At 33.5% G+C, this 41,383-nt stretch carries 35 protein-coding genes and 4 tRNA genes (1 of these 39 cut by a window edge); 14 read left to right on the forward strand and 25 right to left on the reverse strand.

Translation table 11 applies throughout. The annotated features are described in order from the left end of the window. A protein-coding gene (locus ABEG63_RS07445; RefSeq protein ID WP_346583990.1) for a hypothetical protein crosses the window boundary here: on the reverse strand, positions 1–674 show its 5' portion. 31 nt of this gene lie to the left of the window's left edge; only the first 674 of its 705 coding nucleotides appear in the window; it begins with the start codon at positions 672–674; the stop codon falls past the left edge of the window. A gap of 299 nt (positions 675–973) precedes the next feature. Then, a complete protein-coding gene (locus tag ABEG63_RS07450; protein ID WP_346583991.1) occupies positions 974–2,506 on the reverse strand; it encodes a M20/M25/M40 family metallo-hydrolase in 1,533 nt (510 codons plus the stop codon). Positions 2,507–2,682: 176 nt separating this feature from the next. Here ABEG63_RS07450 and ABEG63_RS07455 point away from each other — a divergent pair, with 176 nt between their 5' ends. After that, positions 2,683–5,556, forward strand: a complete 2,874-nt coding sequence (locus tag ABEG63_RS07455; protein ID WP_346583992.1) for a T9SS type A sorting domain-containing protein — start codon at positions 2,683–2,685, stop codon at positions 5,554–5,556. A gap of 38 nt (positions 5,557–5,594) precedes the next feature. Here the strand turns inward: ABEG63_RS07455 and ABEG63_RS07460 are convergent, their stop codons facing one another. Beyond that, entirely contained in the window at positions 5,595–7,316 is a 1,722-nt protein-coding gene (locus tag ABEG63_RS07460) for an AraC family transcriptional regulator (protein ID WP_346583993.1), read from the reverse strand. 284 nt (positions 7,317–7,600) lie between these two features. On the opposite strand from ABEG63_RS07460, the gene ABEG63_RS07465 reads away from it, so the two are divergent. From ABEG63_RS07465 to ABEG63_RS07485, 5 genes are all read left to right on the forward strand, one after another. Then, positions 7,601–7,858 (forward strand): hypothetical protein, encoded by a 258-nt coding sequence (locus ABEG63_RS07465; RefSeq protein ID WP_346583994.1) that lies wholly within the window; start codon positions 7,601–7,603, stop codon positions 7,856–7,858. 92 nt (positions 7,859–7,950) lie between these two features. Beyond that, positions 7,951–8,244, forward strand: a complete 294-nt coding sequence (locus ABEG63_RS07470; protein WP_267403936.1) for a hypothetical protein — start codon at positions 7,951–7,953, stop codon at positions 8,242–8,244. A 56-nt stretch (positions 8,245–8,300) separates the two neighbouring features. Continuing rightward, on the forward strand, positions 8,301–8,816 hold the full coding sequence (locus tag ABEG63_RS07475; protein ID WP_267403938.1) for a hypothetical protein: 516 nt from the start codon (positions 8,301–8,303) through the stop codon (positions 8,814–8,816). Continuing rightward, positions 8,813–9,739, forward strand: a complete 927-nt coding sequence (locus ABEG63_RS07480; RefSeq protein ID WP_346583995.1) for a hypothetical protein — start codon at positions 8,813–8,815, stop codon at positions 9,737–9,739. The genes ABEG63_RS07475 and ABEG63_RS07480 overlap by 4 nt, the downstream gene beginning before the upstream one ends. Continuing rightward, a complete protein-coding gene (locus ABEG63_RS07485) occupies positions 9,699–10,550 on the forward strand; it encodes a GLPGLI family protein (protein ID WP_346583996.1) in 852 nt (283 codons plus the stop codon). The genes ABEG63_RS07480 and ABEG63_RS07485 overlap by 41 nt, the downstream gene beginning before the upstream one ends. A 251-nt stretch (positions 10,551–10,801) precedes the next feature. Here ABEG63_RS07485 and ABEG63_RS07490 read toward each other — a convergent pair whose 3' ends face one another. The 4 genes from ABEG63_RS07490 to ABEG63_RS07505 all read right to left on the reverse strand — a co-directional run bounded on the left by ABEG63_RS07490 (position 10,802) and on the right by ABEG63_RS07505 (position 17,143). Then, positions 10,802–12,247 (reverse strand): TolC family protein, encoded by a 1,446-nt coding sequence (locus tag ABEG63_RS07490; RefSeq protein WP_346583997.1) that lies wholly within the window; start codon positions 12,245–12,247, stop codon positions 10,802–10,804. Continuing rightward, positions 12,234–15,428 carry an efflux RND transporter permease subunit gene (locus ABEG63_RS07495; protein WP_346583998.1) on the reverse strand — a complete coding sequence of 1,065 codons (3,195 nt, stop codon included), beginning with the start codon at positions 15,426–15,428 and terminating at the stop codon, positions 12,234–12,236. Before ABEG63_RS07495 ends, ABEG63_RS07490 begins: the two co-directional genes overlap by 14 nt. Before the next feature lie 91 nt (positions 15,429–15,519). Continuing rightward, a complete protein-coding gene (locus tag ABEG63_RS07500) occupies positions 15,520–16,602 on the reverse strand; it encodes an efflux RND transporter periplasmic adaptor subunit (protein ID WP_346584074.1) in 1,083 nt (360 codons plus the stop codon). Positions 16,603–16,753: 151 nt separating this feature from the next. Beyond that, positions 16,754–17,143: a hypothetical protein gene (locus ABEG63_RS07505; RefSeq protein ID WP_267403946.1), complete on the reverse strand. Its 390-nt coding sequence runs from the start codon at positions 17,141–17,143 to the stop codon at positions 16,754–16,756. 344 nt (positions 17,144–17,487) lie between these two features. Between ABEG63_RS07505 and ABEG63_RS07510 the strand changes: the two genes are divergently transcribed. The 3 genes from ABEG63_RS07510 to ABEG63_RS07520 all read left to right on the forward strand — a co-directional run bounded on the left by ABEG63_RS07510 (position 17,488) and on the right by ABEG63_RS07520 (position 19,453). Then, the gene (locus ABEG63_RS07510; RefSeq protein ID WP_346583999.1) at positions 17,488–18,363 is read left to right on the forward strand and encodes a hypothetical protein; all 876 of its coding nucleotides are present in this window, start codon (positions 17,488–17,490) and stop codon (positions 18,361–18,363) included. 219 nt (positions 18,364–18,582) lie between these two features. After that, positions 18,583–18,978 carry a hypothetical protein gene (locus tag ABEG63_RS07515; protein WP_346584000.1) on the forward strand — a complete coding sequence of 132 codons (396 nt, stop codon included), beginning with the start codon at positions 18,583–18,585 and terminating at the stop codon, positions 18,976–18,978. Positions 18,979–19,003: 25 nt separating this feature from the next. After that, complete coding sequence (locus ABEG63_RS07520) at positions 19,004–19,453, forward strand: META domain-containing protein (protein ID WP_346584001.1); 450 nt, start codon at positions 19,004–19,006, stop codon at positions 19,451–19,453. 64 nt (positions 19,454–19,517) lie between these two features. Here the strand turns inward: ABEG63_RS07520 and ABEG63_RS07525 are convergent, their stop codons facing one another. Both ABEG63_RS07525 and ABEG63_RS07530 read right to left on the reverse strand, forming a co-directional pair. Continuing rightward, positions 19,518–19,775, reverse strand: coding sequence for a SemiSWEET transporter (locus tag ABEG63_RS07525; protein WP_267403954.1), 258 nt, complete (start codon positions 19,773–19,775; stop codon positions 19,518–19,520). A 56-nt stretch (positions 19,776–19,831) separates the two neighbouring features. Beyond that, the gene (locus ABEG63_RS07530; RefSeq protein WP_346584002.1) at positions 19,832–21,517 is read right to left on the reverse strand and encodes a hypothetical protein; all 1,686 of its coding nucleotides are present in this window, start codon (positions 21,515–21,517) and stop codon (positions 19,832–19,834) included. A 702-nt stretch (positions 21,518–22,219) separates the two neighbouring features. Between ABEG63_RS07530 and ABEG63_RS07535 the strand changes: the two genes are divergently transcribed. After that, on the forward strand, positions 22,220–22,558 hold the full coding sequence (locus ABEG63_RS07535) for a hypothetical protein (protein ID WP_312398434.1): 339 nt from the start codon (positions 22,220–22,222) through the stop codon (positions 22,556–22,558). A gap of 14 nt (positions 22,559–22,572) precedes the next feature. Then, entirely contained in the window at positions 22,573–22,923 is a 351-nt protein-coding gene (locus tag ABEG63_RS07540) for a helix-turn-helix domain-containing protein (protein WP_267403958.1), read from the forward strand. Positions 22,924–23,142: 219 nt separating this feature from the next. Here ABEG63_RS07540 and ABEG63_RS07545 read toward each other — a convergent pair whose 3' ends face one another. From ABEG63_RS07545 to ABEG63_RS07580, 8 genes are all read right to left on the reverse strand, one after another. Next, positions 23,143–24,177, reverse strand: a complete 1,035-nt coding sequence (locus ABEG63_RS07545; protein WP_346584003.1) for an FAD-dependent oxidoreductase — start codon at positions 24,175–24,177, stop codon at positions 23,143–23,145. Positions 24,178–24,232: 55 nt separating this feature from the next. Next, positions 24,233–25,171, reverse strand: a complete 939-nt coding sequence (gldN, locus tag ABEG63_RS07550; protein WP_346584004.1) for a gliding motility protein GldN — start codon at positions 25,169–25,171, stop codon at positions 24,233–24,235. Positions 25,172–25,195: 24 nt separating this feature from the next. After that, positions 25,196–26,788: a GldM family protein gene (locus ABEG63_RS07555; RefSeq protein ID WP_346584005.1), complete on the reverse strand. Its 1,593-nt coding sequence runs from the start codon at positions 26,786–26,788 to the stop codon at positions 25,196–25,198. A gap of 52 nt (positions 26,789–26,840) precedes the next feature. Beyond that, positions 26,841–27,542 carry a gliding motility protein GldL gene (gldL, locus tag ABEG63_RS07560; protein WP_312398450.1) on the reverse strand — a complete coding sequence of 234 codons (702 nt, stop codon included), beginning with the start codon at positions 27,540–27,542 and terminating at the stop codon, positions 26,841–26,843. A gap of 60 nt (positions 27,543–27,602) precedes the next feature. Further along, complete coding sequence (gene gldK, locus ABEG63_RS07565) at positions 27,603–29,021, reverse strand: gliding motility lipoprotein GldK (RefSeq protein WP_267403968.1); 1,419 nt, start codon at positions 29,019–29,021, stop codon at positions 27,603–27,605. Positions 29,022–29,129: 108 nt separating this feature from the next. Next, positions 29,130–30,983, reverse strand: coding sequence for a glutamine--fructose-6-phosphate transaminase (isomerizing) (gene glmS / locus ABEG63_RS07570; protein ID WP_346584006.1), 1,854 nt, complete (start codon positions 30,981–30,983; stop codon positions 29,130–29,132). Positions 30,984–31,014: 31 nt separating this feature from the next. Further along, a complete protein-coding gene (locus ABEG63_RS07575; protein ID WP_346584007.1) occupies positions 31,015–32,583 on the reverse strand; it encodes a DUF4270 family protein in 1,569 nt (522 codons plus the stop codon). 15 nt (positions 32,584–32,598) lie between these two features. After that, entirely contained in the window at positions 32,599–33,369 is a 771-nt protein-coding gene (locus ABEG63_RS07580; RefSeq protein WP_346584008.1) for a glycogen/starch synthase, read from the reverse strand. A 171-nt stretch (positions 33,370–33,540) separates the two neighbouring features. Between ABEG63_RS07580 and panC the strand changes: the two genes are divergently transcribed. Further along, positions 33,541–34,389: a pantoate--beta-alanine ligase gene (panC, locus tag ABEG63_RS07585; protein WP_346584009.1), complete on the forward strand. Its 849-nt coding sequence runs from the start codon at positions 33,541–33,543 to the stop codon at positions 34,387–34,389. A 718-nt stretch (positions 34,390–35,107) separates the two neighbouring features. On the opposite strand, the gene ABEG63_RS07590 is transcribed toward panC, so the two are convergent. From ABEG63_RS07590 to ABEG63_RS07605, 4 genes are all read right to left on the reverse strand, one after another. Beyond that, positions 35,108–35,180 (reverse strand) — tRNA-Lys (locus ABEG63_RS07590). A gap of 144 nt (positions 35,181–35,324) precedes the next feature. Further along, a tRNA-Lys gene (locus tag ABEG63_RS07595) sits at positions 35,325–35,397 on the reverse strand. 74 nt (positions 35,398–35,471) lie between these two features. Next, positions 35,472–35,554, reverse strand: a tRNA-Leu gene (locus ABEG63_RS07600). A 35-nt stretch (positions 35,555–35,589) separates the two neighbouring features. Beyond that, a tRNA-Lys gene (locus ABEG63_RS07605) sits at positions 35,590–35,662 on the reverse strand. A gap of 114 nt (positions 35,663–35,776) precedes the next feature. On the opposite strand from ABEG63_RS07605, the gene ABEG63_RS07610 reads away from it, so the two are divergent. Beyond that, positions 35,777–36,292 (forward strand): shikimate kinase, encoded by a 516-nt coding sequence (locus ABEG63_RS07610; RefSeq protein WP_346584010.1) that lies wholly within the window; start codon positions 35,777–35,779, stop codon positions 36,290–36,292. 18 nt (positions 36,293–36,310) lie between these two features. Here ABEG63_RS07610 and ABEG63_RS07615 read toward each other — a convergent pair whose 3' ends face one another. Beyond that, on the reverse strand, positions 36,311–36,748 hold the full coding sequence (locus tag ABEG63_RS07615; protein ID WP_267403980.1) for an RNA-binding S4 domain-containing protein: 438 nt from the start codon (positions 36,746–36,748) through the stop codon (positions 36,311–36,313). 55 nt (positions 36,749–36,803) lie between these two features. Between ABEG63_RS07615 and ABEG63_RS07620 the strand changes: the two genes are divergently transcribed. Next, on the forward strand, positions 36,804–37,574 hold the full coding sequence (locus ABEG63_RS07620; protein WP_346584011.1) for a hypothetical protein: 771 nt from the start codon (positions 36,804–36,806) through the stop codon (positions 37,572–37,574). An 86-nt stretch (positions 37,575–37,660) separates the two neighbouring features. On the opposite strand, the gene ABEG63_RS07625 is transcribed toward ABEG63_RS07620, so the two are convergent. The 3 genes from ABEG63_RS07625 to ABEG63_RS07635 form a co-directional block, all read right to left on the reverse strand. Further along, entirely contained in the window at positions 37,661–39,178 is a 1,518-nt protein-coding gene (locus ABEG63_RS07625) for an FMN-binding glutamate synthase family protein (protein WP_346584012.1), read from the reverse strand. Positions 39,179–39,230: 52 nt separating this feature from the next. Then, a complete protein-coding gene (mtaB, locus tag ABEG63_RS07630; protein ID WP_346584013.1) occupies positions 39,231–40,577 on the reverse strand; it encodes a tRNA (N(6)-L-threonylcarbamoyladenosine(37)-C(2))-methylthiotransferase MtaB in 1,347 nt (448 codons plus the stop codon). A 67-nt stretch (positions 40,578–40,644) separates the two neighbouring features. Then, entirely contained in the window at positions 40,645–41,235 is a 591-nt protein-coding gene (locus tag ABEG63_RS07635; RefSeq protein ID WP_346584014.1) for a DUF1572 domain-containing protein, read from the reverse strand. Positions 41,236–41,383 lie beyond the last annotated feature (148 nt).

Below are 41,383 nucleotides of genomic sequence, written 5' to 3' on the forward strand. Positions count from 1 at the left end.
TTCATGTGTAATTTAATTTTTGTTTCAGATTTTAAAGTACTGAATATGCTGTTTTCAAAAGCTTGAACAGCTTTCAACTTTTGATCGATGAAATCTGCAATTTTTACCACAGAAAAATGAAAGTTTCTATATAAAGATATATCTACCGTACAGCCATAACAAGGCAAAAAGGCTTTCAGGAAAGGAATTGTCTTTTGATGTTCGTCATAGTTTAAACAATATCCTGTTTGTTCTTTTGTCGTAATAATTTCATAGTGATTGATATAATCCTGCACATTTTCTTTTGATTTATCTAAACCTTTTTTCTGAAAATAGGCGTTAATTTTGTCCAAAACATGCTGCGCATATTCCATCATAGTGATTGTTTTCAATTCTGAAATATTATTGATACCTGGCTTTAGCGCTTTGGTTTGCTTTCCGTTTTCATAATCTACACAAAAGGAGATTCCAAAATTATCGAAGTAAGGAAAAAAACAATTTTTAACCTTGATCACGGCATCAGTCTGCAGCTTATTTTCTGAAAAGTTATAGCAAAGATAAGGTCGGTACAGCTCTGCCTGATTTTTCAGGAAGTCGATTTCACTGGCGTTATCGTAATGTTCAAACCACTTTTCAAGATTATCATAATAGTCTTTTTCAAATTTCCTGAAACTGATATAAAATGGTAATTCCATAGCTTTGATGTTTTAATATGACAAAGCTAATTGGGTGATGCGACAAAACTTGACGTGTTTAAATTATTTTCTTTTGACTTGAATCAAAAGAAACAAAAATTGAAGACCTGGATTTAAAAGCTAAAAATAAATTTTGTTCTCTAAAAATTCTAAAACTTGCGCGAATTCTCGATTAGTACTTCGGTTCAGATATTCTCTCGCGCTTCAAACACTAGAATTTTTTTTAAGCTCACAAAGTTTATTTTCTTCACGCTATTATCTCCGAAGTCGGGATTAAGAAATTTCAAAATCTTCTCTTACTATTTATCATAATTTTTCATGATATATTCAAAATAGTGAATCATTTTCATATAGTTTTCGATACTAATATATTCGTTGGTGCTGTGAATGCTTTGTTTCTCTGCATCATTGATTTTAATTGGCATAAATCTATAAATATTCTTACTCACAATTTGATATTTGTAGGCATCTGTAGCTGCAATGGTGAGATATGGAGTAACGATGGCCGAAGGATAAATCTCTTTGATGGCCTTTTCCATAATATGGAAAGAATTTGTATCGGAAGGAGAAACTAAAGAGGCTTCGCGGGTGTTGTCTATTTCTTCAACCTCAACATCAAAACCTTCGCACGCTTTTGCTATATGGTCTTTGACTTCTTTTATGCTATTGCCGGGAATTAATCTGAAATTGACCAAGAATTCTACTTCGGGAGAGAGTACATTTGGACCATCGCTGCCTTTCATCATAGTAAGTGCCGTTGTTGTTCTTACTAATGCGTTTGTAGAATTGTTTTTGGTGAGTTGTGATAATAAGACAGGCTTAAGCAACCATTGATTGGCGATTGCTAATCTGTTTGCAAACGGCATAGATACACCAATGTTATCAAAAAAGTCATGAATAAGCGGAGTAATTACGGGTTTCATCTGATGATCTTCAAGTCTTTGCATAATGATTGCTGCTTTGCCAATAGCACTTTCCATTGGGGGCATCGAAGAATGACCACCCAAACCTTTTACTTTTATTCTTGCGGAAAGAAATCCTTTTTCGGCGCAACCTATAACAGCAACATCAGAATCTATTCCTTTGACACTGCCTTTTTCTAATACTAAACCGCCTTCGTCATAAACAGCGTCGAAAATCAATCCTTTTTCTTTGAAATGTTTTGCAATTTGCAGGGCTCCTTTTTGTCCGCCCACCTCTTCATCAAATCCGAATGCGAGATACATATCTCTTTTGGGAACATGTTTAGATTGAATAAGATTGTTAAAAGACTCTAATAGCGAGAAAAACATGCCTTTCATGTCTATCGTTCCGCGACCGTAGATTCTTCCATTAGCAACTGCCCCTGAAAATGGAGAAAAATCCCAATTCTCGGCAACTTTTGTTACAGCAGGTAATGCTTTATCGTCTGGTCTAAAAATATTTTGGTCATTATTTATAACATTTGCTTCTCCCGGAGGAACAACATCCATATGAGATAAAAATAAAATGGGATGTAATGCAGATTCACTTCCTTTTAGTTTAAAAATTAATCCATAGGTATTAATTTCTACGACTTCCGTATTTTGATAAACAAGAGGATATGTTGTTTTAAGATAATCTTTAAATTGATCGAAAGTAGAATAATCAAACTCTCCCAGTTCACCTGTAGAAACAGTGGGAATTTTTATACCTTCTGCTAATCTTTGAATAGCATCATCGTTTCTGATAAATTTATATCCTACTGAATTTTCAGTATTTACTTTTTTAAATGGATAAGTAAAGGTTCTTATCAGTAAAAATATGATGAGAAGAATAATTATACCTGCGAGAATAAATAAAATCTTTTTCATAATAATAGTATTTGTGATACTGATTGGGTTTATAACAAATATATAGAAGAAATTTGGGTTTTGGTTCTTGTATGAAAATTTTCAGAAAATGTATGACCTTTTTAATTATTAATATTCATTAAAATAGATAAAACATTTCTCTATTAAAAACTATATTTGCAGCTTAAACTAAAACTATGAAAAAACTTTTCTTATTTCTTCTTTTTTTACCAGTTTTTCACTTTTGTCAGATTAATATTAATGCTAATCTACTCGAAACGAATTTCGGAGGAGACAGCGACCCAAAAGAAATAATAAAAGTGGGCAACAAGATCTTTTTTACAGCATTAGGAATCAACCAGAATATATCCAGTAATAGAAGAATCTACGTAAAAGAAAACCTCACCACTGAAGCAAAATATATTGAAATAAATAATAGCCAATACAATTCTATTTCTATTATCGGAAAACTGGGCTCTATTGTAATTTTCACCTTAGAGACAAATGGTTTTGCCAATAAACAAATATGGCGCACGGATGGTACCAATTCTGGAACCTATCTAGTAAAAACTATTGAAAATTCATCAAATTACTCTTTAAATAACATCAAATTTACTAACGATAAATTCTTTTTTACCATTCCTGATGGAAATCTTACCGCATTGTGGGCTTCCGACGGAACGGCTGCCAATACTTTACAGGTAAACAGTTTTTCTTTTCCTTCAAATTTTGTAATTCTGAATGGAAATCTTTTATTCTCCTTACAGAATTCTACATTAGGAGCTACCCAGATTTATAAATCGGACGGAACAACTTCCGGAACATCTGCTATCGTAACGTTTCCTACAACCGTAAATTCGGTAAATGGTTTTATAACTTCCGATAGCTTTTGTTATTTTTTACAAACCGAAAACTTTTCAGATTATAAATTATGCAAGGTTGATGTGGCCGGAAATGTGAATGTTATAAAACAGCTTACCCAATATCAATACACAATAAGAGGAGGCTATATTAACGGGAAATTTATATTTTTCAATAGAGAAAATAATACCACGAACGGTTTTGTAATGAATATTTATGATGAAAGTAACAATACTCTTTCTATTTTAAATAATAATGACCAGAATGTTTACGATGTAATTGCATTTAAGAATAAAATATACTATCTATCAATTGATTACAATAACAATAATGAATGGATGATATCTGATGGTACATCGGTAGGTACCAAAACATTAAGCAGCGTATTTAATGAAACAGGTTTATACCCCATAAAAAAAACAGAAGATTCCCAATATTTGGTTCTAACTAATAATAGCGATCTTTTTTTAGCCGACGGAACCTCTGTGTTAAAGAAAATAGTAAAAGAATCATCCACTTTTTCATTTACTAATCAGGCAGATTTTACATTTTATGATAATTCTAATGTAATTTTTAGTGGTAATAATGATGAAAACGGAACCGAATTATTTTTCTTCAATAATTCTGAAACGAAACTGCTTGAAGATATTAACCATACTCTAAATGGAACTATTACAAATCCTATTGAGCTGAATAATAAATTAGTTTATTTTGGAAGCAGTTATAAAAGCGGTATGGAGCCTTTTGTTTCAGACGGAACAATAGCTGGAACAAAAATACTAAAAGATATAAACCCTAGTAGCTATAGTGGCAGTGTATTTTACGGCGACAATCCTACATTTTTTAAAAATGGGAATAAGCTTTTCTTCAGATGCTCTAATGGAAATGCTCCTAATGAACCTTGCGTTACAGACGGAACAGAATCCGGAACCAGACTTATAAAAAAACTAGGAATTTATACCCAAGGTTCTTTGCCAGAAGATCCATACTTCATGAGTTTAAATGATAATGAAGTCTTATTTTCGGCAGATGGCAATGGTAATAACTCGTGGGGCGATTATAATCTTTGGAAGACAGATGGTACAGAATCCGGAACAGTTCTTATTCATTCCGTATATCCTGCCAAAGGAAGTTTTGACCAAAAGATAAGCAGTGCAAATATCAACGGTTGGGTATACTTTACAGGGCAGGCAACTTTAAACGATGACCTTGGAATTTGGAAAACTGATGGAACAACTGCCGGAACTCAACCTGTAAAAACGTTTGTAGGCCCCAATAATGTGGTATTATTCCCCAAAATTATTGCGCAATACAACAACAAGATCTTCATTATGACTACTCATTGGAGTACTACTCAAGATCTATATGTATATGATGTAAGTACCAATACTTCTACATTTCTTCAGACACGTCCTCTAGGAGAATTAGATATTCATGCCAATAAAATGAATTTCATAGGTTTTGAAAAAATCATCACATTGGATATGAACACCTTACAGTTTACAGAAAATATTTATAATCCCGGTGCCGCAAGCTGGAATAGCTCTTTACAATATAAACAATGTGAAGACAATTTATTTTTATACAATTATACAACAAACGGTGGAAAACTATTCACAATCAATAATCAAGTAAATCAGCCAATACAATTAAGCCATCTCAAAATTACAGCCAATACCTGTATCGACAACAAAATGTTGTACACCGCATATGCTTCTAATTTTACCTCAGAAAATGTAATGAAAATTACAGATGGAACAAGTACTACAGATGTAAATATGTTTCTAAATAACCAACCTGTGGATTTATCTTATTCTTTAAATAATATATTTGGCTTTTACAAAATTCAGGATAAATTATTTTTCCATGGACAGCTTTTTCAGCTTAATATGGCAGGTCATGAACTATATTCAATAAGTGATTGGAATCAGTTTCTAAATACTAGCGATACTAAATTTTCATCTAAAAATGCTGTAGATTTAATTACATTATTTCCTAATCCGGCAAGTCATTTTATTAAAATAAAAACGGCAGACAAGATAAAGATTATGAATGTTTCTGCTTATGATATAAATGGACGCAAAATCATTTTAACTTCTCAGAACAATACATTTACTGATTTTAATATCAGTAATTTACCTACTGGTATTTATATTATGAAAATTGAAACAAATGAAGGAGTGGTAAGTAAAAAGTTTGTAAAAAAATAATTACAGAGGTTTCCAAAGAACTAAAAATGCTGAGTATACTAATTGGTACTCAGCATTTTTTCTAATTCTTGTTTTCTTTTTCTAATAAAATCTGTAGGGCGAATATTATTAATCTCTGTGAAAAGATCTGAAAAGTTTTGTCTTGAAGCAATACCACATTCTTTTGCTAATGTTTCTATATTGTATTTCAGATATTCTTTATTTTCAAAAAGAAGTTTTGTGATATAATTGATTCTTAATTCACTGAGGTATTTATTGAAATTAGAACCTTTACAATCATTAATTACCTGTGACAGATATTTGGAATTGGTGCCTAATTGACTGGCTAATTTATTAATTGTAAGTCCTTTTTGGGTAAATCCGTTTTTATCCTCAAATGTTTTGAGTTTTTTAAGCAAATCTTCGACAATTGCTTCATCTAGAGAAGTTTTCTTTTCTTCTGTGGTATTTTTTTCGGAAACTTTTATTTGTTTTATTTCTGTTTGATGATCACGTAGCTTTTCTTCTAAAGCATTGTATCTCTGCTGAATATTTTTTTCTTTTCTGTAACGTAAAACCAAAAGTAAAATAAGAGCAATAACAAAGAAAATTAAAGTAATGATGATGAAGGTTCCCCAAGAGTTTTTTTTCTGAAGTTTATTTTTCTCGTCTAAAAGTGTTTTTGTGTCATATTCTTTATGGATTTTTGGCGAAAGATAAATAAAATCTTTAGAAATAATGCTGTCTGCCTTTAAAAGCTGACTCGTGTAGTAGAGCTGTTTTGCAGGGTCTTTTTCTTTTTTATAATGGTTTATCAGGAATTCATAATTTTCCCTAAGTTCCGGGAGAATGAAGTGATTTTTTTGGAAAATGGAATCTACTTTTTTGAAATTAGAAATGGCTTCATTATTATTTTTTAAGCCCATTAATGTTTTGCCAATATAAAAATAATCGACTGAGAGCCACGCAAAATCTCCGCTTTTCTGAATTGGAAGTAAGGATTGATTTAAATTATAAATAGCATCCTGATAAAGATCTTTTTTGTACTCTAAAATACCTTTATTGAGGAGAAAATATCCTTTTTCCTGTGCATAATCCGGATTGTTGGAAACTTCTGTAAGTCCCTTCTCTATTAATGAATCTGCCTTCGGTAGGTTATTTAAATTACGATAGCAAATAATTAACTGATGCAGGCTGTTGAGATATCCTTTTTTGTTGTTGTAAATTTCATTTGGATGTAACGGCGACTGTATCTGCAAATTATAATAATCTATACAGTTTTTGAAGATTTTAGAGGCTTCATCGTAATAACCAAGATAGCTTTTTACAACACCGATGTGATATAAGTTTTGATATTTCAGGAAATTATTGTCGCTGTTTTTAGAGTATTCAAAAGCTTTTAGATATTCATTAAGCGCAGGCTGAAATTTTTTATAATTATAGTAATAAATAACGCCTTTATCTATGTAGGCAGCGCTTATAAGATCTTTATTCTGAGATAATTTGGCAGCAGTAATCATACTATCTGCATATTTTAACTTTTCTTCTTTCGTATTAGAATAAAATATACCGTCTTTGTAGCCCTGAACTAATTTTTCGTAGTTTTTTTCTGCTTTTGCCTTATTTATATAATTTTTTATATAAGGTAATGCTTTAGAGTTTCCCTCTTCAATCTTTTCATAATTTTTTCTGAGTTTATAATATTCGCTATAGACTTCTTTCTGACCAAAAGAAAGTTTAAAAATTATTATAAATATTATTAAAAATAGTTTTTTAATCACCTGTTTATACAAAATAAGGGAAACATTTAACTCAAAAGTACGTAAAATTCAGGAATATTAATCAAACAAGATAGAATTATTAATGATATTTAATTATTGTTTGATAAAAAATACAATTAACTAATTATCAACACTTTAAACATGTCTTAATTCTGGAATTAGGACGTCTTAATTTCTGAATACAGACCATAAGTTCTTTTTTTTATGACATTTAGCCTATAAATTCGGAATCAGAAATCAAAAACAAAACCTGGCCAGGGGTAACCTTTAATTCAGAAAATAATATGAAAAAGATTATCTCTTTATTATCCATAATCATTTTATCTGCTACCGTATTATCATGCAGACAGGATGACGAAACTGAACTAACACCATCAGAAGAGACAATTATTAACAGAACCTCTGATATTAATAAAAATTCTGAGCTCAAAAAAGAAAATAGTGAATCTTATATGAAAGATTCTATAAATGAGGCCGAGGATAAAGATGAAGTGGAAGACCCTCCTGTAAAAAACGGAACACACTGGAGGATAAAAAAATAATTTATCCGTCATTTATTTTGTAGTGCGCAATGCAAAGAAAATGACATATAAATAATCGTGAAAATAATAATCAATTTCAAAATTTAATTAACATGAAAAAAACAGTTTTACTAGCCGCAGGTGTAATCGGACTTACCCTAATGTCTTTCGCTGACACAAAAAACACAGATATCATTGAAGTAAATGGTAATGTTGTTACAGTAAAAAATACTGAAAAAATTTCTAAAGCAGATTTAGAGTTTTTAAGTAAAACTTTAGTAGGATGGAGCTATTGCGATTACCAATCAGAGCAAAGTACTTGTACAACTAAAAACAGAACTTTCCCTGATGAGCCAACTACACCGGTGCTTACAGACATCAACAAAATCATTAACAAGTACCAATAAAATACTTATACAGGATGCTCAAATGAGCATCCTGTTATTCCCCCAATAATGGTCTTATGAAAAATACATATATTGAATATATCATCCTTTCCGTAATTATCATAAAAGTTATTATTACCGGAATAACAACCACTACCGACTCTTTTTGTGATTTTTATAAATACGAAAAACCGATAACGACAAACGGATTAAAATATGAGAAATTTATTTCTTCTTATGCAGGTTTTGATACCGGATATGGTTTTTTTGCACCTAATGTAGCAAGTAACTTTATTATTATTTCTGAAGACAAAAACAGTGGTAACTCTTACATTTCAACAGAATTATTAACCACAAAAGAAGGAAAATTAAGGTTTGCCAATATTAATGATGTTTATATGAAGAATATTACTGCTAAAGATAAAAATATGCCTGAATTAAAAGTAAATCATATTTTATTAAAGCAGGTGCATAAGAATATCAAAAAAAAACATGGTGAAAATATAGTTACTTACGCTTATTTATATGATCAACCAACGTTGGATGAAAGTAAGAAAGGAACAAGATTAATAAAAATTGATAGTGTAAAATGAAAAACTTTTTAAATACATATTTTAATAAAACTTTTACCCCAAGTTTTCTTGTTTTTTTCAGGATAAGCATTGGCTCTATTTTATTGATTCATTTTCTTTCTATGTGGAATGATTTTGACTTATTGTATGGAAGAAACAGCATTATACCTGTGGAAATACACCGCGTTTTCTACAGCTATGATGTACTATCATACAGTAGAATAGAATCTTTTCTTTTAAATTATTCAGACAATCCAGGTATTATTTTCAAATGCACTTATATCACATTTACAATATTTATAATTTTAGGTATCTTCAGTAGGATTTCAGCGCTTATCTTGTTGCTTCTACAAATATCTTTTGTAAAAACCGCAGCATTATTTTTTTATGGCGCTGACTTCTTTTCCAGCATGTCTTTATTCTATATTTTATTATTTCCTACCAGCAGTTATTTTTCTATTCAGAAAAAATATTTTCCCAAGACAATTGTTAATTTTCCTATACAATCTTTAAATATTAGCAAAAGAATTATCCAGCTACATATTTCAATTGCTTATTTTTTTTCAGGATTTGATAAAATTTTGGGCTTTAATTGGTGGAATGGCGAATCTGTATGGAAATCATTAAATCTACCAAATTTCACACATTTCATACACTTACCTTCTATTTTTAATGAAAAATTTAAATATTTTTATATTGCAGGAGGATGGATGATCATTATTATAGAAATTCTATATCCTGTTTTCATCAATATTAATAAAACGAGAAAATTGTGGCTTACTTTAACAATATTAATGCATATAGGCATCATTATCAGCTTTAATCTCTTCTTTTTTTCAGCGATAATGATTATATGGAATTTAACATCTTACTACTTTAACTATTATGAAAAGGATAAATCTTATGACCAAACTTTACTTCCTGCTAACATTTCTCATCAGTAATTTTATATTCTCTCAGTCTTACAAGGTATTTTATGAGATGAAATGGAATAATAAAGGCGATGGCTCTCATCACGAAGAGCTTTGCACTTTACTTACTAATGAAAATGGCAAATCATATTTCCAGTCGTATGAAAACTTTAGAAGAGATTCGGTTCATACAAAAACAGTGAATGATTATTTCGCCAACAAAGCAAAGGGATTAAGATTGGGAGACGGAAATACAAATGCAAAATTTCGTTCTTTAATTATTAAGAATATTTCACAAAATGATATTACAGTAGAAGAAAAATTTTTTACAAGTATTTTTTCTACAAACTACACTTCCTGCAAGCAAAACTGGAAACTTATAAAAGACAAAGCAACAACAATTTTAGGTTATAAGGCAAATGCAGCCACCACAGAATTCGGAGGAAGAAAATGGATGGCATGGTATACAACAGAAATCCCAATTAGTGATGGGCCTTACAAATTTTACGGTCTGCCAGGGCTTATTTTAAAAATAACAGATTCTGAAAACACATATAATTTTGAAATAAAAGGAGTGGTAAAAGAGGTTAATGATATTGAAAAAAGAAATTTTTCTTATGATCAACCAGTGAATATTTCGCCTAAACAATGGAATGTATTCTGGAAAAAGTACATTAAACAACCTTCTGTAATTTTTGAAAATTTAAATACCGCACAAACAACATATGTTATCAACGGAAAAGACGTGAATAGTAAAGAGGTAAAAGAATCTTATAATAAAAAAGAATGGGAAATTCTTAAAAATTTTGAAACTCCTATTGAATTAACAACAAACTGCTTATAACACCCAATCACTTCTCAATAAAGTAACTAATAACCGCTAAACTCATTTAGCATTTTCATGTCAGGACAAGGGTTCGGACTTAAGCCATCTGAACCTTTGTTAACATGAATGATAAGAAGACACTTTACTTCTCAATATAAAAAACTAATAACCATCAAGATTTATTCTTAAACATTAATTTTTTTAAAAAAGGGTTCAGACCATTACGATCTGAACCCCGCTTTAAAAAAAATAACGATTTAAAAGTTCCTCTACTTCCAGCCTCCTCCTAAACTTTTATAAATATCAACAACTGTACTTAGTTGTTTTTCTTTTGCTTCCACCAATTCCATCTTAGCATCCAAAGCATCTCTTTGGTTCATTAAAACTTCCAGATAATCTGCTCTTGAATTTCGGAACAATTGGTTGGCAATATCGATCGATTGGTCTAATGCTTTATTTTCATCAGATTTTAGCTGATAATACTGATCGATGTTTTTTACTTTCGACATTAAATTCGCTACATCCAGATAAGCATTAAGAATGGTTTTATCATATTCATATAATGCTTCGATCTGCTTTGCATCTGCGGTTTGAAAATTTGCTTTAATGGCACTTTTGTTAATCAGCGGACCTGCCAATTCTCCTACCAAATTATAAGCAATAGATTCCGGCATTTTTACTAAATAAGAAGGCTTAAATGCTTCTAATCCTAATGTTGCAGAAATTTCCAATGTTGGATAAAATTCTTTTCTAGCGGCTTCTACATCTAGTTTTGCGGCTTTTAATTCTAATTCAGCTTGTTTAATATCAGGTCGATTTGATAATAATTGAGAAGGAATTCCTGTATAAACCGTTTGCGGAATTGTAGACATAAATGTTTCCTTCGGTCTTACAATCGGCTGCGGATATCTTCCCAATAAAGCATTAATCTCATTTTCTTTTTCTGTGATCTGCTGACGGATGGTATATTCTGAAGCTTTTGATTTTGCTAATTCTGCCTCAAACTTTTTCACCGCCAATTCTGTAGCAGCAGCCGCTTCTTTCTGAATTTTAGATATTTCTAAAGCTTTTTTCTGAAGTTCAATATATTTCTGAATAATATCCAATTGGTTATCAAGAGATAATAATTCATAATAATTATCGGCTACCTCAGCAATTAAGCTTGAAAGAACAAAATTCTTTCCTTCAACCGTTGAAAGATAATGAGCCACTGCTGCATCTTTCTCATTTCTGAGTTTTTTCCAGATGTCAATTTCCCAGTTGGTCATTAGACCGCCTTCGAAATTCCCTAAATTATCGGGAACAGGTTTTCCCGGTTCCATTTCTGTAGAAGCATCACCTGCACCTTCGCTGGTATATCTTCCGGCTTTTCTTAATCCGGCTCCGACACCTGCAGAAACTGTAGGACTTAGCTTTCCTTTTTTAGCTACTACCCCACTTTTAGCAATCTCAATTTCCTGCAAAGTAATCATCAAATCCTGATTGTTCTTTAGCGCAGTTTCAATTAATGCAACTAAATTCGAATCGGTAAAAAACTCTCTCCAAGGTGTCATTCCGCTGTTGGCATTGGCATCAGCCTGTTGCTCTTCTTGGTTAAAATTCTGAGGGATATTTTCTTTCACCTCATCTTTTATTACGGTCGCCATTGGCGCCTTACAACTTGCTAAAACAAGCGATAAGGCGATGGCTGCTATATATTTATTATAAATCTTCATGTTTGTCATCGTGTTGATAAGGTTCTGTTTGTTCAGTTAAAGGATTTTCCTCTTCATATCTTGCCAATCTCGATTTTTCAGCAATGGTTCCGAAGATGTAATACAATCCTGGGATAATCATTAATCCGAAAATAGTTCCGATCAACATCCCTCCTGCTGCTGCTGTACCGATCGTTCGGTTACCGATTGCTCCCGGTCCGGTTGCCATCACCAATGGAATCAAACCTGCGATAAATGCAAATGATGTCATCAAAATCGGACGGAAACGGATCGCCGCTCCTTCAATCGCTGCCTGAGCCACCGGAATGCCTTCTTCTGCTTTCTTCTGGACGGCAAATTCCACAATCAATACAGCGTTTTTACCTAAAAGACCGATCAACATGACCATCGCCACCTGAGCGTAAATATTGTTTTCTAATCCTAATAATTTTAAACATAAGAAAGCTCCGAAAATACCCGTCGGCAACGATAAAATTACCGGTAATGGAAGAATGAAACTTTCATATTGAGCCGAAAGAATCAGATAAACAAATCCTAAACATACCAAGAAAATAAAGATGGCTTCATTTCCACGGTTTACTTCGTCTTTAGAGATACCCGCCCAGTCAATACCGAAGCCTCTCGGAAGTGTTTTATCCGCTACTTCCTGAATGGCTTTAATCGCTTGTCCGGAGCTATAACCCGGTGCTGGAGTACCACTCACCTGTGCCGAGTTATACATATTATGTCTCGTCATTTCTGATAAGCCATATACTTTTTCCATTCTCATGAAATCTGAATATGGAACCATTTCTCCTTTATCATTTTTCACATATAATTTTAAAAGATCTGTTGGCAATGCACGATATTGTGGCCCCGCCTGAACAATTACTTTATATGGTCTGTCGAAGCGGATGAAACTTGTCTCGTAGTTGGAACCGATTAATGTGGAAAGATTATCCATTGCATTTTCAATGGTAACACCTTTTTGCTCAGCGAGATCGTTATCAATTCTCAACATATATTGAGGGAAACTCGCAGAATAGAAAGTAAATGCAGAACCTAATTCGGGTCTTTTATTTAATTCTTTCACAAAATCATTGCTCACCTGCTCCATTTTATGATAATCACCACTTCCCGCTTTATCCAGCAAGCGAAGCTCAAAACCTCCCGCTGCTCCATAACCAGGAACGGATGGCGGTTGGAAAAATTCAATATTTGCTCCGGGAATATTCTTCGCTTTTTCTTCAAGCTTTTCAATGATTTCTGAAGCTGATTCTTTACGTTCATCCCAACTTTTAAGATTAATCAAACAAGTACCAGAGTTAGAACCTGTACCTTCCGTTAAGATTTCATAACCTGCCAATGAAGAAACAGATTGTACCCCATCAATACCTTCAGATTCTTTCAATAGTTCCTTCGCAATCTGGTTGGTTCTTTCTAATGTAGAACCAGGCGGAGTCTGAATAATTGCATAAATCATCCCCTGATCTTCCGCCGGAATAAACCCTGAAGGAAGTGAATTGCTTAAAAAGAACGTACAAGCACAGAAAGCTAATAATAATGGTAAAGTAATTGTTTTTTTCTTCACCGTTTTGTTCAGCATTCTTTCATATTTCCCGGCTCCTTTCGTAAATAAATTGTTGAATTTATCTAAGAAAATAGTAATCGGAGTTCTCTTTTTAGCTTTTCCGTGGTTATTTTTTAAAATTAAAGCACATAAAGCTGGTGTTAACGTTAAAGCTACAACCCCTGAAAGGATAATCGCCGAAGCCATCGTAATCGAGAACTGACGATAGAACACCCCAACCGGACCAGACATAAATGCAATCGGAATGAATACGGATGCCATTACCAACGTAATTGCAATAATCGCCCCGCTGATTTCGTGCATGGCCTCTTCTGTCGCCTTTAAAGGAGATAAACCTTTCTCTTCCATCTTGGCATGTACGGCTTCAATCACCACAATCGCATCATCGACGACGACCCCAATTGCCATTACGAGGGCAAAGAGTGAGATCATATTTAAGGTAATTCCAAAGGCGGACATGACGGCAAAGGTACCGACCAACGATACCGGAACTGCAATGGCTGGAATTAAGGTTGAACGCCAATCGCCCAAGAATAAGAATACTACAATCGCCACCAAAATAAAGGCTTCAAACAAAGTGTGAATTACCTTTTCAATGGAAGCATCCAAGAATCTTGAAACGTCATAACTAATGTCATAATGCATTCCTTTCGGGAAGGTAGTTTTCTGCAATTCGGCCATCAAAGATTTTACATTTTTGATAACGTCGCTTGCATTCGAACCATACGATTGTTTCACCGTGATCGCTGCGGAAGGTTTACCATTCAAAGTAGAATAAATATCATACATGGATGAACCAAATTCTACATCGGCAACGTCTTTTAGTCTGATAAATTCTCCATCTGGTTTAGCTTTAAGAATAATATTCCCGTAATCCTTTTCATTATTAAAACGACCCGGATATTTCAAAATATATTCAAATGACTGCGAACGCTTTCCGGAACTTTCCCCTGTTTTACCCGGCGATGCTTCCAAACTCTGCTCATTAAGCGCTTCCATTACTTCATCTGCTGAAATACTGTAAGCCGTTAATCTGTCAGGTTTTAGCCAAATACGCATGGCATATTCTCTTGTTCCCAGGATATCTGCAAAACCAACTCCGCTTACCCTTCTCAATTCAGACATTACGTTGATATCTGCATAGTTGAACAGGAATTTCTGATCGGCTTTCGGATCATCACTATACAAGTTAATGTACATCAACATATTAGGTTCTTCACGGGTAATTTTTACCCCTTCACGAACTACCAACGGCGGAAGTTTGTTAACCACCGAAGAAACACGGTTTTGTACGTTTACAGCTGCTATGTTAGGATCGGTTCCCAAGTCGAAAACCACCTGAATAGAAGCTTCCCCGTCATTTCCGGCATCGGAAGTCATATATTTCATTCCCGGCACACCGTTTAACCCTCTTTCCAACGGAATAACCACGGATTTAATCAACAATTCGTTGTTGGCACCGGGATATTCTGCGGTAATGTTTACTTTGGGCGGTGAGATAGACGGGAACTGCGTTACGGGAAGTTTTACCAAAGACAAAACTCCCATAAATACGATAATCAAAGAGATTACGATAGACAGAACAGGTCTGCGAATGAATTTCTTAAACATAAAAATAATATCAATTATTAATGATGAATGATAAATAGCTGATTTGAACAGTTTAATGCAAAATCCTCCTTTATCAATTATCGTATATTCTTTACTCTGCTTTTAATTTTAGTGACTGAAGAACTTTCTTAGGATCTTGTGCTTTCACCTGAACCTTTTGATCGTCTTTCACTTTCTGAACTCCTTCTAACAAGATCTTATCGCCTGTAGACAAGCCGGATCCAACAACATAAACGTCAGGAAGTTCGTAAGCCACTTTAATATTTCTGGACTTTACAATACCTTTATTATCCACTACAAAAACATATTTCTGATCCTGAATTTCGTAGGTTGCTTTTTGAGGAATGATTAAAGCATTTTTCAAGGGCAACGTCATTCTTACCTTTCCGGTTTGTCCATTTCTCAAGAGTTTATCTGGATTCGGGAATTTAGCTCTGAAGGCGATATTTCCTGTTTCATTGTCGAATTCTCCTGTAATGGTTTGAATTTCGCCACTTTGAGGGAAAGTATCTCCGTTTGCCATAATCAAATTAACGTTCTGGCTACCTCTTGTAGCAACATTCGTCTGATAATTAATGTATTCGGGCTCCGAAACATTGAAATAAGTATACATATTGGTGTTATCAGAAAGGGAAGTCAGCAAATCTCCTTCATCTACCAAACTACCTAATCTTAAAGGCAGTCTGTTAATAATCCCCGAAAACGGAGCTTTAATATCTGTAAAAGACAAATGAATCTGTGCCAGTTTTGCTTCTGCGTTGGCTGCATCTAATTTAGCCTTTGCCATTGCTCTTTCGTTTTTAGAGACAATATTGTTGTTGGCTAATGTACTTGCGTTTCTTAATTCAATCGTAGCCTGCTCTACTTCAGCTTTGGCTTTTAATAATTCTGCCTGATACAACTGAGGCATAATTCTAAATAAGGTCTGACCTTGATGAACATACTGACCTTCATCTACATAGATTTTTTCAAGAAAACCTTTTTCCTGTGCACGAACTTCGATGTTCTTTACAGACCGGATCTGAGCTACGAATTCTTTATCAATTACCGTATCCATCTTCACGGGTGTAGTAACCGGATAAATTGTAGCTTCTTCTTTTTCTTCTTTCTTGTTGTTACAACTAACAACCAATAAGAGGGCGCTTAGCATAATGCTTGAGACAACTCTTTTCATCATAATTTCTAGAGTTTTATATTTAAATCGTTATTTTTTTAAAGGAAAAAAATGGTAATAATGAGTCTTACGATGTGATGATTACCAGCAAACACAACGCATAACGTTCTCTGCCAGATAATAGCAGAAAATTAATCGGAAAAATGAGTTTTTAAATTCTGATAGAACGGATCAGAATGAATCTTTTAACAGTGGAAAATTGAGATAGAAAGCCATGTATGGCAGGTTTCAACTGTTTTTTTGCTTCTAAACCGAAAATATAAACCAAACTGAAAACGCTTGCAAAAACAATAATGGTCTGCAAGGTATCTGAAAGCTGAAAATCATCTTCGTTAAGCTCTAACGAATAAGCACTTCCTGCATCATCCTGAACTTGCTGAATAGACAATTTTTCGCACGTTTGATTTAAACGATTGGTTCTTTTAGGCATGTGAGACGTATGACTGGTGTAGTCATTTCGCAATGTTTTGACATTGATCTTACTTTCCACTACGAAAAGCAGAAAAAGTGCTGTCAAAAAATATGTGATATACGTTCTCATTTTGAAGGGACAAATGTACATTTTGATTTATATACAATCATAATGGATTAACAAAATTTAACTCTTCTTTAAATTAGCTGAAATGAATTTTAATAATCCTTTCAATAAAACAGCCTCAAAAATATCAATATTTCAAAGCATGCAACTTCATTACATTAAGTTAAAAAAAGACATATTAATAATGAATTTATCATATTTAATTTTAAAAATTAATTAACATTTACAATTATATCTCAAACTATAATGAAAAATTTACATGATTTATTAAATTAAATATTAATTTTGTTATCAACCAAAAAACTTAAAAACTAAAAACTAACCGATAATGAAATATTATAATAACTATGAAAAACAAATTATTCATGGCTGGCCTAGTTCTGTCGTCAGCTTTTTTCTACGCACAAGTGGGAATCAACACATCAACCCCCAATCCGTCTGCCATTTTAGACATTTCATCAACTAACAAAGGAATACTTGGGCCAAGGATAAGCCTTACATCTGCAACAATGCAGCTCAGCGGAAATCCAAATGCTACAGGACTTTTAGTTTATAACACCGGGCCTGTGCTAAATCCCGGATATTATTTTTGGAATGGAACCGAATGGAGAGTTTTCAATACCTCCTCTGGAAGCGGTGGCGGAGGAAATACAAATCTCGCTCATGTTGAAAGTATTGCCGTAATGGGACCTTTGGTAGCAACCACAGACAACGGAAGAGCCGGGTATGCACTACAAATTACAACTCCCGACGGAAAATTTTCTGTACGAACTTTCATTCCTGAAAGTTCTGCATTTTCACAGGTTAATCTACAAATCAGGAATAATAGCACAGGAAATGTAGAAATTATTTCCAACGGGCACTATCTTTGGGGCGGTGCAGGAGGTTACCAGCAAAACCAGTTGAGATTACCACCAAATGCTTGGGCGGGCGATAATGCAACATCATCTGCAAGTTTAATTGATGCTACCACCGGCGCAAGAATTCAAACAGGTTCTACCAATCCCTATTGGGGCGATCCTGAAACGTATGCAGGAGGAATGCCGGAGCAACGTCTTTACTCATGGACTACCAACAGCCAAACCGACAAAACTTTTTATAAATTGTATTATATGATGGGATCTTCTTCACCAGCAAGCGCAGGAAATGCGACCACCTGTCCGGGAGGAACATGTAGTACAACGAAGGCATTTTTCACCATCGATCAGGTTACGGCTCCGTAAATATTCTGAAAACTTATATGACAAAATAAAAAATAAAAGAGTGCAAAAGTGCTCTTTTTTTTGGATTTAACAACTAAATCTTATCACGGAAAATAGTGATTTACAAAATACTGACATTCAGCCATTTTATATAAAATTAACATTTATTAATAAAAAAAGTTGTATTTTTATAACTTATTAACATCAAATATTTTATGAATCACTTAATCACTTATCACTATGAAAAAAGTATTACTATCCGTCGCTTTAGGGCTCATCGCCTTCTCCGGGACAGCGTGTAAAAACTCACCCAAAGAAGCAGAGATGCTTACGGTTGCCACACCCGCTGTCACTAATGACGACATCATAAAAAATGTCTACACAGATAATGTGGGAGAAAAAATTGAAGTAACAATCAACAGTACTCAAAATACAGCTATTGTACATCTTGACGGCAAAACATACGAATTGAAAAAAAGCGATGAATTGCCTGAATATACTGCCTCTAATGCTGAATATCAATATTCAAATATCAGAGGAAACATCACTTTCACAAAGAAAAATTATGATATGGTGCTTTTCCGAGCCAAAGAAAACGGCAAAGGACAATCTGGCACAAAAATGGCTTCCTACTGATTTTAACAATTAAAATTAAACAAATATGAAAAGTTTACGTTATTATTTAGGTTCCTTCATTTTAATCATATTTTTCGCAGCATCTTGTATGAGCAAACCCAGCACTCCTAATCCGCCCACTCAGGGAAACAATGATATTACCGGAAAAGTATGGAAACTTACTGAGATTAACGGGAAACCGATTGCTTTGAAAGATCCAAAATCGAATCCTCATTTTAAGCTAAATATGGCTGATATGAGATACGAAGGAAACGGAAGCTGCAACGGTGTTGGTGGAACATTTGAAATAAAGCCTGAAATAATGAGAATAAAATTTAATCAGGGAATGTCTACAATGATTGCTTGTGAAGATCTGGAAACAGAACAACTTTTCGTAAAAGCATTATTATCTGCTGATAATTATTCGGTAAATGGAAATACATTGACTTTAAATAAAGCAAGAATGGCTCCTTTAGCGAAATTTGTTCTTCAATAAAAACAATTGAAATATTATAAATCGAGTGCTTATTTCTATAAGCACTTTTTTCGTGTTCAACAATTTACTTTTTCTTAAAAATAAAGCAACAGGTAAGTAAAGTTATATTTAAAATCACGGCAAACGCATTGGATAAAATAATCGGAAGCTCATCTTTAATAAAGCCATACCAAACCCATAAGGAAAGCCCTGTAATAAGAACAATCAACATTATTGAAGATAAATCTTCTGCATTTTTTTCTTTTATCACTTTAATAAGCTGCGGCAACATTGCTACGGAAGTAAAAATTCCGGCAATAATTCCTAAAACATTTTCATTCATTATCTAATTTTACTATTAGATACAATAAATTTCGTTCCAAGATTAAATTATAAGAATTATTTTATTGAATTTAAAAATGTATATAAATCCTGTTCTTTTGTAAGCTGCATTTTGGCTTTGATTTTTGTTTTGTACACTCTTACACTTCCCGGAGTTATATTTTCTAATAATGAAACTTCTTTCGAGGATAAATTGAGTCTGAAATAGACACATAGTTTCAGTTCCTGTTCAGACAATTGAGGAAATTTATCTGAGATAATTTTGATAAACTCTCTGTTTTCCAAAGAACTTTCATACATTAACTCATGATTTTTTTCATCCATCTGAACGAGATTATTCATCTGAAAAAATAAATTACGCACAGTTTCACCAGCGTCTAAATTTTTTGATCTTCGGATTTTTTTAAGATTCTCCAGAAAAGCCTTTTCATTTTCAATTTTCAGATTGAGATTAAGACGAAGATTTTTAATCTTATCCTGCTTTTCTTGTATATTTTTTTCAAGAGTTACATTATTGGTTTCCAATTCGTTTTTCAAACCTTCTAAAAGCTCTCTTTCTTCCTTATTTTTTCTTCTTATATCTAAAATAGCCTTTATAAAAATTCCTATTATAATGATAACCAAAACAATCAATAAAATATTTTTTCTTTCCTGATTTTCAATTTTATAGTCATATTCTTGGTTAATATTTTTAATAATATATCCGTTCAAAATATCAGATACATTATCAAGATCTTTCATCGTTTCTTTATTACTTTCATTATTCAGCTCTACAAGTTTTCGGGAGACAAACTTTAATTTCTGCAGATCATTCTTGTCAGAATAATACTTTTGTAGTACTTCATAAACATATATTTTCATATATGTCATTTTTACTTCAGGTTCTATTGAAATCAAATAATTTACTAAATCTTCTTCTTTATCTTTTTGATGAGTAATCGTATAAACTTTTAATAATTGTCCTATATTTTTAACGCTGTTATCTTCAAATTTCTTTTTGTATTTATAGAATTCGAGCTCTTCGCTCATGTATTTTTCAGCATTTTTATAATCTTTTTTATAAAGATAAAAAACACCTAAATTACCTTTCATCATATAAATAAAAAAGATTTCCTCAGCGGTTAAATCTTTTTTAGATTCCAAAATTCGTATTCCGTACCATGTTTGATTAATCGCTAAGTCTATATTTCCTAATTTATTATCACACAAGGAGAAATTATTATACATAGAAGCCAAGTAAAGTTTTTCATCTTTTTTAAAAGTCTTAAGCGCTTTATAAAAGTAGATTTTCGCAAGAGAATAGTTTTCATGCTGATAGTACCATCTGCCTTTTGCGTGATATAAATGCGGAAGTAAAACTTTTTCATCATTTACCTCTTCTATTTTAATGGCTTCGTTTAGAAATTGTAAGCTTAATTTGGGTGAAGTGTTTTCAAATTCCAACGCTAAAGAAAGCTTGCAAAAAGCTGTAATAAACTCATAATCATCATCATTTATTCTTAACAATTCATAGATGAGAGATACTTTTTTAGACTTTTCATCAGGCTCCTTAAAAGTGAGTACAAATTTGCTACTTAAAAGATATTTTAACTCATGAGTATGTTTATATTTTTCTAATTCTCTTTTATATATATTAGAAATTACTTCTTGATTATCACTAACCTCGGAAAGTTCTTTATTAATATCATAAAAATAGCTATTATCTTTTTCAGCGTGACACGAGGTCAGTATAAAAAAGAGCACAAAAAGCAATATTATCCGATAGCAATGCATACTCTAAATTATAAAAAAAACGTCTCTAAATGCAGTATACATGAGATTTAAGAAAATCATACAAAAAAGAAAACAAGACACATCAAAAGAAAAATTTCAGTTAAAATTTTCAATAATTAACAGATAAAAACATGTAAGTATAAACTTCATAAAAAAGATAATATTGATAAATAAGATGTAAAAAAGGTTACCAAGAGATCATTTTGACTCTGAATTAAAAAAAACCAATTTTAGAAATGATAGAAAATTCTAAGCTTAAAAGAATTATAATATCATAGAATAAGCTCAGTTTTTTTGTTAATAATGCTAAAATATTAAGCAATGAATGAATTAACACTTAAAAAAATGTAAAAATCAACAAATCAATAAATTACAAATTTACAATTAACACATATAGTACAATAGTGGTTGATTAATTAACGCCAATTAACAGCTTAAATTAATCTTTTTTAATTCCTACTAAATAGATTTGTTTCAACATTAATGTAAAAGCAAATCGTTTTTAAAAACAGAACACCAAATCATTATTACCATAAAATCAAAAAACTTATTATGAAATCGTTTAAGAACATAAATATAGGCGCTTTGATTGAACAAAGAGTCACAGAATATGAAATAGATATATCCAGAATATGCAATTTTTTTTCTTGCACCGAAGAGGATATAAAAAACATGTATGATTCTAAAACCATTGAAACTGAATTACTTTTAAAGTGGAGTAAATTATTGGAATACGATTTCTTTAGAATTTATTCTCAGCATTTAATTTTATTTTCTCCCCAAAGTAATTTTTATACATGTCAGAAAGAAAAATCTACATCATTACCTCAATTCAGGAAAAATATTTACACAAAAGAGGTGATCGATTTTATTGTAGAGCTCATTAATTCCGGCGAAAAAAACATGAATGAAGTGATTGAGCGCTACGGAATTCCGAAAACGACATTACACCGATGGACGGTGAAATACCGAGATATGGAAAATGATAAACATACACAAAAAATTAACTAAGAAATACGAATATCATGCAGCGAACATGCCCAAATTACAGGGTGATCTATAATGATATCATTAACAGAGACCATCCTAATAAAAAACAAGAGTGCAACAATATCCTTAGTAAGGAAGAAATATCAATGCTTGACGTAATAAAACTCAATAATATCATTTTTGGAATACAGGATAAAAAAACGGTAGAATTTAACCAAAAACATAGATCTTACGATAAAAATACAATACTGGAAATCTTAGAATATCAAGAAAAAAATGAATTGAATAACACAGAATTAGCAAATCATTTTAAATTAAGTAGAAACACAGTGGCAAAATGGAAAAAACACTTCAAACAGAAGCATTTGCATTCGCTTAATATTTAATTCTACTCAGCTAAAAAAACACAATCAACATAAATTTAAAAATATTAAAGTGAGTGCAAATGTTTTTTTAAATAGTATTAACCATTAAAAACGATAGATATATGAAATAAACCAATGAACAATCTACAATATAATTATTAAGTGGAAGTAGGGAATGCAAACACGCCAGAATCAGATACTCATCCCAATTTGTTTTTTGGCTGTTTGCATCCTATTTTTTTATTTAAATCTTTCTAAAGAAATCTCCTGATGCAGCGGAATGTTATTTTCAATAAAATCATATAGACTTTTGGTGAAATAACAGCCATTCAAAATACCTCTAGCCCCTAAACCATTGAAAATGTACAAATTATTAAACTCTGAATGTCTTCCTATAATTGGTCGTCTGTCTTTCACAGTAGGTCTGAAACCAAAATTAATTTCACTTATCTTAAAATCATAAGGATAAAACTCAGACAACCCATTTTTAAGCTGTTCTACGGCCGTTTCATCAATATTTTCATGTAATTGTTCTCTATCATACGTTCCGCCATAAAAATACAGACCATTATAGGTTGGAAAAAGGAAATGTTTCTTTTTGATTGTAATATTTTCTGAAAGAGGTTGTGAAAGTTCAACTTTAATATGATGTCCTTTATTTGGATTCACCGGAATTTCAGAAAAATAAGGATTATCTTTCACCGCCATTCCTTCACAGAAAATAATATTTTTAAACTTTAAATCCTGATAAGATGATTCAGAAATATCAATTTCAGAATAATTGAATTTTTCTTTAATTAAATTGCTTTCATTTTCTAAAAACTTAAATAAACCATTAAAAAATCCATTAACATCAAGTCTAGCAGACTGATTTACCTTTCCGGAGAGAAAATCGTTTTTTACTATATTTAAACGATCAAATTTTTGATCAAGAAAATTAACTAAGTCTTCTTTTTCTGATTTTTTAAGCCATAAATTCTTTTCATTTTCATCATGAAAAATTCTGTGAATAGGAGCTTCAATCAAATAATTTTGTCCTGTGTATGCTTCAATCTCTTTCAATGTTTCTTTTAAGAAATTAATCTGCTCCTGAGCTAACCAAAAAGTAGTAAATTTCTTCAAAACTACCGGATTAATAATCCCCGCCGATACCTGAGAAGCACTCTTTTTACCTTCTGAAAACAGTACAAACGATTTGTTATTTTTAATCAGTTGATGTGCAAAAAAAAGACCTGCATATCCGTCTCCTACGATTATATAATCTACATTTCTCATAATAAAAAAACCTGAGTAAAAATACTCAGGTTTTCTATAAATATCAAGTGAAATCTTAGTAATTCCACATATCATTTTCCATTTCTAGAATCTGCTCTTTGATTCTATCGCTTTCTTCTAATTGCTCATCAGCATTTCTTGGGATATAGTCTTTAATAACACCATCTCCTAAACCTGTTGAAGACTTATAAATGATAGAAGAAAATCTTCTTGCATTAATAATATCATCAAAAGAAAGGTCAGCTGAAGAGTTTTTTCTGTTGAAAACATAGTTATTCGCTAAAATATCTCTTGCACTTGGATAATAGATCCAGAACAAATCAATCAGCTCATCAGCAGCAGCCAATGGTTGCCCATCTGGTCCCGTTCTACCTTGTACAGCAGGATCTGGTCCCATAGCAGCAATACCAAGAGGTCTGTACTTCATTTGCCCATCTCTTCTGTCGATGAACCACATACCCATGATTTTAAGAACTTTAACTTTATCACTTGTAGTTTTAATGACGTCAGTATATTCTTTTTTCTCTTGCTCAGTTAATTGTCTTCCTGAGTTAAGAATATCGATCGCAGCATCTGCAACTCTTACACTTTCTAGTCTTTTTTGAATACCTTCAGGAGAAAGCTTTGTAACAAAGTTTTCGTCATCATATACTTCCTGAATCTTTCCAGTAGTAGCGGCATCCAATAATAACTGATATAATGATCTTGTTTGAGTAGCTAATAAACCATCCGGATTATCATAGTAGAATGGTTGATTAATTTTATCGTTCATATCGATAATTTCCCAAACAAACATACTTTTTAAAATGTCTTTATCATCAACAAAGCCATATTCCAAAGGTTTTACTGTTTTATCAACAACAGTATCTCCTACTTTCTGCTTGTTTTCCTCTCTCATCTTTCTAAATTCTTCCGGAGAAGAAGCGTTCAGAATAGTTTGGGAAAAAGTAAATCCCGAAACTAGAACTAAAAGAGTGCTTATATATTTTTTCATAATGCTATTTTAAACTTATTAATATTAATTAATATTGATAACAATAGGAGTAATATTTTTAATACCCTGATTTCCAAGACCTGTAGCAGTTGCTTTAATATCAAAGATATAAACCACATCTCCTGTTCTCAAATTCTTAACTAATCCTGCTGCTTCATCCAAGCTGCTTCCTTTAATTAATAATGCAGCTCTACCAGGTACTTTAACCATAAATTGATTAACAGTGAATGATACCGGGAAGTCGAAATCCGGAATAGCCGCCTGTACTGTTTGATTAGGCACAGATGATGCCGGCATAGACAATACATTTTGACCTCTCATCTGACCTTGTGGAGGTGGAACATTTTTAATTCTATATTCAAACACCTGAGATACAGTCTTACCATAAGGATCCGTTCCTGACAAAGTTAACTTAACAGTATTACCAGATGAAGGTGTTACTATCCATTTTCCAGCACCTGTACTCTTAACAGTAGCGCCTGGAGCAGATAATGATAATTTAGAATTATCAGCACCTAAGATTGAACCAGATACAGGGTTCTCAAGACCTCTATACATTACGTTCATCTTATCAGCAGAAAGTAATAAACCTTTTTCCATTTTTACTTCTCTCGGCCCTGCAATTACATTATAAGTATGCGTCCAAGGGAAAGATTGAGGTTTACCAGTAGCATCTGTTAACGTAATAGTTCCACTCAATTTATGTTCTCCGATACCAGCTCCAGAAATAGGAATGATACCTTTACCATTTTCTTGCTTGCTCACTCCAGAAATGCTGATCTTATTGCTATTAGAATAAGTACCTAACATTACTTTTACTTCAGCCTGCTTACCAGCCTGAATATCGGTAGGACCAGAAACAATTGGCTCGTAGCTTGTAAATTTGATACTTGCATCTACTTTTTCTTGTAGTAATAATGCTAAGGCATCAGATTGTACGTTTCTTGCATCATTCTGAATAATTTCTAAGTTTGAAATCGCAGCGATAAGTGGTTGGTGATAGAATTTATTCTGAAACCATGTCTTACCGTTAGGAGATTTTCCTTTAGGATATTCAGCAATGATAGATTTATTAGCTCTATCTACTAAATCCTGTAACTGAGGATTGTTTCCAAATGCAGAGTTAATAAAATTTCTAACATCATCAATTTTTGCTTTTAAATCTAAAGCTCCTTTTGATGGTGCATTTTCATCTCCTTCTTTGAAGAAGTAAGCCATTGTTGCCTCATTGTTGTTAAGAGCAGCAAAGTTTTCACTTACATCAAGATCTTTTCCTGTTTTAGGATCTTTATCATGAAATTCTGATTGCTTTTTAAGCGTAGTTTTAATATCATCAGCAGACTTCACTAAAACATCAATTTTTCCTTTTAATTGCTTATACTTTTCCCAAGGTTGAGCATAAGTATCCGGAACTTGCTGAGCTTTAGCCTCAAGAGTTCTTTCGAAGATTTTTTCGTTTTTTCTCTCCGTTAAATTTCTTGTCTCATTAAGCGCCTTTGTTGAGTCATAGTATGATCTGATGATTTCTGCATCAATATTTAGGGCCATCATCGCGATGAACACCAAATACATTAGGTTGATCATCTTCTGACGAGGTGTCTGTTTTCCTGCTGCCATTCTTTCTTTTTGTTTTTTTGATTAAGTAGTTAAATTATGAATGGTTTGGGAATTAAGATTTCATAGCAGTTAACATACCACCATAAACTCTGTTTAAGTTGTTTAAGTTTGATGTTAAACCTTGTAACTCTTGATTGAATTTTTCAGATTGTTCTGCAGATTTTTGCATATCTGCAACATATTTATTAGCAAATTCAGACTGTCTCTTACCGCTTTCTAATTGCATAGCATAAAGAGCATTCATGCTTTCCATGTGAGTAGCAGCTTTGTTCAACTGGTCGTTATACTTATGAGTAGAAGCAGAAACATCTACAGTTTGATTAATTTGATCTACAGAGCTAGAAAACTTGTCAATACCAGTTCTTAATCTTTCAAATAACTGAACATCAAGTTTAGCATCTTCCAACATTTTATCCAATTTAGTAGAAAGAGAGTTTTCTAATTCTGCAAATTGATTCGTAAGGTTAGCTCCTTTTGGAGAAGTAACGTTTGAGTGTAAAGGGTTTGGGTTTGCATGCTTATCTAATAATTCAGGATAAACATTTTCCCATGCATAAGACTCTTCTGTTTTCGGAGGGTCGAATGCGAAAATGATGAAGATGATAGCTTCTGTAATAAGTCCTACAGTAAGGGCAATGTTACCATTAATTGGTCCCAGAGTAATGTGAGTAATTTTAAGCCAAGCTCCAAGAATTACAATTGCAGCACCGAATGAATAGAAGAAATTCATCCACGCATCTTTAGTCTTAAACATATACGTTAGTTTTTTTTAATGTTAAATTTTAATAAAAATAATTAGCCGAAAAATAATGTGTTATCTTTTGATAGTTCTAGGTTTTACAGCAGCCTCAGGAATATCCTGTACCGTTCTAAATCCGATATAACTTCTAGCAGAATCTTTTCTTTCCCAGTCTCTTGCACCTGTCATAAGCATATAGCCTACGTCTTTCCAAGATCCACCTCTTACAGATTTTTTGTTATCAATTCTGTCTTTAGTAGAGGGATTTAATGTAGAAGAGAACCCGTATGAAGAGTTGTTATACGCAGATTCAGTCCATTCAGAAACGTTTCCAGCCATATCAAATAACCCATATCCATTTTTCTTAAATTTCTTTACTGGAGCTGTATATGTATAAGTTCCTTTTTTCTCGTCTTCCATGTAGTTACCTCTCTTCGGTTTGAAGTTAGCTAAGTAACAACCTCTGTCATCCATCAAATAAGGACCACCCCAAGGGTAAGTTGCATTCTGCATACCACCTCTTGCAGCGTATTCCCATTCAAATTCTGTAGGAAGTCTGAAAATTAAAGGTCTTTGTTTTTTTCTTTTTAAGCTTTCGTTGTAATCAGATTTTAATTTTGTTCTGAAGTTACAATAAGCTCTTGCTTGGTCCCAAGTTACCCCTACTACAGGATAATCTTTGTAAGCTTTGTGCCAAAAATATTGTTCAAATAATGGCTCATTATAAGCGAAGTGGAAATCTTTTACCCAAACAGTTGTATCTGGATAGATAGCAATGCTTTCACTCTTAAGGTAGTTTGCACCTCTTTCGTTATCAGCAATTGCAGCTCCCATATCTCCCCATCTGTAAGTATATTTCAACTTACTAACATCAAGGATTCTTTCATTACCAATTCTAGAAGATGCAGGTAAATACATAGATTCTAATATTTCTGCATATTCTACATCAGGATATTTTGAAGTACTCCAGTGCAAAGGGATTTTCCAATCTAGTTTTTTGCTAGCATCGTACTCTCCGTCTTCTCTACCTCCTTGTCCCTCTAAATATTCTTGATATGGTGTTAAATTATCTTCTTTTTTCGCAAGGTATGCATAATCACCGATTCCGGTACCTCTTCCACCACCTTCACCACCTTCTCCGGCAGCTTCAGCAAGTAGAGTTCTAGCGATAGAATCTCTTACGTAATTAATGAATACTCTGTACTCAGCATTAGTAGTCTCAGCTTCATCCATAAAGAAAGCAGAAACAGTAACTGTTTTCAATCCCGCCTTTTCAGGAGTATTTGTAGGATCCTGATCAGCTAAACCTGCAATAAAGGATCCTGCAGGGATTGCAACCATACCGAAAGGTCTTTCTGCAACAAATGATTTTGTTTTTTCTCTTGGTATCAATTCTCCTTTTGTTCCTGGTTTTCCCACAGAAGAGCTACCACCACCTGAACAAGATACCGACGCTACCGACGCAGACAATAATAAAAGAAATATCCTTTTCATGTTAATTTTTATAATTAAGCCGTAAATATATAATTTTTTTAAGAAACTTTTAAGATTTTTTTTGAAATAACGTGAGAAATCTAAATTTATTTTATTTCAAATAAACTTTTATTCCACAGTTACAGATTTCGCAAGGTTTCTTGGTTGATCAACATTTGCACCTCTGTAAACAGCGATGTAGTATGCCAACAACTGTAAAGGCACTGATGCTACGATTGGTGAGAAGCATTCTGATGTCTCAGGAATCTCGATTACGTAGTCTGCCATTTCACTTACCTGCGTGTCTCCTTTATTTACAACAGCAATTATTTTTCCTTTTCTGGCTTTAATTTCCTGAACGTTGCTTACAATCTTATCATAATGCCCTTTCTTCGGAGCAATGATAACGATTGGCATGTTTTCATCAATTAAAGCGATAGGACCGTGCTTCATTTCTGCAGCCGGATATCCTTCAGCATGAATATAAGAGATTTCTTTAAGCTTTAATGCACCTTCTAATGCCGCCGGATAGTTGTATCCTCTTCCTAAATAAAGGAAATTGGTAGCATTTACGAAGTCTTTTGCAATATTTTGAGTTAATTCATGAGTAGTGTTTAAAACTTCCTCAATTCTTCTTGGAATAGCATCCAATTCAGAAATTAAGCTCATGAATTCTGCATTTCCTAAGTTACCATTGTGTTTACCTAATTTAAATGCAATTAGCGTAAGAATAGTAAGCTGAGCCGTGAAAGCTTTTGTAGAAGCCACCCCGATCTCAGGACCTGCGTGAGTATAAGAACCAGCATCTGTAATTCTTGCTATAGATGAATCTACCACGTTACAAATACCATAGATAAATGCTCCTTTTTCTTTAGCCAATTTTAAAGCAGCCATTGTATCCGCAGTTTCTCCCGATTGAGAGATCGCGATTACAACATCTTTATCTGTAATAATAGGATTTCTGTATCTGAATTCAGAAGCATACTCTACTTCAACCGGAATTCTTGCATATTCCTCAATCAGATATTCTCCGATAAGACCTGCATGCCAAGAAGTTCCGCAAGCAATGATAATGATTCTGTTGGCGTTTTTGAATTTCTCGATATGATCCCAAATCCCAGCCATTTTAATAACACCCTCATCTACAATAAGTCTACCTCTCATGGTATCGTGTACAGATTTTGGCTGTTCGAAAATTTCTTTTAGCATGAAATGTTCATAACCTCCTTTTTCAATCTGCTCCAAACTCAACTTAAGCTCTTGAATTTCCGGCTCAATTTTAGAGTTATCGTTAATGGTACGAATATCAACCCCTCTTTCTAAAGAGATGGTTGCCATGTGACCTTCTTCTAAATAGATCGCTTCTTTTGTAAATTCTACAAATGGAGAAGCATCTGAAGCAATAAAATATTCTTTATCACCAAGACCAATTGCTAAAGGAGATCCCAATCTAGCAACAACTAATTCGCCAGGGAAATCTTCGTGCATTACGGTAATCGCATATGCACCATATACTTCATTCAAAGCATATCTTACAGCTGTCGGGAAGTCTGTTTCAGCATTTAAATCCATAAAATACTGTACAAGATTTACCAAAACTTCTGTATCTGTTTCAGATTTAAAAGTAAAACCTTTATCCTTAAGCATGGTTTTAATGGTATCATAATTTTCAATAATACCATTATGCACCAATGCAATTTTTCCGTTGTTAGACAAATGCGGGTGAGAATTTCTATCACTAGGAACTCCGTGAGTAGCCCAACGAGTGTGTCCCATGCCTATTTTCGCAACCCCTTTTAGCTGGCTCGAAATATTTACAAGATCATCTACTTTCCCTTTGGTCTTTTCAACTTCAAGTTTATTATTTCCATTTTCAAGAACGATTCCGGCACTGTCATACCCTCTGTATTCCAATCTTCTAAGACCGTTGATTACGATATCGTAAGCATCTTGAAAACCTGTATATCCTACTATTCCGCACATATTTTATCTCGTGTTTTTTAGTTTTTTTAAATTATTTTGTTCCGTAGGTAACTCTCACCTTAATTCTGTTGACTTTATCACTTGCATCTGATCCTATGAAAACAGCTCTGCTTCTGTCATAAGCTCTTGAGCTGTATTGCTGACCAGCAAGTGTTCCTGTAGAGGTTTGTAAGAAAGTTCCTAAATCAATTCTATAATATTTTTTAGAATAAACATCATAAGTTACTGTATCATCTTCTACAATATCTTTAAGAGACCTAGTTACAGTAAAGTCATAGTATGACGGATTTTTATCTAAATCATACCCTCTGTAAAGAGAGAAATTATTAGATCCTGCAATAGCTGTTAAGTCTGTAGTAAATGTAGAAGTTGTTGTAGCTCCATCTTTTACTTTCTGTAAGATAGTAAATGAAGTTGGCTTATAATATTTATTAGTCCAATCTTGTTTATCTGTATAAATTCTAATCTTAGCACTGATAATCGCTGCTTTATTTGTTTTATACATTTGTTTTAATGAATCTATTGAACTTTGTGAGAATTTAACTCCAATAGAAGCACCTCCCATACCTTGAGTATATAATCTTCTATCTCCCGTTCCTTCATTAATAATTTTCATTGCAGCATCATAAGGAGTTCCTGTTCTGTCATATTTATAGCTTCCGATATGTGTATTTCCAGATCCTACAGCAAATGTATAGGTTGTCTGAGGTCTTGTAGTGGTACCGTTTTCAGTTTTATCATTCTTGTAGTACATTACCAATTCAAGATCGTTAGGACCGAAGTTCATTAAATAACCGTCATTTTCTGCCACAGAAATTCTTAATCCTTTAAAATATCTGATAAAATTGGAAACATCACTTAGCTCAGTCTGTCCTTTTTTAGCAATAATTTTATTCTGGAAGAAAGCAGAATCTAATTTCACTCTGATTCCCGCCGCAGACGAAGTATAAATTGAAGAAGCATCTGAATCTTTAGTAATGGTAACTAAATTTACATTCCCGTCAAGAACTTTTGAACCAAGTTCGTTGCTAGAATCATAATCATATTCTTTTTTAGAACTTACTTTATCCGAATATCCGTCAAGGAATTGTGTAACTTCATGTACTTTAAGCGTCATTGTTTTTTTAGCCTTACCATATTTATTAATAGGATAAGTATTTACCACTTTTTTAGCAGCAATATCGCCTGTTGCATCTTTATATACAAAATCTTCGTTGGTTGTAGTGGTCACAGAATCTGAAGCGTAAGTTGGTTTAATGACCAAAACTACAGAGTCTACTTTAGCATTTGTTCCGAAATCCGGAGCGTAAGAAGGAAGTCTCACCTGCGTAAGATAAGAAGCTTTCTGCATACCAAATTGAGTTTCGTCAAAAGCTCCAAGTACCGCAGAAGTTAATTTTGAAGCATCACTCTGAATACTATCATCATTATAAATATTATATCCTATAAGGTCAAAAGGGATCTCTTTTCCTTGTGCGGCATCACCTAAAAACAACTGTTCTCCTAAAGAATCCGCATCCGGTTCGCAATTATAAAGCAACGCACTTCCAAAAATCGCCAAGAAAAGGATGGCGAAAGTTCTTTTAATAGTATAAGTCATTAAAAATGTGTTTTTTTAATATAGTTTATTTATAGAATCTACATCCAAGTATTCAGATTTCTCAGTTGCAGTTTCATTAAAAGCCTTGTCTAGTTCTTCATTCAGGAACTCATCACCCTTCACTACAGCGTCTACATAGTTCATACTTTCAATTACAAAACTTTGAAAGCTTGGTTTATCTAACGCTTTAAGGCCAGAAATATTATCAAATTTCAATTTTTCCTCCACATTTGCACTCAAAGCAGCATCTTTCTCATTGTATAAAGAAAGAACGATTTTAGCATCTTTGAAATATGTATCAGATTCGTAATACGTTTTAAGATAAATAGGCATGAAAGAAGCCATCCAACCATTTAGGTGAATGACATCCGGAACCCAATTTAGTTTTTTGATGGTTTCGATAACCCCTCTTGCGAAGAAGATTGCTCTCTCGTCGTTATCGTCAAAGGCAGTTCCGTCATCTTCGAAATACTGCTGTTTTCTTTTGAAATATTCTTCGTTATCAATAAAATAAACCTGAAGTCTTTCCCCCGGAAGCGACGCTACTTTAATAATTAAAGGCTGATCTAGATCATTAATAATAATATTCATCCCAGAAAGACGGATAACCTCGTGAAGCTGGAATTTTCTTTCACTTATTTGTCCAAATCTTGGCATAAAAACTCTTACATCATTGCCTTCTTGGTGCATCTTAAGTGCCATTTTGTTTACCACTGTAGCCATGTTCGTGTCCTCTTGATATGGATACATTTCTGTAGTAATATACAGTATTTTTTGATTCGGCATAAACTTCTATCTAAATTTTTGTAAAATTGCTTTAATGTGCAAAATTACAAAAAAACATCCAACATTATTTTAATTAACATTTTTTTACGAAAATTCCCTGATTCAAATTATTAAAACTACACCTTATTATATGATATTTTTAGTATTTTTGAAATACTATTAAAATAAACTATGGAAGTTTTAAAAAATAAGAAAACTCTTCAGGATTTCATTGAAAGACAGAAAGAAATGGGTAAAAGAATAGGCTTTGCACCCACCATGGGAGCATTGCATAAGGGGCATTTATCACTATATGAAGCAGCACGGGCAGACAATGATCTGGTGATATCATCAATTTTTGTTAATCCAACTCAATTTAACAATCCGGAAGACCTGGAAAAGTATCCGAGAGACATCAACAGAGATATTTTGATTCTTGAAAATTCTGGTTTGGTAGATGCGGTTTATATTCCTGAAGTGGTGGATATTTATCCTGAAAAAGCAGAAAGCCAGCATTATGATTTCGATGGATTGGAAAATGAAATGGAAGGAAAATCGCGACCAGGGCATTTTGATGGCGTAGGAACCGTTGTAGAAGAGCTTTTCCGACAGGTAAAACCAGACAATGCTTATTTTGGTGAAAAAGATTTTCAACAGTTGGCTATCATCAAGAAAATGGTTGAAAAGAAAAAACTTCCCATAAAAATAATCGGAGTTCCCATTTACAGAGCAGAAAGTGGTTTAGCATTAAGCTCAAGAAACCAAAGACTGCATGAAGACAGAAGAGATGCTTCCAAGGTTATTTATAAAACATTGAAAAAGGTAAACGAATTGTTTAAAATCAATCCTGTTTCAGAAATTAAAGAAAAAGTTCAGGATGTTTTTGATAATCAAAAAGGAATGCAATTAGAATATTTCCTGATCGCCGATGAAGAAACTTTAAAAGAGACTGATTTTTTCTATAAAGGTAAAAATTACAGAGCTTTTATAGTAGTTATTGTAGATGGAGTACGATTGATTGATAATATGCATTTGGATTAAGGTTGAGGCTAAGGTTAAGACTGAGATTTGAAAATATTCTTTTACAATTAATAAAAAAATAAGCGTTACTTTTTTTGAGTAACGCTTTTTTGTTTTTTAATTTAAACCTAAAGCATTTTATATCTATGATGCAGAGATCCTTCGACTCCGCTCAGGATGACATTTCTAATACTATCTGTTTATACTACATTAAAGTATTTTCAACAATAAATTTATAGCGTCTATCGGTTCAGTCTCAAAACTTGGGAGAAAGTAAATAAATTTTTTATTGTCTTTTATAAGTGAAACGGCTTTGTGAAACTTAAAAGTTATCATAATCATAAAACTTTGTGCTCAAAGTTTAAGGCGTTGAATTTTCATAGCTAAGCAAATTAAATACGGCTATCATTTGATGAGTAGAACGCCATCGCGAACGAAAATAGGCGTAATGAGATACAAAGCCTTAGCGATCGATAGCGTTAAACAAAAAAATAAAGAATTGTTTTAATCTTTTTTCTAATACTATAATTAGATCCCTACGGGGATGACAAACATTATGAATACAAACTTTTTATTTACTCCGCAAGTTTTGTAACTGCTCCAAAAAATTTAGAATAGATTTAAGAAAAGTCTAGAAATACAGAATGTATATAAAAAATCAAAGGCCTCTTGAGGAAGCCTTTGAAACACCAAATCACAAAATATTAATATGAAAAAAATTTACTTTTCAGTAAACTTGTGACCCGGCTGGGATTCGAACCCAGGACCCATACATTAAAAGTGTATTGCTCTACCAGCTGAGCTACCGAGTCGGTCACTTTACTCACGAAAACTTATTGTTTCCATTTTTAAGACTGCAAAGATACAAATAAATTTGTATTTTCAAAACTTATTTTAAACAAAAGCTTCATTTAGAAACATTCAATATAAAATAAAAACTTACTTTTCAGTAATTGTGACCCGGCTGGGATTCGAACCCAGGACCCATACATTAAAAGTGTATTGCTCTACCAGCTGAGCTACCGAGTCGGCCACAATTGTAATGATAAATATAAAATTAAATTTTAATTATCAATTCAATTATTTTAATTTTTTCTGCTGTGTGCCTGCGACTGGACTCGAACCAGCACATCCTTAGGAAACCACCCCCTCAAGATGGCGTGTCTACCAATTTCACCACACAGGCGACAAATTACAAAAATCTAGTAATTTTATCTTTAGTGACCCGGCTGGGATTCGAACCCAGGACCCATACATTAAAAGTGTATTGCTCTACCAGCTGAGCTACCGAGTCGGCCACTTAATCAACGATTAACACTGTGATAACGTCTCTCATTTTTAGTGGTGCAAAGATAGGAGTTTTTTCGTTATCTCAAAACTTTTTCGCAAATTTGTTTAAAATAAATTCATGATAATTTCACTGGTCGGATACATGGGGAGTGGCAAAACTCACATTTCCAAAATATTAAGCGAAAAAATAAATTTTAAATTAATTGACCTAGATAAAGAGATTTCCAGAAGAAATAAATTAACCATTCCTGAAATCTTCGAGAAAAAGGGTGAAATCTACTTTAGAAAGCTTGAAAGAGAAACGCTGGAAGAAATTCTGGCTACCGAGGAAAACCTGATTTTGAGCCTTGGTGGAGGAACTCCTGTTTATTATAATAATATGGAAATTATTAATACGGGATCAAAAAGTGTATTTTTAAAAGCATCGGTAATGACTTTGGCCGCCAGACTTTCAAAACAAAAGGAAAAAAGACCTTTAATTGCAAAAATTTCTGAGGAAGATCTCCCTGAGTTTATTGCTAAACATTTGTTTGAAAGAAATCAATTCTACGGAAAATCTCAGTTTAATATCAATACAGATAACCGAACGCCTGAAGATATCGTTACAGAAATAATAGAAAAGCTCTATCTCTAGAGCTTTTCATTTTGTTTATTAATCTTCACTTTCGGAATCACCGTCTGCTTCACCGAAAAAATCGTCCCAGTCTGTAAAATCAGATTCTACATCATTTCCAATATAATCGTCCATCTCACGGCGATCTCTTTTCGTTGGTCTACCCTCTCCTTTCGCTCTGTAATAATTTTGCGAAGCTTTTCGCATTTTCAGCAGTTCGTATTGCTCACTATCCGTCACATCTTTTATATGAAGCGGAACCAGCTTGGCTCCTATCCTACTTTTTGGGATCTGAATAACTTTTATTTTATAATCAATTTGATTTTTACGAATCTTGATTGTATCCCCTTCTTTTACCTCTTTAGATGACTTCACGGCAGATTCTCCAATAGAAACCCTGTTCTTCTTAATCTCCTCTGCAGCGATGGTTCGCGTTTTATAAAAGCGAATGCTCCACAAAAATTTATCTATTCTCATAATTTTTTATACTTTTGCCGTTATATTATTTGTAAAGTAATTAAAGTTTTTTGAAATGAAAAAAATATTTTTATATATCCTTGCAGGATCATTGTGCTTCACTGCTTGTAAAAAAGATGATGATGATACGACTACCTATGTAGAACCAAGCGATATTGCAACACAAAATGATTATGATGATCAGTCTATTACCAAGTTTTTAGATGAAAACTATTTAGACGCTCAAGGAAATATAAAAGCATTTAGTGCAACAGATACTGCTGATGATCATCAGACAAAATTAAGTGCGATGGTTCCGGCTCCGGTAAAATTATCTTCAGGTGTTGTATATATTGTAAGAAAAGGCGCGCAACCAGATGATTCTACACCGCCAGTTACGGGTAAAACAATTGGAAATGATGACAAGATCACCATTTTAGCAAGAGCTAAAACATATCTTGCGGCAAATACAGATGGGAATATTGCATTTATTTCAGGAACAAACATGACGGGATATAATTCTCTTGAAGAAACTGGTTCTCCGTTGACTGATCCTATGTATTATTATGTAAAAGAAACTGTTTTGAGCGCAGCAACTACTGATGCTGCAAAGCAAAGAAATTATTATGAAATAGAAGGTTTTCAGGAAGCTGTAAGAAAGTTTCAGGCTTTTGATTTGGCTAATGGGGCTCCTTACAATTTACAAGGTGTAATTATCGTACCTTCAAGAGCAGCTTTTGCTAGAGATGCTCATTACAACTACAGCGGTTATTCTTTCAGAAACAGAACGTTTGTATTTAACTTCCAAGTGTACAAAACAGAGGCAAGACCTACAGACGAAAAATAAGCTAATTTCATTAGCCTTCATATAAAACAAAAACCACTTCTTTCCGAAGTGGTTTTTTATTTTTTAACTGAGGGTTTTCCTCTTTTTTAATATCTAGCTTTCTGCTTTACATTTCCTAAAATATCCGGGAAATAAAGATCTGCCAAGTGATCAAATTCATCACCTCTCATAAACATCGAAGCATCAACCTCATCATAAGAACTTTTTCCTGCTGCTGCAATTAATTCATTACAAGTGTGAAGCGTATTTTTATGAAAATGATAGACTCTTTCTGCTTTATCCGTAACATCTAGTCCTTTAATCAGCATTTTATCTTGTGTTGCAACACCCGTCGGACATTTATTATTATTACATCTCAACGCCTGAATACAGCCTAATGAGAACATAAAACCTCTCGCGTTATTACACATATCTGCACCCATGGCAACCGCTCTCAGAATATCCAAGCTTGTTAAAACTTTTCCACTGGCGATTACTCGTAGTTTATTTCTTAAATTGTAATTATTCAACGTTCTATTTACGAAAATCAAGGCTGGTTCCAAAGGCATTCCAACACCATCTGAAAATTCTGGCGGTGCAGCTCCGGTTCCTCCTTCTGCTCCATCGATTGTAATAAAATCAGGGTAAATTTTCAAAACATTCATCTGAACACAGATGTCTTCAAACTCTTTTGTATCACCAATACAAAGTTTAAATCCTACAGGTTTTCCTCCTGAAAGTTCTCTTAAATGTTGAACAAATTTTAATAATTCCGCCGCATTAGAAAATGCGGTATGCGATGGCGGTGAAATAATCGTCATTCCTGGTGTGACGTGACGGATTTTTGCAATTTCCGGTGTATTTTTCACCCCTGGTAAAACTCCTCCATGACCTGGCTTTGCACCTTGAGATAGTTTAATTTCAACCATCTTCACATTGGGAAGTGTAGAATATTTTGCGAATAATTCAGGATTAAATTTTCCTTCATCATCACGACATCCGAAATATCCTGTCCCGATTTGCCAGCAAAGGTCTCCACCTTCCAAATGGTGTGGAGAAATTCCTCCTTCACCTGTATTATGATAAAAATTTCCCTTTTTTGCTCCTCTGTTCAATGAAATCTGTGCTCTGTCGCTCAACGCCCCAAAACTCATTGCCGAAATATTGAACAATGAAGCATGGTAAGGCTGTGTACACTGCTCTCCCCCAACCCAAACTCTTGGAAGTTCTTCTGATGGAGATTTAGCATAAATAGAATGCTTAATTCCTTCGTATTTTCTGTGATTAACTTCAAGCTGAGTTCCAAAAGGTACCGTGTCACTCAAATTTTTAGAACGTCTGTATACTGCAGAACGTTGATTTCTTGGAAACGGTTTCCCGTCGGTTTCCCTTTCGATGAAGTATTGCTGCATTTCGGGCGAGATCCCTTCGAAAAAATACCTGAAGTATCCCAATACCGGAAAGTTCCTCAGAATAGCATGTTTCGACTGGTACGTGTTGTAAACTCCCAATGCATAAATTGCGGATAGCAGCGTCGGTATCCAATAATGCGCTCTTATTAGTATCGCTACAACCCATGTAGCAATAACTAATACAATCCCCCAAGATAAAAACTTATCTCTCATGAATGTAGTATTTAAAGTTAAAAATAAATTTAGTGGAAATTTTGCAAAGAGACTATGCTTTTGCTAAAAAACTTTCGTAAGACGATTGCACAGAAACCGTGCCATCGGACAGGATTTTTTCTAAATTCAGAAATTCGATTTGATTTACGGATGCTTCGTCAAAATCTTTCTGTACTCTCACATAGTTTTCTGTGAAGCCAAACATTTTGCCGTCTTTGTTTTCATGCTCCCAAAGCACAGGAAGTGTCTTCCCAAGCTGGGTTTGATAGAATGCCATTTTTTTCTTTTCAGATAAAATTCTCAGCATTTTATTTCTTTTCTTTCTCTCAGGAATAGGGACAACACCCTCCATTCCTACAGCTTCCGTGTTTTCTCTTTCCGAATAGGTGAAAACGTGAAGATAGGTAATCGGAAGATCATTCAGGAAATTATACGTTTCCATGAATCTTTCTTCTGTTTCGCCTGGGAAACCAACAATTACATCCACACCAATAGCCGCATGAGGCATTACCTCACGGATTTTGTTTACTCTATCATTATAAAGCTTCGTCAGATAACGTCGCTTCATTTTTTTCAATAAATCATCACTTCCCGATTGCAAAGGAATGTGAAAATGCGGAACAAAACTTTTACTTTTAGAAACCAATTCGATGCTTTCATCTTTCAAAAGATTCGGTTCGATAGAAGAAATACGAATTCTTTCGATGCCTTCCACCTGATCTAGTTTTGAAATTAAATCTAAAAAAGTATGTTCGTGTCTCTTGTTTCCGAACTCTCCTTTACCGTAATCACCGATGTTTACACCTGTTAAAACTATTTCTTTGATGTCTCTGGCTGCAATTTCGGTAGCATTTTTCAGTACATTTTCGATGGTGTCAGAACGAGAAATCCCTCTTGCTAAAGGAATGGTACAATACGTACATTTGTAATCACAACCATCCTGAACTTTCAAAAAAGCTCTGGTTCTGTCACCGATAGAATAACTTCCGATAAAAAAGTCGGTTTCTTCAATTTCACAAGAATGAACAATTCCTTCGCTTTCAGATTTCTCCAAATCATCAAGATAACTTAGAATATTGAATTTTTCTTTGGCTCCAAGAACCAAATCAACTCCGTCAATCTGTGAAATTTCTTCAGGTTTCAGCTGTGCATAACATCCAACAATGACCACCAACCCTTCAGGATTGGCTTTCATGGCTCTTTTCACGTGAAGTTTGCACTCACGATCTGCGTTTTCTGTTACCGAGCAAGTATTGATTACGTAGACATTCGCCTTTTCATCAAAACTTACCTTATCGTAACCGGCATCCGTTAATTGACGGGCAATAGTAGATGTTTCCGCAAAATTTAATTTGCAGCCAAGGGTGTGAAATGCGGCAGTTCGTTGAAAAGTTGACATTGAAATACTCCTATTTTTTCTGGGTGCAAAGATAGTAATTTTAATGTGACTTTGAAATTGATTCAATCTATTGCTTAAATTCTTCCCTCACTTCGGCACTATTCTGATAGCAAACCGGAGACGAATTTGAATCAAAATCCTGAACAGAGAATTGATTTTCCATCTCGGAATTAAATTCTTGGGATTCATTTCTTGCAATAGAAAGTGTTTTCCAATCGTCATTTTTCATCATTTTTGCGATGTAAACGATTTGTCCGATATGATAAGGATAATGCGCCAGTTGTCGGAAGACCGCATCAATTACCGAATGTGCTTCATTTCTGATATAAATCGTTGAATATAAATTTTCGTCATTTATCTGATTCAAAGCATTGAAAAGACATTTCCAGCCTTTTTCCCAATATTCTAAAACTTCTAGTTTTGTTTTAAAGGTATTTACAAATTCTTCATCGCGATTTCGCCAAGGCTTTTCTCCGTCTTCGGTTAAAAAATTTGTCCATCTCGATAACATATTTCCCGCAACATGCTTTACAATAATTGCAATAGAATTGCTCTCTTCATTGAATTGCCAGAAAATCTGTTCATCTGACACTTGGTCAAATGATTTATCTCCAAGCATTTTATAGTACTCAAAACGTTTGATGAATAATTCTTTCATGAGTTTTAATTTGATGATCTAAGTTAAAGGTTTTCATAAGAATAAAATGACAAATTTTGAAAAAATGACGACTTCTCTAGCCCTGATCGCAGCATTTGTTTGAGCTCATTTTCTAATGATTCGGCTCGGGGCGGGCTTCGCCCGCCCC

Origin of the sequence: Chryseobacterium sp. C39-AII1 (assembly GCF_039672645.1) — a bacterium.
Taxonomy (GTDB): Bacteria; Bacteroidota; Bacteroidia; order Flavobacteriales; family Weeksellaceae; genus Chryseobacterium.

Coding starts and splice junctions, on each gene's coding strand:
- ABEG63_RS07450 (WP_346583991.1), bottom strand. CDS start 2,506: ATGAAAAAGATTTTATTTATTCTCGCAGGTATAATTATTCTTCTCATC.
- ABEG63_RS07455 (WP_346583992.1), top strand. CDS start 2,683: ATGAAAAAACTTTTCTTATTTCTTCTTTTTTTACCAGTTTTTCACTTT.
- ABEG63_RS07465 (WP_346583994.1), top strand. CDS start 7,601: ATGAAAAAGATTATCTCTTTATTATCCATAATCATTTTATCTGCTACC.
- ABEG63_RS07470 (WP_267403936.1), top strand. CDS start 7,951: ATGAAAAAAACAGTTTTACTAGCCGCAGGTGTAATCGGACTTACCCTA.
- ABEG63_RS07475 (WP_267403938.1), top strand. CDS start 8,301: ATGAAAAATACATATATTGAATATATCATCCTTTCCGTAATTATCATA.
- ABEG63_RS07480 (WP_346583995.1), top strand. CDS start 8,813: ATGAAAAACTTTTTAAATACATATTTTAATAAAACTTTTACCCCAAGT.
- ABEG63_RS07485 (WP_346583996.1), top strand. CDS start 9,699: ATGACCAAACTTTACTTCCTGCTAACATTTCTCATCAGTAATTTTATA.
- ABEG63_RS07490 (WP_346583997.1), bottom strand. CDS start 12,247: ATGAAGATTTATAATAAATATATAGCAGCCATCGCCTTATCGCTTGTT.
- ABEG63_RS07495 (WP_346583998.1), bottom strand. CDS start 15,428: ATGTTTAAGAAATTCATTCGCAGACCTGTTCTGTCTATCGTAATCTCT.
- ABEG63_RS07500 (WP_346584074.1), bottom strand. CDS start 16,602: ATGAAAAGAGTTGTCTCAAGCATTATGCTAAGCGCCCTCTTATTGGTT.
- ABEG63_RS07505 (WP_267403946.1), bottom strand. CDS start 17,143: ATGAGAACGTATATCACATATTTTTTGACAGCACTTTTTCTGCTTTTC.
- ABEG63_RS07510 (WP_346583999.1), top strand. CDS start 17,488: ATGAAAAACAAATTATTCATGGCTGGCCTAGTTCTGTCGTCAGCTTTT.
- ABEG63_RS07515 (WP_346584000.1), top strand. CDS start 18,583: ATGAAAAAAGTATTACTATCCGTCGCTTTAGGGCTCATCGCCTTCTCC.
- ABEG63_RS07520 (WP_346584001.1), top strand. CDS start 19,004: ATGAAAAGTTTACGTTATTATTTAGGTTCCTTCATTTTAATCATATTT.
- ABEG63_RS07525 (WP_267403954.1), bottom strand. CDS start 19,775: ATGAATGAAAATGTTTTAGGAATTATTGCCGGAATTTTTACTTCCGTA.
- ABEG63_RS07535 (WP_312398434.1), top strand. CDS start 22,220: ATGTATGATTCTAAAACCATTGAAACTGAATTACTTTTAAAGTGGAGT.
- ABEG63_RS07540 (WP_267403958.1), top strand. CDS start 22,573: ATGCAGCGAACATGCCCAAATTACAGGGTGATCTATAATGATATCATT.
- ABEG63_RS07545 (WP_346584003.1), bottom strand. CDS start 24,177: ATGAGAAATGTAGATTATATAATCGTAGGAGACGGATATGCAGGTCTT.
- gldN (WP_346584004.1), bottom strand. CDS start 25,171: ATGAAAAAATATATAAGCACTCTTTTAGTTCTAGTTTCGGGATTTACT.
- ABEG63_RS07555 (WP_346584005.1), bottom strand. CDS start 26,788: ATGGCAGCAGGAAAACAGACACCTCGTCAGAAGATGATCAACCTAATG.
- gldL (WP_312398450.1), bottom strand. CDS start 27,542: ATGTTTAAGACTAAAGATGCGTGGATGAATTTCTTCTATTCATTCGGT.
- gldK (WP_267403968.1), bottom strand. CDS start 29,021: ATGAAAAGGATATTTCTTTTATTATTGTCTGCGTCGGTAGCGTCGGTA.
- glmS (WP_346584006.1), bottom strand. CDS start 30,983: ATGTGCGGAATAGTAGGATATACAGGTTTTCAAGATGCTTACGATATC.
- ABEG63_RS07575 (WP_346584007.1), bottom strand. CDS start 32,583: ATGACTTATACTATTAAAAGAACTTTCGCCATCCTTTTCTTGGCGATT.
- ABEG63_RS07580 (WP_346584008.1), bottom strand. CDS start 33,369: ATGCCGAATCAAAAAATACTGTATATTACTACAGAAATGTATCCATAT.
- panC (WP_346584009.1), top strand. CDS start 33,541: ATGGAAGTTTTAAAAAATAAGAAAACTCTTCAGGATTTCATTGAAAGA.
- ABEG63_RS07610 (WP_346584010.1), top strand. CDS start 35,777: ATGATAATTTCACTGGTCGGATACATGGGGAGTGGCAAAACTCACATT.
- ABEG63_RS07615 (WP_267403980.1), bottom strand. CDS start 36,748: ATGAGAATAGATAAATTTTTGTGGAGCATTCGCTTTTATAAAACGCGA.
- ABEG63_RS07620 (WP_346584011.1), top strand. CDS start 36,804: ATGAAAAAAATATTTTTATATATCCTTGCAGGATCATTGTGCTTCACT.
- ABEG63_RS07625 (WP_346584012.1), bottom strand. CDS start 39,178: ATGAGAGATAAGTTTTTATCTTGGGGGATTGTATTAGTTATTGCTACA.
- mtaB (WP_346584013.1), bottom strand. CDS start 40,577: ATGTCAACTTTTCAACGAACTGCCGCATTTCACACCCTTGGCTGCAAA.
- ABEG63_RS07635 (WP_346584014.1), bottom strand. CDS start 41,235: ATGAAAGAATTATTCATCAAACGTTTTGAGTACTATAAAATGCTTGGA.